The sequence below is a fragment of the Paraburkholderia yinzeri genome (genome assembly GCF_046581065.1).
Lineage (GTDB): Bacteria > Pseudomonadota > Gammaproteobacteria > Burkholderiales > Burkholderiaceae > Paraburkholderia.
Window position 1 is genome coordinate 1,250,008 of record NZ_JBFOCJ010000001.1, and the last position, 57,671, is coordinate 1,307,678.

Here is a 57,671-nt window from a genome sequence, read left to right on the forward strand (position 1 = left end):
CAGCTCTTCGATGATGTCTTCCGGCGTGACGAGGCCCTCCATCTCGCCGTACTCGTTGACCACGAGCGCGACGCGGTGCCGGCCTTCCTGGAAGTACTGAAGCTGCTGGAAGACAGGCGTGCCGGTGGGCACGAAATACGGTTCGTCGAGCAGCTCGCGCAGCGTCTCTCGTTCCAGCTCCTGGTTGTGCAGCGCGGACAGCGTCTTGCGCACGTGCAGGACGCCCAGCACGCGGTCGATGTCGCCTTGATAGACGATGAGCCTGTTGTGATAGCAGGTCTCGAGCTGATGGAGGATGTCGTCGAGCGGCGCGTCGAAGTCGAGCGCCTCGATGCGCCGGCGCGGAATCATCACGTCGTCGACGGTGATGTTCTCCAGGTCGAACAGGTTCAGGAGGACGCTGCGGTGCTTGGTCGGCATGAAGCTGCCGGACTCGAGCACGATGTTGCGCAGCTCTTCGGTCGAGAGGCGCTGGTTGTGCGCGTTGGCCGTGTTGATGTGCAAAAGACGCAGGACGCTGTTGGCGAACAGGTTGACGAACCAGACGACCGGCTTGGTTACGCGCATGAGTGGCGCGATCAGGAGGCTGGCGGGCAGGGCGATCTTCTCGGGGAAGGTTGCGCCGACGATCTTCGGCGTGATCTCCGCGAACACGATGATCAGGAACGCGACGATGCCGGTCGCGACCGAAAGCACGAGGTTGTTATGGCCGAAAGTGCGCAGCGCGATCGAGGTCGTGAGAACCGGGATGATCGTGTTGAAGAGGTTGTTGCCGATCAGGATGACCGTGAGCAGCAGGTCCGTGCGGCCGAGCAGATTCTGGGTGGTCTTCGCGCCAAGCGTGCCGTGGTTGGCGAGATGTTTCAGCCGATGGCGGTTGAGCGCCATCATCGCCGTTTCGGAAATGGAGAAGAAGCTGGAGCAGATGAGCAGGACGAAGACGGCGCCAATCTGCGCCCATAACGGGAGGTGGTCCACGCGTCGCGAAAGTGAGAGAAACGGATGGGGAGACTATAGCAGAGGGGCGTTGTCAGCCCTTCGACGGCTGGTTGAGGCCGGGCCGTGGTGCTCGCTTATCGGGCACGCGGTACCTGGCAAAAGACAGCAGGCGAAAAAAAACCCCGCAATGCTTGCGCGGTTTTTTCGAAATTCTGGTCGGGGTGAGAGGATTCGAACCTCTCTGTATCGACCGTGGAGTAAGGCTTTCCGGGCAATTCGTCAACGTCAAATGCGCGTCGAATTGACAAGGTAACTAATCCTCGGCTTACCACGGAAGGCGCCGGTTTTCTCCGGGTTAGTCGAGGAGTCGGTACGAGATTTTGCCATCGATGTCGCGCGGGATTTTCCAGCCGCTTGGCCGGGAAACCCAGCGGCCAGCTTCATTTTTGACCGGTTGCCGGGTCTCCAGACCCGGCGCAAACGCTGTCCGGTACTGCTTGAGGATTCCTTCGCTGGTACTTGCGATGATCAACTTGGTGAACAGCGGGGAGTGGCCCGTTTGGGCTTCGTCCATGTATAGCTGCATGGTGACATCGTCTACGAACTTGTGCAGGAGATGGCTGTATTTTTCGGTTAACTCCACCTCGACCCCTGCAATTTCCCCACGGCAGGTAATAGCCGTTTGAGTGCTGGCCTTGGCGGACAACCCCTTGTCGCATCCTTTTTTTCGTTTGCGATCGGTGCGCTGTGTCTTGGGGGCGTGTCGGCCTGCTTTGCCGACTGGCCCGCTGTCTTTGTTCACATCGGGCAGCAGGTGTGGTGGCGCTGGTTGGGCGGTGCCATTGGCGCGGCATTCGTATTTACCACGGTGTTTCTTGCCCCGCGGATCGGCGTGACGAACGCGATGTTTCTTTTCATCGTTGGACAGTTGACTGCGGGGATGTTCATCGACGGATTGGGCCTGATCCAGATGCCATTGCGGCCGTTGCCCTGGTGGAAGTTCACCGGGTTGGGCGTGATGTTGGCGGGCCTGGTGTTTTTCATGTTTGGCGACAAGCTGTTTTCGCACGAGTGATGCGTTTGCGTGGCAGCGGTCACGCGCTTCGGAACATCGCCATCCGACCCACCTTACAGGAATCGCAGTTATGAGCGAAGTAATCTGGCCCGAGAGCTATCTGCCGGGCACAACCGACTATTTCGTGTCGAACGAAACGGTCGTGGCGAGCCTGAGCGCCGCGCATGCATGGCCGTTTCTGGCCGATACGGCACGTTGGCCCGAGAGTTCTGCGGAGATCTGGCAGATCCGCTTCCATGATGGCGGCGGGTCTGAGCTGCGCTTCGGCACGCGGTTTCAGTTTGTCGTTGGTGGCGCGCTGGTACAGGCCGAGATCGTCGAATACGCTACGCCGACCGATGGCGGGCCAGGCCGCCTCGCATGGCATGGTTGGGTCGAGAACGACGGCCGGAAGATCGTTGACGCGCATTGCGGCTGGGTGATTGAAGATCTGCCTGACGCTCGCGTGCGCGTTCTCTGGCAAGAGTCGCTGATCGGCCCTGCGGCCAGGGAGTTGGCACGGCTTCGGCCGCGTCCCGCACTGAATTCGCATCAGGATTGGGTCGAAGGCATCGCGGCGGCAGCGCTTGCGGCGCGTGCCTGAACAGGTTCGCAGTTATCCGGTTCGGTGGCGCGGCTGCTCCCGCTTTTCTTTTGCTCGGAATCGACCGGGACTGACGCCGGTATGCCGCTTGAACGCGCTGCTGAAGGCCGTATCGGACAGATAGCCGAAGCGTGCAGCGAGTTCGGGCAACGGTATGTCGGTATGGCGTAACGCCGCGCGCGCGAGCGTCATGCGCCAATGCTGAAGGTAGTCGAGCGGCGGTTGTCCGACCCGGTTGCGGAAGCGGTTGGCAAACGCCGTTCTCGACATGGCGACGTGATCGGCGAGACTTTCCAGCGTCCATCGCCTGCCCGGTTCCGCATGCATGGCGGACAGGGCCTTGCCGATCTTCGCATCCGACAGCGCGCCGAGCCAGCCGGCGGAACGGGGCGTCGTATTCAGCCACGCGCGCAGGATGTTGACCAGCGCGAGCGCAGCGAGGCTGCTGCTCGCGACATCGGCGCCGACATGCAGACTACTGGATTCCAGCCGCAGCAGATCGAGTATGCAGGCGAGGGCAGATGTCCCGACATCGGCGGCGCGCAGATGAATCAACGGCGGCAGATGTCTTAACAACAAATCGGCCGCGTCGTCCTCGAACGTAAATCGGCCGCTGGCCAGGCTGACCTCGGCGGCTTCGCCTCCGCCATCGTAGCGGGCAATGCCGTCTTCACCGCGCGAGCTGCGAATGACCGCCACGCCGTCTTGCGGCGGGCACGTCGGATCGCTGGCCGAATAGAACGGCTGCCCATATGTCATCAAATAGAAGTCGCCAGTTTCCAGGGCCAGCGGCGTACCGTCTTCCAGCCATAAGTAGAAGCGGCCCGACAGCACGCTGCCGAATTTGATGTGCTCGTAGGCCGGAAAGTGCATGGCCCAGGCGCCGCGTCCCTCGAAACGGGTCGAGAGCATGCTGCTGACGCGCAGCGTGGAGAGGACGTCCGAGAGTGCATCCATATCTGTACTATCTAATAGAAAAATAGCATTTTTAATTATATAAATATAGACCAAATCGGATCATCATGCCGTCTGTTCCTTTTCAGGGCAGATGGCGATGAAAGCATGGCAACTCGAGAGACTGGGCGCGACGCTGCAGCAGGTTGATCTTCCGACGCCCGAACCGCGTGCGGGAAGCGTGGTCGTTCGCATGGAAGCGTCCGTGCTGATGTCCTATATGGATGCCTACGTGGCAGGACAACTGCCGATCTACCATGCACCCGACCGGCCGTTTATTCCGGGCGGCAATGGCGTCGGCGTTGTTCACGCCGTGGGATCGGACGTCTGGCACCTGAAACCCGGTCAGCGCGTGGTGGTTTCCTCGCATGTCGTGGCGCAGGAGAACGTCGCCGAACCCGGGCAGTTTCTGCTGGGAGTGACGGCGCTCGGTGCGGTCGCACAAGACATGCAACGGGACTGGTCGGACGGCACGCTGGCCGAATATGCTCTGTTGCCGGCAACGACCGTCACGCCGATCGACGGGCTAGAGGATCACGATGCGGCCAGTCTGGCCAGCAGCATGCGCTATATCGTGCCTTATGGTGGTTTGCTGCGCGGCCGCCTTGCTGCTGGAGAAACGCTGGTGGTTTCAGGCGCCACGGGCGCTTATGGCACTGCGGCGGTGTTGCTCGGCCTGGCGATGGGCGCGGGGCGTGTCGTAGCGGTTGGTCGTAATGCCGATGCGCTCGCCGCGATCGCCAGGACGGGCGGGGCACGTGTCGTGACGGTGCCGGCGACCGGCGATGCTGCGGCCGACACGGCCCGCATCCGCGAAGCCGGTGGCGGCGCGGACCTGGCCTTCGATATGGTCGGCGGTGCGACCAGCCCGGACATGACGCTGGCCGTGCTCCGCAGTCTGCGTCGCGAAGGGCGTCTGGTCCTGATGGGCTCGATGACCGTGCCGCTGCCGATCTCCTATCTGGAAGTCATGTTCAATGGCTGGGAGATCATCGGCAACTTCATGTATCCGCGCAGCGCGTACCGCCGTTTGTTCGATCTCGTGCGTGCCGGTCTGCTGGATCTCGGCGCGATCCGGGCGATCACACTGCCGTTCAACGAACTCCCCCGAGGGATGCGGATGGCGGCCAAGGCAGGCAGTTTCGAGTGTGTCGTGATGCTGAATCAGGAGCAAGCATGAGCATCCTGAGTTATGCCTTCCGTCGATGTGACCTCCGACCAGCTCGACGCCATGGTGACCTTTTACGAAGCCATTCAATCCACTAGGTGCCGTCGCCGGATCGCAATGCCGCAAGCCGGAGTCCATGTCGCCGTCGTTGGCAGCTTCGTGTTGCTGGCTGGAGACGACGCTACGCTTGAGCCGTTACGTCCGGTTCAGGCCGTGCTCACAGTCGATTCGCTCGACGATATTGCCTCCGTGCTCGAGGCGCAGGGTGCAGAGATCGTCAAGGGCATTCATGAGAGTGCCGCCGGTGGTCGCAACCTGCTTGCCCGACATCCGGATGGGCTTGTCACCGAATACTACGAGCCGGCTGCCGTGCTTTCTTCGACCGAACAGACAGGAGCTTGATAATGACCACGATGCAGGCACCGCTGAACTCTGGGTTCGGATTCCATTCGGCAGCAGCCGATGTCATACAGGGCGTCGATCTGACTGGGAAAATTGCTATCGTGACGGGCGGATATTCGGGTATCGGAACGGAAACGACACGGGCGCTCGCGCAGGCCGGTGCCACGGTTGTCATTCCCGCACGCGATCTGGACAAAGCGCGTCAGGCACTCGACGGTATCGACCGCCTGGAATTCGCGGCGCTCGATCTGCTCGATCCGCTCTCGGTTGATGCCTTTGCCGAGGCATTCCTGAGCAGTGGCCGTCCGCTGCATTTGCTGGTCAATAGCGCAGGGGTGATGGCTTCGCCGTTTGCGCGGGACGGTAAGGGTTACGAGCTACAGTTATCCGCGAACCATATCGGGCATTTCAGGCTGGTCGCGCGTCTGTGGCCCGTGCTTCAGCGCGCGCAGGGTGCCCGTGTCGTTGCGCTGTCCTCTGGCGCGCATCGCAGGGCCGCGTTCGATTTCGACGATCCGCATTTCCATCGGCGCGCCTACGACCGGTGGATCGCCTATGCACAGGCCAAGACGGCAACGGCGCTGTTCGCCGTTGAACTCGATCGGCGCGGCGCGGCTGACGGTATTCGGGCGTTCTCGGTCCATCCGGGGCGGATCGAGACCGGCCTGCAGCGGCATATCAGCCTCGCCGACTTGCAGGCCTTGGGGTTCAGAAACGAGCAGGGCGAGATTCCGGCCGAACAGCGGCATTTATACAAGAGCGTCGCGCAGGGTGCTGCGACGACGGTATGGTGCGCCACGAACCCGATGCTCGACGGCAAGGGGGGAGTCTATTGCGAAGACTGCGATATTGCCGTAGCTGTCGATGCAGATCACACGGACTTGAACGGCGTGCTGCCGTGGGCGCGGGATACGGAGGCGGCTCGGCGGTTATGGACCCTGAGCGAGGAATGGCTCACCTGACGCCTCGCACGATTTTGCCTCGCATCGCTAGTCAGGCAGTCTGGATGGTCCCGCCATCGAGGACGTAGTCGACGCCGCAAGTGAAGCCTGCCCGCTCCGAAGCAAGAAATGCAGTCAGTTCCGCTACTTCCTCGGGCATGCCTGTACGACCGACCGGGACGCCGCCCAGCATGCAGGCGTATGGGGTCGGTTGCACCTGGCAATGCTGCGCCGACTGCGTGAGCACGACCAGGTTGATTGGGAGCGAGCGAGCCTTGATGCGGCCAGCGTTTCCAGCTCCCTGGGGCTGGAACCCGGCGCCAACCCGACAGACAGGGGCAAGCTCGGGTCGAAGCGGCACATCGTCGTAGATGCGCGAGGTATTCCGCTTGCTGTCACGGTCACAGAGGCCAACCGGCACGACTCGATGGCGTTTGAGTGGACAGTCGATGCCATCCCGGCGATGTCTGGACTGAATGGCCAGCCCCCCAATAAGGGCTACGACTTTGCCCGCTGTCGGCGTTACCTGAGGCGGCGCGGAATCGTGGCTCGTATCGCTCGCAAAGGGGGAGAGAGCAAGGAGCGGCATCGCTGGGTCGTCGAACGCGCTCATGCCTGGTTTGCCGGTTTCGGCAAACTGCGCATTCGTTTCGAGCGTCGTCTCGACATTCATGTTGCGTTGCTCTCCCTCGCTGCCGCTGTCGTCTGTTCACGCTTCGAGAGGGTAGCCGCGCTTCCTTCCGGAAATGCGGCCTCGAAGAACCGTACGTGCGAGTTTCGCCGCATACGGCTCGCGCGCGGCATTAAGCATCTCACCGATGCCGGTTGCCTCGTGCATCGGCAATCTTCGCTGGTGTCACATCGTTGATTCGTCCCGCTACCGAGACAAGGGTGCTGAACCGTGGCCCAACCGGTCTCTCACCAGCATCCCTTCAGTGAATCCCTGATGCGGGCCTACGATAGCCGCACCACGCGCATGTCAGCACCCTTTCAGGTCGGAGCAAATTTTGAATCCTTATGCCACTCGTTACGGGCACCCTTCGCTTCTTGCGCGTTCTCACTCCCGCTTTCCCAGCAGCGTTCCTTGCGGTTCACCTGCCGCCCCCATGTTGAATCAGCGAGACGGCGAAAAATCAGGGTTCCCGCGTCTCCATCCATCTCTACCGACCCGACTACTCCCGGGCCTGTCCGGTTAGCACCTGCTTCTTCCCCGGTGGCTGTCTGACTGGCGAAGCTGCCGCGCGCAGCTCACGGTATGAGCATCGCCAATACGGACGGAGCCCTTAAGGTTGCCATAAGTTCTGGCCGATATAGTTCAGGCTTACAAAACAACCCTCCGAACAACGCTTTGTTTCGGTCCTGAATGGGATCAGCTTATCCAGCGAATTTCCAGGCATTCTAGTGGACCTGCAATCGATGAACACCAAGCGAGAAGGCATCCAATCCGACCTCTGGGCCAATTGGCTTCTGCGTGAGCGATTTGCCGGCGATCCCGCTCACGAACGGGCTTTCCGTGCCGATATCAGTCGATATGCCGATCGTGTCATCGACGGTGCCAGGCTTGGGGCAGGCATGACCCTTGTCGACGTTGGCACGGGCGATGGACTGGTTGCGTTTCGCTCGATAGACCGCATCGGCCCCTCTCTGCAAACGATCCTGATTGATATTTCCGCAACGTTGCTTCAGCATGCCGAAGCAACCGCGATCCAATGCGGGGTTCGAGAACAGTGCACTTTTACCCAATGCTCAGCCGAGGCGCTTGAGGGCATTGGAAACGCCAGTGTCGATGCTGTTACGACCCGTGCGGTGCTGGCCTATCTACCCGACAAACCTGCCGTGCTGCGCGAGTTTTACCGTGTCGTGAAGCCTGGCGGGCGGATTTCCATCGCCGAGCCTATCTGTCGTGATGACGCGCTCGACGTAGTTGCCTTGAAGAAGACGGTCGACGCGCTTCCGGCCGGTACTGACGATCATATTTCCCGTCTGCTTTATCGCTGGAAAATCACGCACCTTCCCGGTACCGACGAAGGTATCGCAGCGAATCCGGTCACCAACTATAACGAACGAGACCTGGTGCGCTATGCCATGGATGCGGGGTTTACAGACATCCACATGGAATTTCATATCGACGTAGGTCCTTCGCCCACCACGTCGTGGGATGTTCTGCTGAAAAATCCGCCTTTCCCATGGGCACCGCCTCTTGGAGAGTTGCTTCACAATACGTTCACCAGAGAAGAGGCTCAACGCATTGAGCAAGCATTACGTCCGCTTCTCACTTCTGGCCAGCAATCCTTCGCCATACGTACTGCATTCCTGAGCGCGACAAGGCCACTTGCGTCATAGCAGGTGTGCTGCCGCAGATTCCCGATGCGAAGATGGCCTCGGCTCGCCATCTGGCGGCGTGTCTGGGCGATGAGTGGTTCGGATGAAGCGAGCGGTTTGTGCTGCGAATGCTGAATAAAAAATGGACGGTCCGCGGAAAGCGCCTGCGCGAACGCCAACATGAACAGATGGAACAGTAAGAAAACAATCACTCGATCGGAGGATACAGCTCAGCGTACCTTAAGCTTCCGGTGTTATCGTTGGATGGTATGCGTTGGGGAAAGATTTTTCTTCATACCAGTGCATATTTCGAACTGCGAATTGCAGCCGGGGTTTGAGCTGTGCCATCCGGTCGCCGAACAAGCATCAGGAAGAGTGTCCGTGCGCTATGACAAGAGTGCCAGGTTGATTCGTATTTTCCGCACCCACCTTTTCGTGGCTTCGCTTTCTGCGATTTGCATCCAGTTAATCCTCTTCGTCCCGGCAGCGATTTCAAATAAATCGACAGGACTTCAACTCCCCGAGTCGTTCAGGCTCTACGCTATTTCCCTGATCGTGGCCTCGGTGGTGTGGGTAAAGATCGTTGCTCGACGGGCTTTTGATCGTGCTTTGGCAAACCGGGACGCCGTTTTTTACGACGGTGCCTCACCCACTGTATCCGTTTCAAAGCACTGCATGCGGCGCAGACTTGTGCTGCTCCATGTCGGCCTTTCTGGTTGGTCAAGCGAGCCGGTCGGCCGGCAGACGGGGGGCAGCCGGGACTAGGTGGTTTTCACGGCAGTGCGTTCGACGAGATTGCCCGGACCGTTGCGTCCGTTCAGTCGTACATGCACTCCGGTAAATATTCGATTCGATTATGGCATGTCGGACTGGAACGAAAGCACGCGAATGAAACAGCGATGGACAGGAGGCTCGTCTGCGTCGTGTATGACCTTGCGTTCGAGACTTTGCCATCAATAAGGGACGGGCTTTGAAACACTTCAATCGTGCGCTTATCGTGACGTTGCTGCGCCTACTCTCCGTACTTCCCTATGGGTTCGTAGCGCGGCTCGGAGTGGGTGTTGGAACTGCGTTATATGCGCTGCCGAGCCGCCGCAAGCATATCGTCCATGTGAATCTGCATCTCTGCTTCCCGGAGAAGAGCGGATGTGAGCGGCGGAGACTCGCAAGAGCTCATTTTCGCCATGTTGTTCGCAGCTATCTTGAGAGAGGCATTCAGTGGTTTGGCAATGCCCAGTCGATGCGGGACATCGTGCAAATCGAGAGCAGGATCGATCTTGATGACGAAGTTGCACCACCCACCATCTTCATGGGCTTTCACTTTGTAGGCATTGAGGTCGGCTGCATGCTCTACTCAACCCGCTACCCTGTGGCCTCACTGTACACACGTATGTCGAACACGGTCTTATGCGATGTGGCCAGGCGGCAACGTGGTCGGTTCGGCGCCGAAATGATTGAACGCGCGACCAGTGCACGAAAGATTGTTGGCTTGCTGCGTTCCGGTAAGCCCGTCATGCTTGCAGCGGACATGGACCACGGTGTCGACGGTTCGGTCTTTGTGCCTTTTTTCGATGTTCCCGCGTGCACACTCACGGCTGTTTCGCGGCTGGCGAGACTGGGCGGCGCGCGGGTTGTCCCGTTCGTGACGGAGGTGCTTCCGAAGTATCAGGGGTACAAGCTGACAATTTTCGAAGCACTTGCAGATTTCCCGTCGGGGAATGATGAGGTCGACGCGCGACGCATGAATGCGTTTCTCGAGGAGCAGATCATTAGGCTTCCAGAGCAGTATTACTGGGTGCGCCGACGTTTCAAGCACCGCCCACCGGGAATGGATTCGGTATATTGAGAGTTGTACAGAAGGATTTTCTGGCGCCTGTTCAACTCTGGTAGTTGTTGTTCCTTTCATAACGCCGTCTTCGACACAACCGGGCGATGCTAGTGGCCGCTGCCGTGCCCGCCGCCCCCGCCGTGACCTCCACCGTGTCCGCCCCGACCTCCTGGCCCGTGACCCCACGGACCCCCGTGGTCACCATGCCAGCCACTACCGCCATGCCAACCATCGCCACCGTGCCAGTAGCCGTGGCCATACCGGCCGCCATAATGATCGTAGCCGCCACCGCCGCCCCAAACACCGCCATAGGCGGGTTCGTAGCCCGGTGCGTCGCCATAATAGTTCGTGAACCATGGTTGGTCGTAGCCATATCCATAGTCATATCCATAGCCCTGGTCCAGCGCACATCCCGCCAGTAGTATTGATACTCCTGCCGCAAGAACGAGTTTGTACATTGTGCGTCTCTCCTTCCTGATTAGAGAGGGCCGGGACATGCCAGTTTCTCGAAGGATGGTGAAGTTTATTTAATGTGAACCAGTCCGAATTCAGCTGCGGAGGCGCGGTGGGGACGCTTTGGGAGGTCCACATCGATCCTGGCAATCTCGCCGATTCACGTATCAGGAGGCGATCGAACCAGAACTTCAGAAATACGTATGATTAACCCACAATCGCGCGAGGCACGAACCCGATGATATAAATTGGGGGATATGCGTGTAGGCGTCACCCTCCGGTGGATTTGTATCAATCCATTTCTTTATTGCCAGAGCACTATCATGGTCAACGTCAAAATCAGGCTATAGCAACCTCGTCTGGCACCGCGCCGCACACGGATCGAAGTACCGGGTTGGGGCGGAACGAAGGAGTCGCGGCGGGATGGCTCTCACGAGCAGGGTTGGCGTTGTTTGCCGTTCGTGGAAGGCGCACAGTACGGGATTGAACTCTTCTATCCTCACGACAGCGAGGTTCGGGTCAGCCGCCGTGATGGTCAATTTGTCTTCGAAGGGAGGTTCGGCCCTAACCCCGAAACTGGTGTGAACTGGCCACCATTTCGCGCTTTCGGCAAAGGTTACCATTGCACCTGTTCCATTTCCGGTGACGCTCTACGTGATTGCTGTGCCAGTTCCGCGTTGTGGGCTTTCAGTGTCTCGACAGCGTTCGGAATGGGTTGAAGCAGGTCGGATAGGACGCCGCCGACAAGGGTGCCTGCGGTGCAGCGACATCGGCCGCAGCGTGTGCACCCGTACTTCCCAGGGTGGCAAGGCCGGCCAGTGTGCCAGACAGTCCCGCGATCTTGCGCTCCATCTGATACTCATTTTTTGGGTGAGTTGAGGTTTTCGGCGGAAAGGCGAACGAGGTAAATCCGCCGGCATACGCGCGGCGCGGCGGCTACTCTCCAGGTGCCTTTCATTGCGCCGTGCGAGAAGCTCGTGTCGTGAGGCACATAGCCCCGTTAGTCGGCAGATTCAGATCGCGTCGTTGCTGGCAGCCTCTCCTGCGTTCGTTAAATTTGTAAGAGCCCGTAGTGCCTCGCGTGGCACTGCTTGCAGGGGGCGTCCTACGTTGACCGTTTGCGGTGCCCGACTTCTGGGCGCCCGATCAGGTACGCAGTTCACGACTCCTCCTTCCGGACACGGTTGCGTCCGAGGAGACCAATTGTCACAGGCATGGCGAGCAGTACGAGCGGCAACTGCACGAGCGCCCCCGAAATAATCGCGATAGCCAGCGGCTGCAGCATCTGATCGCCCGATCCGCTGATTGAAGCACCTAACGGAACGAGCGCGAATATCATCGCGAGGGTGCTCATCAGGATCGGACGAAGCCGATTGAGCGCCGCCTCCTGTATTGCGACGCTTGCGCTCATCCCTCTGCGCAGCATCTGGTACTCCGAAACGAGAAAAATCGCCATCTCCGTCGCGATGCCGACGATCATCACCATGCCCATCATGGCCGTGATGTTCAGCTCGACGCCGGTCAGCCAGAGGCCGATGAACACGGCGCCGGTCGAAATAAGCGAGGTGGCCATGATGACCAGCGGAATGGCCAGTTCCCGGTACAGAAATAGCAGGAGAACCAGTTCCGCGGCGACCGCCACCGCGAACACCTTGATCATTCCCCGGGCCGCCATCTGCTGTTGCTGCCAGGCGCCACCGAACGTATAGGTCACGCCGGGCGGAATGATGCCGGGTTGGTCGAGCGCCTGCCTGACGGTGGCAATGGTTGAACCCAGGTCATGCGACCCGCCGATCTGCGCCGTGACGGCGACGATCTGGGCGAGATTGTCACGCGTCAGCTGCGGTTGTCCGGAAACGAACTGCACAGTCGCCACCGTGCCAAGCGGAAACAGCTGACCATCCGGCGTAGTGATCGGGAGTTCGCCAAGCTGGTCCCTGTAGATCGGGTCATGCGGCGCGTCCAGCCAAAGCCTGACCCCGACATCCTGTGTCGTACCGAGGTAACGGGTGACCACCTTGCCGTTCAGATAATGGTAGACCTGTGCCTCGACATCGGCGGATGTCATTCCCTTGAGGGACGCTGCTGCTGGATCGACGTGAATCTCGAGCGCGTCGCCAGCGGGGATCACACCGTCATTCACTGATGCCGGCTCGATGCCCGGAACCTTGCGGATGGAGTCAGCCACCTTCTTCGCGACTTCACCGAGGACATCCGGATCCTTTGCGCTCAATTGCACCACGACGGGTTGCCGACGGCCCACCATGTCGCCGATCATGTCGTCCATCAACTGGTGGGCGTCGAAATCGATTCCGGGCACGAGCTGGGCAATATCACCGGATATGCCATCCATGACTTTCCAGATGTCGGGGCGTTTTGAAGGATCCACTAGATGAACAAAGAAGTCGCCCTGATAGGTTTCCGTGAGATCGCCCCCAAGTCCTCCTCCGGTGCGGCGCGAGTACGTATCCACGTAGGGGCTTTGTTTGAGCAGCGCCTCGACCTGCTGGAGTTCGCGGTTGGTTTCGCTCAGCGACGTGCCAGGTGCCGTGTTGTAGTCGAGCACAAAGCCGCCCTCGTCCATGCGGGGCAGAAAACCCGTGCCGACGTGATGGTAAGCCACATAACCGACACCAGCGAGAACGAGCAGGCCAGGAGCAATCAGCCAGGGACTGCGAAACAACTGGTCGAGCAGCCGCGCATGAACTTGCCGCGCCCGCGTCTGTCTGCCGTGGCCCGGATCCGACCATTTACTGAAGTCGATTAGCATCCGCGCGAGCAGCGGCGAGGCGAATGCGGTGAGCATGAAGGAAATGATCAGCGACACCGCCATCGTCAACGACAGGAACTTGAAAAACGCACCGGTGACGCCGGAAAGGAAGGCGAGCGGAATGAAAATGATGGTGGTGGCGAGTGACGAGCCGAGCAGGGGAGAGAGAAATTCCCGTGCGGCCTTAAGCACGGTTGCATCGGGGTTTTGCTGATCCGGGGCGCCGGCGCGGCGGGCAATGTGCTCGATCATGACGATTACGTCGTCGATGAGCAGTCCGATGGCGGCAGCTATGCCGCCGAGCGTCATGATGTTCAAGGTCATCCCGAACATTGACAGGATCAGAATGCTGCACAGCACGGACATCGGTACGATGATCATGGCCACCGCGGTGACGCGCCAGTTTCTGAGGAAAGCGAAAAGCACGCCTGCGGCGAAGACGAGACCGATGGCGATAGCTTCCTCGAGAGCTGAAATCGACGAGCGGACAAGTTGGGTCTGGTCGTACCATTTGTAGAGGTGAATCTCTTTCGACTGCGTTTTCATAAACGCATCGAGGCGCTGCGTCACCTGCTTCGCGAGGCCCAGCGAATCCGAATGATCCTGCTGAAATACGTCGAACGTGACTGCGGGATGACCGTTATCGCTCACGAGCAGCCATTGAGGCTCCGATCCCATATTGATCCGCGCAATCTGCGCGAGGGGCACGACCCCCCCTTTACCCGTTCGGATCGTCACCTTGCGTACCGCGTCGAGCGAAGTGTACGCATTGTTGCCGACGGCAAGATAGAGCCGATCGTCATCCTCCAGCCGGCCAACCGCTGTGACGGTGTTGGTATCCGACAGGGCGCGGGTGACATCGGCCAGCGTAAGACCATAGGCCTGGAGTGTTTGCGGCTCGACTGAGACCTGCACCTCGGGTGTCTTGCCGCCCAGCACGCCGATGCGTCGAATACCGGCTATGCCGGTCAACAGCGGTCTGATCTGGTAGTACGCGATCTGCCGCAGTTCAGAGGACGGAATACTTCCGGAAACCAGTGCGTACGATACAAACGGCATGATGATGTTCGGGCTCATCTGGATCGCGCTATAGGCTGTTCCCTGGGGAAGATCGGGCATGCGCTGCGCGAAGGCTGCGTCAACGCTCAGCAATGCCTGATTCATGTCGAATCCCCACGGGAAGTCGACGAAGATCTCAGCCGATCCTCGCGAGGTTGTCGACGAAACGTCCACGGCCCCGGGCACCGCACGTGCGGCCGTCTCCAGAGGTTCCGTCACGTCGACGAGCATCTGCCTGGCGGGCATGCTGCCCGCATCCACCTCGATGCGGATGCGGGGGAAACTGGTGACGGGAAACAGTCCTACCGGCAAATTCACGGTGGCATACACACCGGCGAGCGCGAGCACGAAGGCCACACAGAGTACCGGAAGCCGATAGCGCTGAAGCCAGGTGGCAAAGCTCATTGGGCCCCCGCGTCGGACGGAGCGAGTCGAATCCGGTCGCCGTCGTCGAGCTGATAGTTGCCGGACAGCACGACTGGCTGTCCAGCGTTCAGCCCGTCGCCAGCGACGACATCTTCCTTGCCGTGAATGCCGACGATCGTCACAGCCACCTTCCGGGCGGTCATGCCATTGGCTTGCACAATATACGGATGCCCTTTGTCGTCGACCAGAATCGCCGCGTGTGGCACGACATACCCTTCCAGATTGCCGACTGTGATGGTGGCCCGTGCGGTTTCTCCCGAGAGGAGGCAATTCGCGCTTGCCGCGATCTCCACCGGGACGAGACCCGTTGCCGGATCAATCAGTGCGCCGCGCTGCCGGACGGTGCCGGAACACGTCCTCCCCGGGCCAGTGGCCGATATCTGTGCCGGGTTCCCGGGGTTGACCTCGACCGCGGCGGGCGGCACGAGACCGACCTTCAGGACGAGGCCGTCGGGCCTGGCGAGCTCGACCAGAGACGTACCCGCCGACGCGAGCGTGCCAGCGGTCGCCGCAACGTGCACGACGATCGCCTTGTAAGGTGACCTTATGATCGTAATCGCACCGGCACTGTCGGCAGTGAGTGCAGCGAGGTTTGCGTGGGCGTCGCTTGCGGACTTCTGCGCGTCCGCGAGTTGCTGGGCTGTCGCCAGGTGTTGAGCGAACAACTGGCGGGTACGCGACGCTAATTGCTCCGCGACGCGTGCCGCCGACTGAGCCTGCGTGTAGCCCGCTGTCGTCTGTGGGCTTGGCGCAAGCTGCACCAGTGGCGCGCCGGCGTCGACCTGCTCGGCCTCCCGGACGAAAATTATTTTCACGGCTTGCGATGTAGTGGCCGTTACACTATGGATTGCCTGCGCGGGGATCTGCGCAACGCCGTAGGCATCGATCGTGTGCGGCAAGCTCGCGTGGTGCAGTGTGGTGGTCGTGACGAGCACACTGGGCGCGGGACCTGGTGCATCTGCCAGACAACGCGCTGAAAACATGACTAATGTGAGGATGGCAAGGGGTTTGAGAGGCATCGTGATTACCTCGTTTGATCAAGCGGAGCAATGCGGGCCGAGGGTAGTCCGAGACCCAGTTCCAGTGCGAGCGCGACGCGCGCTTCGTCGAGTCCGCGTTCGAGGTCGAACACCTCGGTCGTTCTCTGCAGTGAGGTCGTTTCGTAGTCGGTAAGCGTACGCTGGTCGATATCTCTGCTTTCGTAGGCACTCCTTGCCGTATTGGCGTGAGATCGGGCGGACATTGCTGCTTGCCTGGCTGTCTCAAGAGTCGCGGCGATGCGCTGACTTTTCGCCTGGAGGCCGAGAATGCTGCTGACGGTATCGTCGAGTTGTTGCTGATACTGTTCATGCAGGAGCAGGCGGGTTGCCTGTGTCTGTGCGACCTGCCCCTGGTTGTGGTCGAAAATGGGAAGGTCGAAGGTTACTACCGGGCCGGCTGATCTGATGTCCGACGTATCCGAGCCCCAGGTTCCTCCCAGCACCAGTGCGGGAAACTGTCCGAGGATGGCTGCTCGCACGCTTTCGTCGGCAGAGCGATAACCAAGCTGAAGTGCAACCAGGTCCGGGCGTCGGCTTTGGACATTGGCTACCAGCGCGTCGGAATCGGCGGGAAGGGCGGGAAGGTTGGGTTTGGCAATGGCAAACCGGACCTCGGGCTTCATGCCAAGAAGCGCATCGAGGCTCTGCCAGTTGGCCGACTGTGATTCGCGCAGCGATTCGAGCGACCGCTCGGTCGTGGCCTTTGAATCCTGCACGGGGGCGAGATCAGCAAGGCCCATGTCGCCGGCGGCGACCGCGTTGCGCACGTCGGAAGTCGTTTGCGATACCAGGGCGAGTTCCTCCTCCATGGCGGAGATCGAACGGATTCCCCAGTACAGATCGACAGCGAGAAGTTGTGCCTTTTGCGCAACCTGCCATTCTTTCCAGAGCAGATTGGCATTGACCTGTTCCACGCCGGCGCGCGCGGCGGCAACGCGTCGGCGATAGGTTACGAGCGAGGCAATGTCCTGGGAAAGGGACGCCGTGTACGCGCCGGTGGTGCCGGGGCCACCGAGCAACGCAGCATATCCGAGGCCGACCGATGGGTTGGGAAGCATCGCGCTCTGGATCAGTTGGGCTTCGGCAACTGCCTGTTCGCCTCGCTCGGTCTGTAGTTCAGGGGCGTTGAGTATAGCGAGCAAGCCAATCTGTGCGACGGTCAGCGGTCTGGTGATGTCGATGTCGGTCGCAGCAGTCTCGCCCGCAAGCGCGGGAAGGGTATGCCGGATGTTCTCGATATGCTCCGCAAGCCGGGCGTGTTGCGCTAGCGGCAACGGCTGGTATGACGTGCATCCGGAGATGACTAGTGCAATTGAAAATACAGCCGGATTGGAAAAAATCTTTCTCACGATGTTTCGTAATGCTGTCGCACGAACAGTGTCGTGTGGGGAATCGCAAGGCGGCTAACAATGACCTCATCGCACGCCCACTATCAATCGCCGGATAGTAACTGGCTTTCGGGCATGGCACGTACTGATTTTCAGCGGTTTTTCTCGTAATTTTTGTGTCTTGCAGCGCTTAAGGTTGAGATAAGGCTTGATCGTCTAGACTGTCGCGATTCTGCGATTTCGTCGGGGACTGCGGACTCAATTCCTCCGGAATATCGCCCGGCTTCCGGTTGATCCGATATCTCGATGCGTTGCTTCCCGGTCTGTTGGCTTCCGACAACTGCATGCACTGTTCAACCTATCCGTGCAAATATGCCATTCAACATCTCAACTATCGGCGCACTCATATTCTCTGCGACGTGTGTCGTTACCGCTCATGCGAATGGGCTGGAACATTTCGTCGGCCGAATCGATTTACCCGGCGTGCCACTGAAGAGCTTTGATATTGGCTTTGCAACTGGTGGCCTATACGCATTGGCTGATCGGTCAAATGCCTCAGTCGACCTCGTCAACACACGAAATCACAGGTTCGTGGCAAGACTTGGTGGATTTGAAGGAGCGCAAAGTGATGACCGTGGCGGCCCTAACGGTGTGCTCCTCATCGACGGCCATCAAGTCTGGGCGGGGGACGGAAACAGTAGTGCAAAGATTATCGACATCGCTGCGCACACTGTTACATCGGTTTCGACCGAGGGTGTCAAACGAGTGGATGAACTCGCGTACGATCCGCGAGATCATCTGGTGATTGCCGCTAACAACGCCGACGAACCGCCTTTCGTGACGCTGATTTCATCGCGGCCACCATACGCCGTCCGTTCGAAAATCACATTACCCATGGCAAGCGACGGGATCGAGCAGCCGGTCTGGGACGCGAGAAGCGGCATGGTTTATGTTGCGATTCCGAAGCTCGACAATAAGCCCGCCGATGGAGGAGTCGCAGTGCTGGATCCGAGGCAAGGGCGGCTTGTCAGAATGGATCATGTATCGAAGTGCATGCCGGCCGGACTCGCTGTGGGGCCGGGAAACCAATTGCTTGTCGGATGTAGTGATGATGCCGTGAGTGCGGGCTTTCCCGCACGAACGTTATTGCTCAATGTGGACACCGACGAAGTGAGCCGGACCTTTGGGCAAGTCGGTGGATCCGACGAGATCTGGTATGACCCGGCGTCGGGACATTATGTACTGGCTGCGGTAGGTAACCCCGGTGGACCCGTTGTCGGGATCATTGACGCGCGCCGAGTTCGATGGATAGGCAACGTTCCCACTGGAAAGGGCGCGCATTCGATTGCCAGTGAGAACGGGACCATTTTCGTACCGGTAGGCGCGGGCAGCGCTAACTGCCCGAGAGGATGTATCGAGGTTTTCGGGCATTGAGGATCCGTTGGGCGAATGATCGATCGCACCGTTGCCGATACGCAGCGGACACACTCGTCGACTGGTCGGCGAACGATGCGGCCGGAATGATCAGCGAGATGGCGAAGACCGCGCTGGGAAGGACGAGACTCATGGTATTTCCCCCACGTCCACAGCGTCGAAGGATGCCGGGGCGCATCGACTCCATAGTTCGGTTATGGTCTGCCATCCTTAAGCAATCCTTAAACCATGCTTAACGTGGTGGATAAGGTCGTCTGGCGCGGGGCGGTGTGAATGTTCTTGATGTTGCAGCAGCAAGGGCGGGCCGGTTTATAGTGGAAGGGGAATGGTCGGCTCCGTAGGAGCGCGGCGATTGATGCTGGAGTTGACCCTGTAATCCCGGACACAGCGTCACACTAAAGTTGCCGAATCCATCGAGCGCCGAAACTCGCGGGGCGAGCAGTATTTCAGCACGCTATGGGGATGCTTCTCGTTGTAATGCTTGAACGCGATGGCCAGGTTGCGTGCCGCGGTCGCTGCATCTGGCTCCGGCATGAAGGCGACGTAGTCGCGTTTCATCGTCTTGACAAAGCTCCCGGCCATTCCGTGACTTTGCGGGCTGCACACCGGCGTGGCCAATGGCTTCAGGCCGATGGCCACCGCGAACCGACGTGTCGTCGGCCGTATAGCCCGAACCGTTGTCGCTCGGCCACTCGATTTCGGACGGTGTATGCAACTCGTTGCCAAACCGGTTTTCCACTGCAGCCAGCATCACGTCGTGCACGATGTCGCCGCTGTGAGCAGCCGTCGCGGCCACCCAACTCATCGCTTCACGGTCGCAGCAATCCAGAGCAAACGTCGCGCGCCGCGGTTCGACGTTGTCACAGCGAAATTCGAAGCCGTCCGAGCACCAACTCTGATTGCTGTGCGCTACGACCACCTTGTCGTCGTGGCGATGTTGCGGCCGAGGCGGAATCGCTCGGCGCTGCATCAGCAGCCCGTCCGTGCGTATGATGCGATTGTTGTACTTGGTCGGGGGACGCAGCGCGGCCAGGAGTGGACACTGGTTGAACCGACTAAACCGACGCTCGAACGGCGGCTGAGCGTTTGGGAATCGCCATTCCTTGGGTGGCGAAGATAGCAGCGTCGCCACGCAAAGAGGAAGCGCCCATGTTCGCAAAATAGTGAAAGCCGTCCTGCTCAGACGCCAACCTGTTATCTTTTTGCCGAACAGGAAAGGTTAGGGCGCCATCGTTGTATTCGGCACCCGCTTTCACCCAGCGTTCCGCGCTTTCGCGCACCATCAGACCGGCGTTGATCCATTGGTATCGATCGAACATGACGGCCTCATCGTCAAGTGTCGGGGTTGGCGGTGATTTCGAATGACCGCGCGAAAATGGCGCAATGTAACTGTCCTGCAATACCATACGTCGTATTGAGGGTTTCTAGCCGCATCCGATAGTGAGAGCCGAGAAAGATGGTCAAACTGATCCTGATTCTGCTAGGCACGGACTTTCTGCGCAATCGCTGGTGCAGCCTGATGGTGGCGGGCGTGCTGTTGTCGTTGCTTGGGATCGGCGTGCTCATCGATGCACTGGACGGCGCGCTGGGCTTTCCCATTTCATGGGTTGGCTGGCTTTTGCTCGCCGAGGGGCTCGTGACGCTTTCGGTGGCATGGTCGGGCGTGGGTGGGCAGCGCAGGCTGCGGTATGCGAAGGGAATCACATTCGTCGTCGCGGCGGTGCTGATCCTGGAGGGATCGCATCATGGCCATTTCATTCTTTCTGTGTTGATCGGCGCGGTATTTCTTAGCGATGGCGTATTGCAGGCGGCATCCGCCCTGGTGGTGCGTTATCGGCGCTGGCGCACCGCGCTCGGCTTTGCGATCTTCGAAGTCGCACTGGCCGTCTTCATGTTTCAACCTTATCCGACGCACTATATCGGCACGGTGCCGTATTGCGTCGGCGCGCTGTGCATTTTCGCGGGCTGGAATCTGATTCTTATCGCCTTGCGCGTGCGTAAGCTCACCCGCAACCCCGCGCTATCGGGCGAAGCTGACGCCGCAACGGCGAGCCTCGAAAATGCTCACGATGCACCGGCGCTTCCCGCGTTCGACAAACACGAATGGGACGGTCCGCCTGCCGACGACGAGCCGGCGCTGACGGTGCATGTGTGGACGCCGGTAGGTTCGTCGAAGCAGGAAGTGCAGCGGCGCTTGCTGGTGGATCGGTATATCGCGGCCGTCGGCCGGAACGGCGTGATTTCGACGGGACACGCCGCGCTCGAATCGCCGGGCGGTATATATGTGAGTCTTTATCCGGCAATCGAGATAGATCGTTCTCCAGATGATTTCGCGCGTCTGCTGCGCGCGACACGAGAAAACGATGTGCCCGGCACGTTTCAGCCAAGCTATACGATCGAGTCGAAGGCCTGGTGTCCTTCCACTGTGCGCGTGCGCATTCGCAACTACGATCCGCTGCGACTCGAACGGTTCTGGCGCATCTACAAGGAAGATGCGACCTATAACCTCACGCATCGAAACTGTTCCAGCAGCGTGTCACGCGCGCTCGAAGCGGCACTGGAAGGTGCGGCGGGCCGCCTGTATGGCGCACGCGCGGGCTGGGGCGCCTTGTTCAGGATGATCGTGACGCCGGAATTGTGGGTTGCCGCGCAGATTCGCAAGCGCGCCGTCACCATGGCCTGGACGCCAGGGCTCACGCTCGACTATGCCCGGGCACTCAGCATGATCGCCGATCCGCGGCCTTACGCCTGGCACAAGGTCGCACGTCTGGCCATCGCGACCATGCGCCGGGCGCGGCAAGACTGGCGGGATGAAGCGCGGCACGTGCACGACGACGCGACAAACAAGGCATGAAGGAACGCGACATGGATAAAGGTCTAGATCCTCGGCTTCCTTGCGCGCGTGGCGTTCCTCGTTGGGGCGACGGGCCTTGAGGCGTTGACGTGAGAGTTGGGCGATTACTTCGCCGGTGCTCGCGCCGGGCGGAATCTCGTTGCGAATGACCCTGGACACCATCGGCGGACCCATGCGTATCGACACCACACGCGAGGACGATATCGGCCACCTCGTGCGTGCAATCGACGACGTGGCGCATGGCCTCTGGTCGCGCTCGAATCCGGGTTCGTCTCCGGTTGTCGTCTGATGCGAAAGCCTGGGGGGGACCGCTGTGCATCGTCAAGAGACATCCGTCAGGCCGTGCGTGGAACGGCCGATGCGGGTCGGCTACGGCCAACTGCATCGGGCGGTAGTCGGCCGCCACCAACGGCCAGTCGACACCGACACGTAGATCGTTAACAATCGTGGCTACACATTTGCTCCGGCCATCTACAGATGAAGGTATCGCGAGATTTCGGAATCGTTGTCCGACGAGCCGCACTCACGGCCAAGAATGTCGATCTCTCGACGGTTATGGCGGAATTTAATTTGCGGACATACTTTGACGAATCTAGCAATCTGATCTCGCTTGGTCCGTTTTTCGGCGGAGATGCCGCAGACGCGTGTATGAGGTCTTTGGAAAAGCTCGATCTCGCGTACATCGACGATTTTTTCATCTTCGAAGGGTTTGTGCCCGACTGGTGTTCGGTCGAAGTCTTTTGAAACGCAGCCGCCGACGAAATGCTTGTGAGCGGCCATTAAGAGGCGTTCGCCGCGCGTGTCGACCAGACGCTCAGGCGGCATCTCAACCGCCGAGAACGGACGTCCTGCTAGCGCACATGCTTGAGCCGGCGCTGCCCCCCGTGCCAAGGAGTTTGCGAGTTGGACGCGCCACTAACTCGCGCACAGCGGCACCCGTGATGCCGCGCCGTGAAATTCACATTGTCGACGAGAGAGCGAAGACTCGTTTTCGCGTCGTCCAGGTCCACGAGCAGACGAATCGCCCGCTCGCAATACGCGATGCATCAGGTGTGACGGTGATTCTGTGAGTCGTCCGATTTAGAAGCCTGACGCGCAACTGTGCTTCGCCCATGCGGCGGGGCTAGCGTTGGAGCAACGATCGCTGCCCGTCTTGGCATCAACCCTCGCTGGCACGCGAACGTCACCGACTCGTCGACCGGGACCGGCGCTTCGTCGACGTTGACCTGGACGTGGAGGCTTCGAAGTCGCGCGCGAGCATCGCGATGGTGACTTTCGCGAATCTCGCGAGCATGACGGTCTCGGCTTCCTGGAGCGTCTCTGAAAGTTGCGCATTCACCGCCTGTTCGACAAGACATTCCGGGTGATCGTGCGAAACGAGGTCCGAGAAAAGCGGTGGTTCACCGACTGCGCGATAGACGTCCAATAACGTAATGTTCTCAAGCGGTTTGCCCAATACCCATCCGCCGCCGTGCCCCTTTTCTGACGTGACATAACCCATGTCGCGCAGACCGCCAAACAAGCGTCTAACAACGACGGCATTCGTATCCAGCATCTTGCCGAGCGCTTCGGAAGTCAACGGGCCATCCGCATACTTCAGGTGAATCAGCGCGTGCAGGGCCCGTGATATGCGGCTATCGGTTTTCATCCTGGGGGACTATCTCATGAAACATTTGGAGTTGCGTGATAGTGTAGCACGGCGCTATCATGCAACCAGACAAGTTACTTGAGAAGGAGGAAACCTATGTCAGCACATTACGATGTCATCGTGATCGGTGGCAGCTTCGCCGGTCTTTCCGCCGCGATGCAACTGGTGCGCGCGAGACGGCGTGTACTGGTGCTTGATGACAGGCGTCCACGCAATCGCTTCGCACCACACTCGCATGGGTTCCTCGGACAGGATGGCAAGGCGCCAGCCGAGATCATCGGCGAAGCGACAGCCCAACTGGCGGCGTATCCGACCGCGCGGATCGTCGCGAGGGAAGCCAGCACGGCAGAACGTATCGGTGATCGATTTCTCGTCACACAAGGCGATGGGAGCACTTTGAGCGCGGATCGCCTGATTCTCGCCACGGGCGTTCGCGACGAACTACCGTCCGTGCCCGGCCTTGAAGAGCGATGGGGATTTTCAGTACTGCATTGTCCATACTGCCACGGCTACGAAGTAGGAGACAAACGGCTCGGCGTTCTGGCGACACACGCGCTTTCAGTCCATCAGGCGATGCTCGTTTCTGATTGGGGACCGACGACATGGTTCACGCAAGGCATCGTCCAACCGACGCCCGAAGAGGCTGCTCTGTTCGACACCCGTAACGTGCTCATCGAGCGGACGCCCGTCATCGACATAATCGGAGCTTCCCCCAACATAACCGGATTGCGTCTCGCCGATGACCGGGTCGTCGCTATCGATGCACTCTTCGTCGCGCCCCGGACGCGAATGGCGAGCCCACTCGCGACACAGCTCGGATGCGCGTTCGAAGAAGGACCGATGGGCCCCGTTATCCGTGTGGACGAATGGAAGCAGACGAGCGTGCCGGGCGTGTTTGCCGCCGGTGACGCTTCGAGTACCTGGACAAACGCGACGTTCGCATCGGCCGCGGGCGTTGCGGCAGGCGTCGCAGCTCATCGTTCACTCATCTTCGGATCGTAAGCGGTGAAGCCGATTGCTGTCGCTGCACCTCTTGAGGCGAAGCGCACGCCAGGTAGCCTTCCGCTGCCCACGTCCGTCGAACCGGGATCATCGCCTTGGTTTCCCGGACGGCAAATTCCTTTCAGGGACCATTCATAGCGAAGCGGGTTGAGCTCGATATCGCTCATCACATGGAGCATGGTCTGCTCGGCGACTTTCAGCTTTTCCTGCTGACCGCCATTCTGGCAAGCACTGTCGGCGCGTTTCTAATTCCCACGTTCCGGCGTTATTTCAGCCGCGCTGTTGATCACTTTCAAGCAAATCACTCGATCCCTCGTCTGCTACTCCATATCTTCAATCGTGCAGCCGTGGTTCCTTATGTGGGCGACTGCATATTGCGCGGCGATGCCGTTTCATCAGAAACGCGGTGCGTCCTCTGAAACCAGGAGCTGGCACCCCGACATTCTTCGAAATGCCCAGAAACGGTCATCACACTGAAACGCGATGAGTCGCAGCATCGGCTCCGTAAGGGCTGGTGGGAGAAGAAGATGGCGTTGGAGCCGGTTCGCGAGATACGCAGGGACGGTCGCGACGATCTGGAACCGGTCGCGCAATACCTGCGCATGTCGACCGATCACCAGCAGTACTCAACGGAGAACCAGCGCGCCGCGATTTCCGAATACGCCGACAAACACGCCATGCGTGTTGTACGCACCTACGTCGACGAGGGAAGGAGTGGGCTGACCTTCAAGGGGCGCCCAGGCCTCAAATCCCTGATTGCGGATGTGACACAGGGCCGGGCCGATTTCCATGCAGTTCTTGTTTATGACGTCAGCCGCTGGGGGCGGTTCCAGGATGCCGACGAAAGCAGCTTTTACGAGCAGCTCTGCCGCAGGGCGGGCATCCGGATCATCTATTGCGAGGACGATATTGCCAACGATGGCAGTCCGGTCGCCGGGCTCGTTCGCCAGGTGCGCCGGATGGCATCAGGTGACTTCAGCCGCAACCTGTCCCAGAAAGTGTTTGCAGGACAGCGCACGCTGGTGCTGCTCAGGGTCCGGCAGGGCGGCACAGCGGGCTTTGGCATACGTCGTCAGCTTGTTGATGCGCAACGCCAACCCAAGGAAATCCTTGCCTTGCGACAGCACAAGAGCATCCAGACTGATCGGGTCATTCTCGTGCCTGGTCCCTCAGAGGAGGTGTCGATCGTTCTGAACATGTACAGGCGGTTCGTCGGCAGCCACTGGACCGAGCGCCAGATCGCGGGTTACCTGAATGAACAGGGTATCCGTACCGATCTGGACAGACCATGGACCCGGGGGACGGTCCACCAGGTTCTCACGAACGAAAAGTACATCGGCAACAACGTCTGGAACCGGACCTCGTTCCGGTTGAAAATGGAGCATCGGCGAAATCCTCCAGAGGAATGGGTACGCTGCGACGGCGCATTCGAGCCGGTCGTCCCGCTGGCGCTGTTCAGGGCGGCACAGGAAATCATCGCCGCGCGCCACGCCCGCATGACCGATGACGAGATGCTTGATGCGCTGCGTTCGCTGCTCGCGCGAACCGGATTCCTCTCGGGCTGGGTCATCGACGAACATGAGGACATGCCTTCAAGCGGGGCCTATGCCTCGCGCTTCGGTGGTCTGCTGCGAGCCTATTCGCTGGTCGGTTTTCGGCCCGCGCATGACTACCGATACCTTGTGATCAACGAGGCGCTACGCCGTCTGCATCCCTCTGTTGTCGACGAGATTGTGCATGGCATCGAAGCGGCAGGGGGATGGGTCGCGCGTGGCGAAATTGCAGACCTGCTGCTGGTGAATGGCGAATTCACCGTGTCGGTGGTTGTCGTCCGCTGCCGGTCGACGTGCACCGGACGCCGGCGTTGGGCGGTGCATCTCGATCGAGCCCTGATGCCTGACGTCACCATCATTGTGCGCATGGATTCCACGAACACGTTCGCATATGACTATTTCGTGTTGCCATCCATCGACTTCCCCGAGGACGTGCAGGTGCTCAGGGAAGAGAACCACTTTTTCCTTGAGGCCTACCGGTATGACGATCTGTCGATCTTCTATGGACTGAGCGCACGCACACCCTGCAGGGAGGCGGCATGAAAGATGAAGTGGGCGAAACCGTCGAGCTGATCGACGTCGACCGGATCCGGGTACTAAACCCGCGTGAACGTAACCGCCGGGTTCATCAGGAGATCGTGCGCAGCATCGAATCGGTCGGCCTGAAAAGGCCGATCACCGTATGCAGGACTGACGAGACGGCCCATACAGGAATCTATGACCTTGTGTGCGGTCAGGGCCGGCTGGAAGCGTTCATGATTCTCGGGCAGAAGAAGATTCCCGCGCTGGTGATCTCTGCGCCCGAGCGCGAGTGCCTGATCAAGAGTCTGGTTGAAAATATCGCCAGACGCCAGCCACGCGCTGTGGAGGTGCTGGAAAACATTTCGATCCTGCGGCACCGTGGTTATTCGAATGCGGAAATCGGCCGCAAGATCGGCTGCTCTGCTGAGTGGGTCAAGGAAATTGGGATACTCCTTGATCGTGGTGAAAAGCGCCTGCTGGCGGCTGTTGAGGCGGGCCAGATGCCGCTCAGTCTCGCGGTCGATATCGCGCGAGCGCCCGACGCCGAGTGCCAGACCCTGCTCATGGACGCCTATAACCGCAATGAATTGCGGGGAAGGAAGGTCGCCGTCGTCCGCAAACTTCTCGAACTGCGTGCGAAGTCCGGCAAGACGTTGAGCAACAACGTTTCATCCCGTTCGCGTAGCAAAGCCTACAAGCCGGACGAGCTGCGCAGGCTCTATGAGCAGGAGGCCGCCCGGCATCGGGCCGTCGTCAAGCGGGCAGAATTCACGCAGTCGCGGCTGATCGGCGTCATCGAAGCCTTTCGCGATCTGCTGCAGGTCGATGAATTCGTCGATCTGCTCTCAGAGGAGAGCCGTAATTCGATGCCGGAGTTTCTGAAGCTGGCAGCCCTGAGAAAGGACGGAGCGGGAGTCGGTACATGAACATGCTGCAAACCCCGAAGCCCGTTGCATTGGGCTTCGAGCAACATTGCGTACGGCTTGATCTCGCGTGTCTGCGTCCGAACAAGACGCTCTCCGAGGGCGTATGGAAAAGCGTGAAGTACGCGCAGATCCTCGCTTCGGTGAAGGCCATCGGGCTGGTCGAACCTGTCGTGGTCAGGCAGCATCCCGCCGAAGCCGGCGCCTGGCTCGTTATCGACGGCCATGTGCGGCTTCATGCGCTCAGGGAGTGCGGTGTCGGCTTTGCAGTATGTCTCGTCGCGCTGGACGACGAGAGCTTTACCTATAACCGTCACTTCAACGGGATGGCCGCCGTGCAGGTTCACCGGATGATCGTGAAAGCCCTTGACCATGGTGTTCCGGCGGAAGATCTCGCCTGCGCGCTCGGGATATCGCTGGATGCCATCAAGGTGCGCTTTCGCCTGCTCGACGGCGTCTGTGACGAAGCCGCCACCATACTCGGCGACAAGCAGTGTGCGCTCGGGGTGTTTCAGGCACTGAGGAAGATGAAACCGTTCCGCCAGATCGATGCGGCAACACGGATGGTCGACTTTAACAACTACTCGTCGAAGTTCGCTCAGGCCATGCTGGAATCTTCACCACCCGACCAGCTCGTGGAGAGCGGTCAGGTGGTGCCAAAACGTAACGGCTTCGCCGAAGCCAATGCCCGTCTGGAAAAGGAAGTAGCAACGTTGCAGGCGGAAGCCCATCTTTACGATCAGAGCTATGGGCGCGACACGCTGCAACTGATGATGCTGACCAATTATCTCCAGAATTTGCTGGCGGACGCGCGGATCGTGCTGTGGCTGTCCGAACATCGCCGGGACTATCTGGCGATGTTCAAGAAGATTGCAGAAATCAGGACGCTACCGGCTGGCACAAACGACGCATAGCAGGGTACATCGGCAGTTCTCACGCACTCGCGCGCCGGGTTTTATCGGCATGAATGATGTTGAGCTTTCGTGGTTGGATGTCCCTCGCAGGGTTAGCTCGATGTAGGCGTCACGCATTGCCTGTGCTGATCCTCGCTTGTGCGTCAACGGGTGACGCTGTGCAGCTTCCCGGCGCCATGCACTCGCCGCACCGCCTGGGCGTTCGTGCCTGTGTGTCGCGAGCCAGGGCAACGGGTCTATATCCAGGTAGTTAATCAGCATTTGAATATGCAATTCGCATTTTCTGCGGTTTTTTCGCCGAAAAATCGCTGATGTTGCCGATCGTTAACAATGGTGCGTCCCTGTTTCCAGTAACATCCCGTCATTCGCTGTAAGGGGTCAACAAGAACAAACAGGCAGTAGGCAAGATGCACAACGGGGTAAATAACATCGTCCGTGGCGCCATGCAGCGCGCGGCGGCTGCGGACCGGATGCGGTTCATGGATGCGGGGGTAGGGGCAATCCGGCACGGCGCTGTGGCGGCGCGTCACGGCTGCCGTCATGGCGGGCGTGATGTATTTCGCGCCGGCCGTGCTGCTCGCAGACCAGACGGCGCACGCCGCGCCGATCGTCGACCCGCACGCACCGGTTCCGTTCCAGCCAGCCGTCACCCAGAGTTCGGCAGGCGTACCCGTTATCAACATTCCCGCGCCCAATGCTCAGGGGCTGTCCGTCTCGCAGTTCCAGAGTCTCTCGGCGGGCAGCGAAGAGCTGATCTTCAATAACAGTCTCGTGGCGGGCACGTCGCTCACGGGCGGCCAGGTGGGCGCCAACCCGAACCTTGCGGGGCGCGCCGCCTCGACGATCCTGGCGCAGGTGACGTCCACCGGTAGCCAGTACGCTTCCGTGATATCAGGGCCACTGGAGATTTTTGGCAACACCGCGTCTCTGATCATTAGTAATCCAAACGGCATATCCATCCCGGGCGGCACGGCGCTCACCAATATCTCGAACCTCACGCTCACGACCGGCACGCCGCAGTTCATCACGGCCGCGGGTGGCACGGCGACAAGCTATGCCAATGCCGGGGCGCTCGCGTACAGCGTGAACTCCGGCAACATCTCGATCAACGGGCCACCGGGCAACAACGGCACGCCCGGTCCTGGCATTGCCGGTACCGTTGGCAACATCGACCTCATCGGCCAGACCCTCGCGGTCAACGCGCCCATTCAGGCCAGCAACCGCGTCAACCTCATCTCGGGCAACCAGCTCGTCACGCCTACCGCCACCGGTTTTACGGGTACCACGTACGACACCGCTTCCAACGGCACGACCAACACGGCGTCGGCCATCGGCAATGGTGGTGTTGCAATCGACGCGAGCCAGTTCGGTTCGGTCACCAGCGGGCAGGTGTTTATCGTTTCGACTGCCGCCGGCATGGGCGTGAACATGCAGGGGCCGCTTGCCGCCACGGCGGGCAACGCCGTCGTCAATGCGAACGGCGACATCACGGTCGGGCAAACGTATGCCAGCCAGAACGTGAGTCTCACGAGCGCAGGTGCGACGAACATTACCGGCACGGCACTGGCCAACCAGAACTACACGGTCAGCGCGAACGGGGACATCAACGCGACGGGCAGCGTCTCGGCGGGTCAGAGTGCGTCGCTTACCGCTGGTGGCAATCTGAACGCCACGTCGGTGGCTGCGAATGGCAGCACGACACTCAATGCCGGCAACTCGATGACGCTCGGCTCGGTGTCGGGCCAGAGCCTCGCGCTGCAGGCCACAACAGGTGACCTGACGGTGAACTCGGCGCTGAGCGCGCCGGGCACGATTACGGCAAACGCCGGCCAGGATCTGACGATCAATGGCGCTGTGCAGGGCGGCAGCACCGTTACGCTCACGGGCGGGCATAACGCGAGCGTGAATGGCGCGGCGAGCGGTGTTGGCAATACGTCGATTGCCGCGACGACGGGTACGGCGCAGATCACGGGCGATGTCGTCACCAATGCGGCGTTGTCCGTCTCGGCCGGGCAAAGCGCGCTGATCGGCGGGAACGTATCCGCACTGGGAACCCTGAGCGTGACGGCCGCGAACGGTGACGCCACGCTGTCAGGTACGGCGGTGACGCCCGGGGAAATCACGGTACAGTCCGGCGGCACCACGACGCTGGGCGGACAGACCCAGGCGGCCACGGCGAGCGTCCGCGGCGGCAGCGTCGTCGTCAATGGCGCGCTCACCACCACGGGGGATGCGACGCTTGCCGCGACGAACGGCAACCTGACCGGTACCGGTGCCATCGGCACGACGCAGGGGAATGTGAACCTGTCGGCGAGCGGGAACATCGCGTACAGCGGTGCCGTCCAGGGCGGTGCGGCCGTGTCGGCGACGGCGGCTCAGGATGTGTCGCTGGCGAATGTTTCTGCTCCCGGAACGATCACGGTCCAGGCCGGACGCGACGTGAACGAAAACGGCAGTGTCAGCGGTGGCAGTACGGTGGCGCTCAGCGCAGGCCGCAATGCGGCGGTGAGTGGTGCCATCGCCGCAATGGGCAACACGACGATCAGCGCGACGACGGGCACCGCCACCGTGAGCGGCAACCTGCAGTCGAACGGTGCGGCGAACGTCACGGCCGGACAGGGCGTCGCGCTGGGTGGCACGACGCAGGCGCAGGGGGCGGTGACGGTCAGCGCGCAGTCGGGCTCGATCTCGGGTAATGGCAACGTCGCTTCCTCGCAGGGCGCGGTGTCGCTCGCCGCGGGCCAGAACATCGGCCTGACGGGTGCCGTGCAGTCCGGTTCGACGGTCACGGCCACAGCGGGCGGCAACGCTTCGCTCGGCGGCACCCTCACAGCGCCCGGTGCGATTGCCGTCAGCGCAGGGGGTAACGCGACCCTGGGCGGCAGCGCTACGAGCGGCAGCGCGTTCACGGTGACCTCGGGTGGTAGTGCTGCCATCGACGGTTCAGTCGCCTCGGTCGGCGACATGAGCCTCTCGGCGAGCGGCGGCACGCTCTCTACGGGCGGGACGGTCACGACGGCCGGCGCGCTCAACGCAAACGGCCAGCAGGGCGTGAGTCTGGGCGGCACGGTCACCAGCGGCGGCAACGCGCAGATCGGTTCCAGTGCGGGCAGCGTCACCGTGGCAGGCACGCTCTCTAGCCCCGGTACGATTGCGATTTCGGCAGGGCAGGACGCCACCGTCTCGGGCGCGGTGCATAGCGGCAGCGATACGACTGTCGGCGCCGGCGGCAACGTGGCGCTGGATGGCGGTCTCGAAGCGGACGGCACGGGCAATGCCACGGTGAACGCGGGCGGCAGCCTCACCGGCAGTGGGGCCGTCAATGTCGCGAACAACACGACGCTCACAGCCGGCAGCAACATTGCGTTGACCGGCACAATCCAGACGGGCAACAACCTGGCGGCGACGGCTGGCCAGAACCTCACGGTAGGCGCGACAACGGCCGTCGGCACCGAAACGCTCACCGCCACCAACGGCAGCGCGACGCTCGGCAACGCGCTCTCGGGCGGTGCCATGAGCGTGACGGCGGGCATGAACGTCAACGCGCAGGGCACCGTGCAGTCGCTGGGCAACCTCGCGATGAATGCGAACGGCGGCAACCTCACAGCGAACGCAACCGTATCGTCGGCGGGATCGGTAACGCTGAACGCGGGCCAGAGCCTGACGCTGGGCGCACAGACGACCGTATCGAACGATGCCACGCTGACCGGCACGATCATCACGACGCAGGGGCTGGCCGTGGGCGGCAATCTCAGTGCCACCGCGATCAACAGCCTCGACACGTCGGCCGGTCAACTGAACGCGGCCTACAGCGCGAGCGCGCCAACGCTGAGCGTGAACGGCAATGCCACGCTCAACGGGGCGAACGTCACAACCGCCAACGCGGTGATCGGCGGCACGTACAGCGCGACGGGCACCGCGAACCTGACCACAGGCGGCACCGCCGCTTACATGGGCAACGCCACGCTCGCCGGCGGCACGGTGACGAACGTTGGCACCCAGATGGCACAGGGCACTCTGACTGTCTCGGGAAGTAACGTTACGAACCAGGGCGCGCTGTCGTCGCTCGAAACGATGGCGGTGACGGCTGCGAACCTGAACAATTCAGGCACGATCTACGGCCCGACCACGAATCTCACCGTAGCGGGCACCACCGCCAACACCGGTGGCCTGCTGGCAACGAACGCGCTTAATCTCACCACGGCGAACCTGAGCAACACCAACGGGTTGATCTTCGCCGGAGACGTGAACCATCCTACGGCCGCGACGGGTGATACCTCGGTGACGGTGACGGGCGGCAATGGCTCGTACAACAGCACGAATGGCCAGATCCTGGGCCAGAACAGCGTCACGCTGAACCTGCCGAACCAGACGATCGATCCGTCATCCAGCGTATTCGGTACGGTCAACGGCGGCAACGTGTTCAACCTCTCGGCCCAGGCTATCAGTAATTCGGGCACGTGGACGCTGCCGGGCACGACTGTCAACGTGACCGCGTCGCAGGGCATCAGCAACGCGGGAACGATCAACCAGGGCACCGGCTCGCTGACGCTCAACGGTGCGGTGACCAATTCGGGTACCGTCAATGCGAACGATCTGACGATCAACGGTTCGCTCGCGAACGCTGCGGGTGCAACGATCCAGGCGGGCGACGCCTTCACGCTCAACGGCTCAGGCACGAACGCGGGCACGGTTGAAGCCGTGAACGAACTCACGATTTCCGGCACGAGCTACGACAACTCGAACGGGACGACCCAGGTTGGCAACAGCAGCAGTGCAGCTGGTGCCGGCAACATGACGGTCAATCTCTCGGGCGATCTGACCAATGCGGGCGGCACGATCTCGGCCACGAACAATCTCACGATCAACGCGAACAACGTCATCAATTCGGCCGCGACGTCCACCACGACGACCACCTCCACGACGACCGTCGTCAACACACCGCTGCTGATGTCCACCGTGATCGGCACGGAGACCGCTTACGGGGCCGGTAGCGGGGGCGGACAGTTTGGTGGTGGCCTGGAACTGGTGACGGTGACCCAGCCCGTCACGCTGGGTGGGCTGCTCGCCACCACCGGCGAGATTCCCGCGAATGGCTGGAACGGAATCGCGAGCAACCCCGATTGGGGAGGCGCCGACGGTTTCCCGGAAGGTCCCCAGAGCGCGCCGGTCGCGACCTCGGGAACGGTGACGTTCGAGCAGGTCGGAACCCTGGTGGCGGGCGGCAGCGCCGACCTCTGGTTCGTGCAGAACAGCGACATCTCCGGCGCCGCGGCGACGCGGACGCTGACGATCCCGACCGTCACGGAAACCACGACGACCACCGGGTCGTTCGCGGCCAGTTCGGTGATCGCAGCGGGTAACAACCTGAATCTCACGGCGAACAGCCTCAATAACCAGAGCGGAACGATCAGCGCCGGCAACGATGCGAACCTGAACGTGCAGTCGCTCGAGAATAGCGGCACGTCGATTACCACGACCGTCACCGATGCTGTCGATTCCGCGTCGCTGACGGCGTTCATGAACGCCCTGGCATCGATGCAGGCCTCAGGCGGCATCTCGGTCTGGGGGCGCGGGAATTCGAGCGGGCAGTACGGATCCCGCTCGAGCGGCTACAACTCGGGTCCCGCCGCGCCACCGGCGTCCTTTACATTCGATGCGGTCAGCGCGATCGCGATTCCGTCGGTGTCGTCTTCGGTCACGCAGCAGGGAACGACGGGCCAGATCGTGGCCGGTCATAACGTGAATCTCTCGGGCGGCAGTCTTACGAATGGCGGCAACATTGCGGCGGGCAACGACGTCAACATCACAGCGAGCAGCTTCACGAACCAGGGGGCCAACACCGGGACGATGACCACGACGGCCGGTTGTGCGTCGGGGTATTCGGGGTGCACCGCCGGGGCGACGAGCAACAACAACTCGCAGACGTACAGCTACCAGCAGATCAACGCGAACGTCACGGCGGCCAACGACGTCGTCATCGCTGCGAACACGGTCAGCAACACCTACGGGAATCTGGTCGCAGGTCGTAACGTCGTGATCGGCGGCGCAGGCACGACAGCGAGCGACACCTCCGCGACGCCGACGAACCTCGTGCAGGCGGCGAGCGTGACGAACACCTCGGGCGCGATCGAAGCGGGTAACGACGTGGACCTCAACGCGGCGACGCTGACGAACACGATCGCGGCACCCGTGCAGATCCACCAGAACTATGGCAGCGCCACGCCTTTCACCAGTTGTACGCTGAACTGTGAGGCATATGTCGACGTGCAGTCAGCCAGTCCGGCGACGATCACGGCCAACCACAACGTCAACCTGACGGCCGGAACCTTCAGCAATACCGGCAGCCTTGTGACGGCGCTGAACAACGTCACGATCAACGCGACGGGCAGCGCCGCGAGCAGCAACCAGTACCTGTACGCGTATTACCGGGGCGGGTACGACAAGAACAACCCGGCGTCGATCGCGTTTGGCTGCGCAGGGAACACGTCGCTGTGCCAGCAGCTTTACGGCAGCGCCTACGTGTCCGGCGACACGCAGAATCCGCCGGGGCTGCCCGATGCGGTGGGACTGCCGGATTTCGTGCCGGGGACCATCCAGGCGGGCAACGCGCTGTCGGTGAATTCGCCGACGCTGACCAACACGGGTAACGTGATCGGCCAGACCGTCAGCCTCACGGGCGCAACGCTGGTCAACGGGCTGACGAACCCGACCGTCTATACGCCGCCGCCCGCTGTTTCGGGACAGGTGATTACGCTGGGACCACCGGCCGTTCCGGCCAGCGCTGCAACGACGGTCAACAGTGCGGGGCTGCTGACGAACATGGCCGGGCAGCCGGTGTCCGTGACGGGCACGGCAGGGCCGCCCGCGAACCTGCCGCTGGGTACGACCACGGTGGGCAGGCCGGTCGCGCCCGGCAGCGTTACCGTGAACGCGCCCATCGGCGCCCAGGCCGGTACGGCACAGGCGGAAACGGCTAACGGTGTGGGTAACGGCACTGCGGTGCAGACCGTCGGCAGTCAGACGGAAAACGTGACGTACCTTGTAAACAGCCCGGCTTCGGCGGTGACGGATGACGTTTCGCCTGCGGCGCTCCTCGCGAAGTTGCCCGCGAGCCTGCAACCCGATACGACGCAGTTTTACTACGATCCGTACACGCAGGCGCAGCAGGTCGAGCAGGCTGCGCTTGAGGAGACGGGCCAGTCGAGCTTCTACAGCACGACCAGTGCGACCGACAGCACCGGTCAGGCGTCGATCAACAACCAGGATACGGCGGCGCTCTATGGCGCGGCGCTCCAGTACGCCGAGCAGAACAACATTGCGCTGGGCACGCAGTTGAGCCAGCAGCAACTCGCGCTCGTGAATGCGCCGATGCTGTGGTACGTCGAGGAGACCGTCCCCGAGCCGGGATGTACGGCCACGGGTAACGCATCCTGCCCGACGGTTCAGGCGCTGATGCCCGAGGTGCTGCTGCCGCAGAACTTCGCGACGGTGAACGCGGACGGGACGATCACCGGCACGAACGTTACGCTCAACTACGCGAACAGCATTCTCAATACCGGTTCGATCTCGGCTTCCGGAACACTGACGGTCAACACGGGCACGCTGACGAACGAGCAGCGCTCGACCAACGTCGGGGACATCTACCAGGACGTGAGCACCGGTCTGGCGGCCACCACGGGTACCGAGGTGCAGCAGGGCGGCTACATGACCGCCGCGAACTACGACCTGAACGCAGACGCCATCAACCAGATCGGCGGCGCGCTCGAAGTCACGAACGCGGATGGCAGCGAGAACACGGCTGCCACCGCGCAACTCCTCACGAACCTGAAAAGCCAGCTCGGCAGCAGCTTCACGCAGAGTACCGTCAGCAACGATCTGACCACCTCGATGGTCTACACCAATAGCGTTGGTCTGGGGGGCGAGATCGCTGCGATGGTGGCGGCGGTGGTGGTGTCGATCGTTACTGCCGGTGGTGCCGCGGCAGCAATGAGCACGACCCTGGCACAGATGACGCTGGGCCAGGCCATGATTGTTGCTGGTGTGAGCGGCATGAGCGGAAGTCTCGCCAGCCAGTTTGTTGCCGGCAATGGCATCAACATCGGGTCGGTCCTGGAGGCGGGCGCGATAGGGGTGCTCACCGCTGGCCTGACGGATGGCATCACCTATAACAGCTCAACCGGTTCGTTTGGACTTGGCAATCTCGATCAGGGGTTGAACAGCCTGCCGCAGAACACCAGCACGTTGGGGCAGCTGGCAGGTATCAGCAACGTTGGTAATGCCCTGACGGGAACCGTGTCGCAAGCGGGAGAGGCAACAGCGCAGAGCTTGCCGGAAGAACTGGCTGCGTTAGGTGCAACCGCAACGATCAGTGCGGGGGTACAGACGGCGATTGCAGGTGGCAGCTTCCTGACCAACCTGGAAAGCAGCGCTGCCAGCGATGCGTCTGCCGCTGGTGCGTACGCAATTGGTAATGAGGCGCCGACGCTGACGGCAGATCTCGGCCCGGTGGGTGGCGAACTGGCCTACGTTGGTCTGCATTCGGCTCTAGGCTGCGCCGCGAGCGCGGCCGAAGGCACGGGTTGCGGTGGCGGGGCGATTGGTGGGGCGGCGAGCGCAGCGTTCTCGTCGGATTTTATCAGTGCAATCGATCCGACTGGTGCACCGCTGGATTCAGGCCAGCAGGCGGCAGTGGCTGGATTCGCTACGTTGCTGGGCGGTGGCCTCGCCGGCCTCGCGGGCCAGAACGTGACTGCTGGCGCAATGGCCGCGCAGAACGAGGCGTTGAACAACGACACAGCAAGTGCCGCTCATACGGCCTATGCGGCACAAAATGGTGGACTCGGCAGCGCAGCGCTGGCTGTAGCCTACTCGTTGATGCCGTGGTTACCGGGTAATCCGGCAACACAGGCAATCGGCTCTGGTGTTTCCTCGACGGTCCAAGGGCTGATTTCGAAGATCCGGGCGAACTACGGGGGGCAGACGCCACCGGCCGATCCCAATAATCAGCTATCCGGCTCGAACGGCGGTGGTAACAATACCCCACCGACAGCGGGTGCGGTGGTAACGCCCGCACCGTGTCTGGCTGGCCCGGGCGCGTGTGGGATGGTCGTGAGTCCCGTTGTTACTCCCGGCGCACCGATATTGTCGAGCGGAAACAGTGGCGACGAAGGCGGTTCGACAAGTGATCAAGGACCTTCTACAAGCACAGAAGGGCTGACACCGTTTCAGCGCGGGATACAATTCCAAGATGACGCACTATCGGCGCTCGGGGTGCCGGAAAACACAGATCGTATTACGGTTACGTTGCCAAATGGTTCCCCGGTGACGGTTATTCCCGATGCCTTGGACGGTTCAACGATAGTGGAAGTCAAAGATGTTACGAATCTGTCGAATTCCAACCAATTCAGAGGCTATCTAGCGACAGGCAATCCGATTCAACTCATTGTTAGCCCGAACACGCAGTCGATTTCGCAGCCGTTGCAGAATCTCGTCAACAGCTCAGGTGGATCGATTCGAATCTTCAATCCAGCAACTGGATCTTTCAGCCCGTGGATATCGAAATAGCAGGTGCCGTGTGAAATTTAAGCTTCCGGTGAGTGTCAACGTGCTGAGTCCGCTGGCGTTTAGACGGCCAGAGGATTTCCTCTATGCCGTGCAGACGTTTCACGAACTATTGCCCAGCATATCCCCCGACAAGTGGGGCTGGTGGGAGCCCCTTGATAGGGACTTCGATGGTCAAGATCTGGATAGGCTTATCCCGGACAGTGGGAACTGTGAGACAGTCTATTGGCAGCGCAGGAAGCGACCAAAGGCTGAAGGTTCTTTCGCTGTTCGATGGAACAGCAAATCCCCCAAGGTTCACGATACGCATTCGAATATCAGTTTCAGCGTCGAACTTGGGCAGGTCGAACAAGCTGCACTCGTCGCTTACCTGAAGCTATCAAGCTTGCGCGCGAATGCGGATTTTGCATTAGTTGATGTGCTGGCCGAGCAGGACAGAGACTTCGCTATCGAGAATGGATCAGCACCCTTTGGCGAGCGTTTTATGGTGGTGACGCACCTCTTACGGCATTGGCTTCCCGACGTTTTCTGGGGCACCGTCTTTGGGCCAGCGTACGTGAGGCTATTTGGGAAAGATCTGTTGTTATCTGCCCCAGCCTACGCTGTAGAGGAGCTAGGGCCAGAAATGGTTTATGTTCAGCTAACCGAAAGGATGGCGGACGTTGTCGAAGACAATCCAATAGTGAAAGCCCGCCGCAAGCTCTTCAAAGATCACTTTGACAGTAACGCGTTCTTTGTTTCTGGCCAAGGTTACGATCGCCTGCAGCGAGGTCCGATCGGAGATGTGTTCACGGTGCCGAAATTTGACCTAATCGCGGATTAATTGAGCAAGTAGACGCGATGAAGTCGCGTCAGCGATGGTTTTCGGCCACAAACAACACGTTGATGTTCTCTCAAATCAAGACTGGTCCGTGGCTTGGCGAGGTCGGCGGCTCCGCGCGCACGAAAAGATCATTGCCAGAATACGACGGTCTGGACGACAAGCCATTCGGGCCGCGGCAGTCCAGAACCGTCTGGAACAGAGCGAGCATCAAAGCCGAAAATCCGGCCCGGGTCGCATGGTGGGTTTGTGACTATTGAAGCCCGGAAGGAAAGCAGGGCCTTCGCTGCGCAAGGCAACTGAGGCGACTTTGGGTATGGAAACGGCAGCATGGCGTTGATGAAACCGCCGTTAATGTAGGACTACAAAAATGTATAAATACGGCTTCTTTCGACTACGGGGTACACGGTTTCGGTTTCGCCTTGCAACCGGCGCGCTGCTTGCGCTGCTCGTCAGCCGGGCCTGGGCCACCGGCATGGTAACCGGCGGCGGCACCGCGACGAGAATTTCTACGGCGGCCAACGGCCACCAGACAGTCACCATTGCGCCTGCTGTCGGCGGCGTCTCGAACAATACGTACTCGTCGTTCAACGTTTCATCAGCCGGCGCAGACCTGAACAACGTCGGCGTGAACGCCAACACAATCGTCAACCAGGTCACGAGCACGAATCCGTCGCTGATTCAGGGCGCGATTTCCGTGCTCGGCCCGCGCGCGAACGTGATCATCGCGAATCCCAGCGGCATCACGGTAGACGGCGGCTCCTTCGTGAACGCTGGCCACGTGGTTCTGTCGACCGGCGAAGTGAGCTTTAACGACATCACACCCGCACCGGGCCAGACCCAGCGTAACGTTGTGCTCACCACGAACCGGGGAGCGATCACGATTGGCCCGGGCGGTCTCTCCGGCACGCTGGTCAATCTCGACCTGATCGCAAAGCAACTGAACGTCAACGGCCCGGTCACCAACAGTTTCACCAGTTCGACGGGCGGCATCCGCGCGCTCATCGGCAGCAGCACGAGTCTCTACGACACGGCATATTCTCCTTCGGACAACAGCCACGACTGGCTCACCAGTTCGACGCCGTCCAGCGCGACGAACCCCGGTATCGCGGTGGACATCACCGCAGCGGGAGGCCTGACGGCCGGCCGCGTGCAACTCATCGTCACGGACCAGGGCGCCGGCGTGCGCAGCGCGGGAGCGATCTACGCCACGGCGGGCGATGCCACGGTGCAGGCCAATGGCGACATCACGACGTCTGGCGGCTCCATCACCGCGGCGAACGACGTATCGCTGACGGCAGGCGGCGCGATCGGCATGCAGGGAACGCAGATCCAGGCGAGCGGCGACATCTCGATGACAGCGGGTGGTGCGATGTCGCTGGCCGACGGACAGATCGAGGCCGATGGCAACGTCGGCCTCACCGCGACCGGCGCACTGTCGGCACAGGGCATGCAGGTGGGCGCGTCGAACAACACAACGTTTAACGCAGCCAGCATCACGATTGCCGACGACGCTACCGGCCCGTCGAAGATCACCGCCGACAACGCTCTTGCGCTGACCACTTCCGGCGATATCAGCAATACCGGCAGCGAGCTGCAGGCCGGACTGATTTCGGCGAGCGGTACGGCCAGTGGGGGCGACCTGACGCTGAACGCCGGCGGCAGCATCACGAACCTCTCGGATGCGACCAGCCTCGGCATCCTGTTCGCCGCCAGCGGTGCGGCAACGCTGAACGCCCAGGGCAACATCACCAACGACAACGCCCGCATCCTGGCCAACGGGGCAGTCACGCTCGCGGCCCAGGGCGACGTGAACAACGTCATCGATCACACGGGTGGAGTCGACGGCGGCGCGCCGGTTGCCTACTCGTCCGAGGGCGGCCGCTTCCTGTTCTTCCAGCACACGTCCAGCGGCTTCAACATCGACTACGGCACCGTCACGGAGCCCGACCAGCTCGCGTACATCGCCTCGACGGCGGGCAACGTCTCGGTCTCCGGCCGCAGCGTCACGAACTCGGGCGGCATTATCCAGTCGGACGACGGCAACATCACGATCAACGCGCAGCAAGCCTTCACTAACGCGGCGGTGTTCGCCGGTCAGGCGGGCTATTCGGAAAGCTGCTTCATTTTTTGCCATGGCAACGCATCGAGCGACGTGACGCCCTACGGCGGCGCGATCCAGTCTGGGCAGAACGTGTCCATCACGGCGGGTACGAGCGCGACGAACACGGGCGGCAACGTCTACGCGCAAGGCAATCTCGCGGTAAGCGCGCCGGTCACCTACGCAACCGGTGTGCTGGGCTATTCGGCGATCAACCAGGACCACGGTTTCAAGGCGTTCTTCGGCAGCACCTGGGCTGAGATCATCGCGACCGACGTCGGGGGCGGATTCACTGCCGACGGTCTCGTGACGCTCACAGGCGACGCGACCATCAACGGCGGCTACATCTCGGGCGGCAAGGGCACGAGTGCGACGGGCGGCATCACGACCGTGCGTGCACCGTCGACCACGCCGGTCGTGATCGGGCAGCACCTGGGTCTTACGACGTGGTGGTGGTACTGAGCATGCAGACGAAGAAAGTCTGGCGGCGTGCCGCATTGCCTGCGGCGCTCGCCGTTTCAACGAATATCTTTGCCCAGACGCCGCCGCCGGTTGCACCGCCCGCCGTTCCGCGCCCGATCCAGGACCCGGGCCTGCAACTGATCGACCAGCAGCGTGCCGCCGCCCAGCAGCAGCAACTGGCCCAGCCCCCGGCACAGGTGAGCGTGGCGCCGCAGGGCAGTCAGAACATACTCGACGTCCCGCTGGATACACCAGTCGACCAGATTGCCGAATCGGGACCGACATTCCGTGTCGCGCACATCGTGCTTGCCGGGCCGAAGGGTGAACCGCCCGCAAAGACCGCTGTTTCGAAAGCAAGGCTCGATGCCGTCATCGCCGCATTTACCGGTCATGAACTGGGCTCCCGGCGAGTGAACGTGCTGCTCAGGCGGTTGACCGATGTCTACGTTTCGGCCGGCTATGTGACCACGCGCGCGCTGCTCGGTCCACAGAATCTCGCTTCGGGTACGCTGGCGGTCACCATCGAGGTGGGCCGCATCGAAGCCTTCACGGTCAACGGCAAGCCTGTCCATCGCCTCGCGACGAACGAGCCGTCGGCAGGTGGAGGGTGGTTCACCGACGAAGGCTACGAGTCCGCGTTTCCCTCCGATCCGGGCGACCCGCTGCGCCTGTCCGACATCGACCAGGGCGTGGCGCAGATCAACCGCATGCGGCGCAACCAGGCCAGCGTCCAGATCCTGCCCGGCCAGACCGTGGGGGACTCGGTGGTCGCGATCAGCAACCCGCCCGGTGACAGCGTGTACGGCACGCTCGGTGTGGATACCTACGGCGCACAGGCGACCGGCATCACGCGCTACCGGGCTGGCATCGAGGCCGACAACCTCATCGGCCTGCAGGAAGTCCTGAGCCTGAACTACATCGACAGCCTCGAGAGCAATGCCCTTGTCGGCTCGTTTGCGGTTCCGTGGGGCCGCAACACGTTCAGCTATACGCTGTCCGATTCCGAGTACCAGCAACTGGTCGGTACCACCGCGCTCGAGTACGGCCGTACGCTCAGCCACATCTTCGGGTGGAACTACCAGCTCGGGCGGACGGTGTCCGACCTGACGGCCATCGACGCGACGCTGTCGTGGATGCGCACGGACCGGAGTTATCGTCGGAAGTGGTGTATGCGGCGTAGGGAGGAGGCAGGAGAAGGCGGTGGCGATTGATGGAGAATGTTGCTTTCCACGGTAACACTTCCTCAATCGAACTCCACCACCATGGCGAAACATACGCAGGAAACGAGCAGCAGTCAAACAGCAGAACCGCAATTTGAGGGCGCACCCGGCCTGGACGATCTGATCCAGCAAGGGGCGCGGCGGATCATCCAGCAGGCAATCGAGGCGGAACTGGCGGCGATGCTCGAGCAATATTCGAATGTGAAGACGATGGACGGCCGGCGCGCGGTCGTGCGCAACGGCTACCTGCCAGAGCGCGAGATCGTCACGGCGGTAGGCCCGGTGCCGGTCAAGGTACCGAAGGTTCGCGACCGCTCGAGCTCCGGCATCAAGTTCAATTCGACGATCGTGCCGCCCTATGTGCGCAAGTCGCCGCGCGTGTCATCGTCGCTGCCGTGGCTGTACCTGCGAGGCGTCTCAACCGGCGACATGGGCGACGCACTGTCCGAGCTGCTCGGCGAGCAGGCTAAAGGGCTGTCAGCGAGCGTCGTGAGCCGCCTGAAGGCCGCATGGTCAGAAGAGTACGAGAAGTGGAACAAGCGCGACCTGTCCGCCTCGCGCTGGGTCTACTGGTGGGCCGACGGCATCCATACTCAAGCCCGCACAGAGGATTCGGACGGGCAGTGCCTGCTCGTGATCATCGGCGTGAAACCGGACGGCGGCAAGGAGCGCGTTGCGCTCAGCGACGGTTACCGCGAGTCGAAACAGTCGTGGATTGAACTGCTGCTCGATCTGAAAGCGCGCGGCCTGCAGGCGCCGCCACTGCTCGCGGTTGGTGACGGCGCGATGGGACTATGGGCGGCACTCGATGAGGTGTTCCCGCAAACGCGACATCAGCGCTGCTGGTTTCATAAGGTCGGAAATATCCTCAACGCGATGCCCAAATCGCAGCACGGCAAGGCCAAGGCGGCGCTCGCAGAGATCTGGAATGCCGCGACGCGCGCCGATGCGATTGTTGCGTTCAATCAGTTCGTCGACGTGTACGCGGCCAAGTACCCGAAGGCTGTCGAGAAGCTCACGAAGGATCGAGACGCACTGCTCACGTTCTACGATGTCCCTGCGGAGCACTGGCAGCATGTGCGGACCACGAATCCGATCGAATCGACGTTTGCGACGGTACGCCATCGCACGAGCCGCACGCGCAACTGTCTGTCGCGCGCGACCTTCCTGGCGATGGCGTTCAAGCTGATTGAAGCGGCCGGGCAGACCTGGAGGAAGATTCGCAGCGCCGAGAAAATTGATCAGCTTCTGAAGGGCGTTCCGTTCAAAGACGGAAACCCGGTGATTGAAAGCACACCGGCTCCTCAAGCGCTGGCCGCCTGATCATGCCGTCCCGCCCGTACACCACTATTGACGATTGCTCCACGGACCGCGCGGTGAACGACATCGATCTGGATCCGCAGCGCCTTGTCGTACTGCGCGTGGGGGGCAACTGGCTGCACCGCTTCGTGCTCAACGATGCGCAGGGAAACGTGACGCTCGATGCCGGCGTCTCGGAGGGCCTGCCGTGGCTGGAGGCGGACCACGACGCGCCGGGGATCTCGCGCGACGACGCGCACAGCCAGTTCACGAAGGCCGATGCCACAGGCACGTTCACGTTGCCGCTGCCGAAGCTGGGGGGGGGCAGCGTTCGCGTATCGCGGTGCGGTTGGCGGCCAGTTCACGAACGTGGCGCTGTACGGCACCGAGCAACTGTACCTGGGCGGCATGGACACGATCCGGGGTTTCCGTTCGGGCGATCTGGCGGGTGACCGTGGCATTTACTCGCGCAACGAGCTGGCCTGGGTGAACGTGCCGGTGTGGCACGACGCCCGTATCGAGCCGTATGTGTTTCTGGATGCCGGCAAGGCGAGTCTCGTCGCGACGCCGGGTTTCCCGACGCTGGTGGGCATCGGCAGCGGCCTGCGCGCGCAGTGGCAATGGCACACCCAGCAGTTCTCGGGCGAGGCGCTGGTGGGGCGCCAGCTATGCCGGCCGGCCGAAATCGGCCCGCGCGCGACGCTCGTGCTGGGCACGTTCAACTGGGCGTTCTAGCAAAAATCTTTCTCATAAGGGTGAATCCATGTTTCGACTCGACAACACGATTCGTGCCGCATGCGTAGCGGCGTTTGCTTCAGTTGCGCTGAGCGTGTTCGCGCCGACGTTTGCTCACGCAGCGGACGCGCCTGCGGCGGGGCTACCCGCGGGCACGGCAGCCGTCGTCAACGGCGTGAGCATTTCCGACGTACAGCTCGACGAGGCGGTACGCGTGGCGGTGCAGGTTGGCCATCAGGCCGACACACCGCAACTGCGGCAGGCGGTGAAGCAGCAGCTCATCGCGCGTGAGCTGTTCCGCCAGAACGCAGAGAAGGCGGGTTATGGCACGAAGCCTGAGGTGCAGCAGGCGATGGACGTGGCGAAGACGAACGCCGAAATGCAGCTCTATCTGAAGGACAACATTCACGCCGAGCCCGTCACGGATGCGCAGGTCAAGGCCCGCTACGACGAGATCGTTGCGTCGCTGGGCAGGGTGGAATACAAGCCGCGGATCATCGTGGTGCCGGATGAGGCGACGGCGACGATCGTGCTTGCGCAACTGAAGTCGGGGCAGCCATTCGACGCACTGGCGCGCCAGTACAGCAAGGCGCCGAGTGCGGCGGCCGGGGGCGAGCTGCCGTGGGTCAGCTTCAAGACTCCCGCGGAAGACGGCAAGACCCAGGGCTTGCCGCTTGCCGTGGCACAAGCGATTGCGCAGCTTCCGGCGGGTGGTGTGACGCCGCAGTCTGTTGCCCTTGGAAAGGACGGTAGCGGCCCATATGCAATCGTTAAGGTGGACGCGATGCGGCCAACGCAGGTGCCGGCGTTCGATCAGGCGAAAGCGACCATCGCACAGCAACTGCAGGCGCTCGCATTGGAGAAAGCGGCGGCGCTGTTCACGGCCGGGCTGCTGAAGGGGGCGACAATCCAGCAGTAACGGAGTGAATGGAGGCGGGTGCGGGCTGTGGGAGTCTTCGGGGTATAGGTCGTCTTCGTCGAAGTCGACATCGATCAGGGCGTTGCCGTTGACGATGTTATAAGCCAGCGATGGCAGCAATGCCTGCTCGATCTCCTTCTGCCCAACCTGCGTCGATCCAGCGGTTCCCTCATCAAGCAGCTTCAAGAACAGGGTGGAGTTGCCCCTATTAAATCGAACAGGCCACGGCTATTTGCAGTAACACAGCAATATGCCAAGCCGTTTGGCGACGTATTGGCGTCAGGTTATCTGAAGCTGCTGATGACTGTCCAACGACCTTCTTCGAATACACGCGTAGACTTTTTGATGACGCGTCAATACCGGTCCGTCGTATCATCCGGAATTCATCCAACGCCAGGAGTCTTGAGCCGATGATCCTGATTTCCCGTACTTCCCTACGTCGCTGGTCTGCGATGGCGACAATCGCCATCGTTGCAGCGACATCGGCGCTACCCGCGCAAGCCCAACACGATCGACGTGGTGGTGGCGGTTACGGCCGACCCGAGTATCGCGGTGGCGGGTATCACGGCGGCGGCGGGTATCACGGCGGCGGCGGGTATCACGGCGGTGGCGGGTATGGTGGTGGCGACCTGGTCGGTGGCCTGGTTGTGGGCGCGCTCCTTGGCGCTGTCGCTGGCGCGGCCATTTCGAACGCGACGCAGGCACCGCCAGCCGATGTCTATTCCGCGCCCCCGCCCCCACCGCCCCCGGGCGCCTACTACTATCCAAACAGTTACCCAGCCGGTTACTAAAATACGTGCCATGGCGCGGCACCAACACATGGAACGTCAGAGCGACGCACAGTTGTTGCCTGCAGCCCATCTATCAGCGAGCATCCAGCCATGAAAAAATTGGTCCGTAAGACTGTTGTTCCCACCTTGTTCGTCCTTGCCTTCTGCACCACTTCCGCGTGGGCGCAAACGACGGCGGCAAGTAGTCCGGTCGCCGCATCTTCCGCTGTTGCACATCAAGCGCAGAAGCATGGCGACTTCGTGGAGCAACGGATTGACCAACTCCATTCCGAATTGAAGATCACCGCCCAGCAGTCGCAGCAGTGGGATGCGTATGCACAGGTCATGCGCGACAACGCTCATAGCACCGACGCTGCAATACGGGATCGTGCTCAAAAACTGGAGTCGTTGAGTGCCGACGACGCGATGAAGTCTTATGCATCGCTGGCTCAGTTGCATGCCGACAACATGCAGAAGCTCGCGACCGCATTCAGTGCGCTCTACGCCTCGCTGTCCAACGATCAGAAGGCGGTTGCCGACAAGTTGTTCCGCAACCAGCATGGGCGCCCGCACATAAAACATTCCTGGCACAAGCCGGCTGCATCTTCTGGCGCAGCTTCGGCTCCGGTCCCGGCATCGAACTGACCGTTCGCCGTAGGGTTCTCAGTCGGGGGCGAAGCCTTATCACGCCAGCGGATTGCCCAATTCGCGCAGCATCCGCATCCCGATTGCGGAAAAGGCCATCGACATCCCGCCAGTTCCTGTCGATCCCTGGACCATAGAGCAGTTCCCGACGCCTGCCGCTTCATCAATCCGCGCGTATTCCTGCCGACGCTCGTGCTGGACGACGGCACGGTGCTCGGCGAAACGCCCGTCATCATGATGTGCTACCTCGCCACTGGCGGTAGCCGGCCACCTGCCGGCTATTTGACCCGAAAAGCTGAAGGGCTCTTCCGGGTCGTCTCACACCTGTTGCATTAAGCGTGCGCCCGAAGCGATCGTTGTACTTGGTCGTGGGGCGTAGCGCGGCCACGAGCGGTCTTTCATCGCGGTGTCCGCATAGCAGCCGTTCGGCGGTTACAGTGAAGTTTTGCGCGCGTGGGCAACGGTAAGATCGCACTTTAAATCCACTCGATTTCGGCATGCTCGCGCTCAAACTAACGCTTGTCCCGCTGTTCTTGCTCGTCGTTTCGATGTCGGGTAAATGGTGGGGGCCATCTACCGCTGGCTGGTTGGCGGGTCTACCCGTGGTTGCCGGTCCGATTCTATTCATTCTTGTGCTCGCGCACGGCCCGAGCTTCGGCGCGCACGCTGCCACGCTGTCCCTTGCCGCAATCCTCGCCTCAGAAGCATTCAATTTCGCATATGCATGGACCTGCCGCTCACGCTCGTGGCCGCAGGCGTTAGCTGTCGGGCTCATCACGTGGTTTATCTCCGCGTGTGGCCTATCAATGCTGCCAACTTCACCTATTTGGGCCGCAACCGCCGCCCTCGCGGCTGTGTGCTTTGGGCAGTCGTTCTTGCCGCGCAGCTCCGCGGTCGCAGCAGGTGCGCCGCTTACGCGGTCCGATCTGATAGGCAGAATGGTTGCTGGCGCGGCCCTGACGTTACTGGTTACTTCGTTATCCGGTTGGGCCGGCCCCTCGTGGAGCGGGTTGCTCGCAGTATTTCCACTGCTCGGTATCGTTCTATCGGTGTCTTCACACCGAGCACACGGGCCAGCCTTCGTGATCTCGCTGCTTCGGGGCATGGTGCTTGGCAGGTTCTCGTTTGCAGCATTTTGTTTGCTGCTTTCGTTCTCACTGTCTTACCAGCGTCCAGTTTCGGCCTTCGTCGAGGCCTCAGTCTTGGCAATGATCGTGCAGTGGGGCACCAAGCGATTTGCAACGATGCAGCGCGCAAAAATTGCAGAGCCGAACATCAGTGCTACTGATTGACCCTCCAACCGAATCTCGCTGGTTGAAAGTTGGTAGAGCGTCCGCTTTCATGTGGATCGACCATCCCCTGTGAGTCGCTTCATGCCCCTCGCATGATAGGCATCGCCCGCGACGATCACTGTACTCAGCCGTCGAGTGCGCCGCCAGCTTGGGACATTCGGATGACGGCCCAGATCATCAACAATCGGCGTATCAACAAATGGCAGCTAAAAAGCTGGCATTTTCATGCGGCTACCCGCTCCCACGGCGCGGGGGCGCTACGAAAGGACTCCAGCACGATTGCGGCGAGCCGGTCGACCAGCGGTGTCGTGTGGATGTTCGTGTGCAGCAAGGCTAACTGGATCGACGGCAACTCAGGCAGGCCGAGTGCAAGGGCCTCAAGTGGCTGGGTGGTGGCCGGCAACCCGTAGCGCGTTCGCACAGTGAGGCCGAGGCCGGCTGCTGCTGCCGCCCACAATCCTGAGAGGCTCGGACTGGTGAACGCCACACGCCACGACATGCCCGCCCGGTCGAGCGCCGCGATGGCCGCACTGTGAAATAAGCAAGGCCGATCGAACGCGACCAGCGGCAGCGGTTCGCCTGACCCCAGGTTCCATGGCACCGTTGACGAACCGATCCAGGACATCGGCGGGGAAGCTATAGGTTTGCTCGAAAAGCCGCGTGCATTATGGACGGAAAGCGCTTCATCTCCCCAGACCAGCGCAAGGTCGAGTTGCTTCGTCTCGATGCGCTCCAGCAGTTCGGCATTTCGCGCAACGCGCGCCTCGATCCGCACCTTCGGATGCGCACGTGCAAAGCGCCCGAGCACTTCTGGCAGAACCGCTTCGCCGAAATCCTCCTGCATGCCGAGCCGGACCCAACCCTCCAGATCGACCCCGCGAACGGCGACGGCAGCTTCGTCGTTAAGTTCGATCATGCGCCGCGCGTAGGCGAGCATCGTTTCCCCCGCCTCGGTCAGCGCGAGGCCGCGCCCGGACTTGCGAAAGAGCGGCGTTCCGGCCTGTTCTTCAAGCTTACGAAGCTGCGCACTGATCGCGGAAGTAGAGCGCCCGACGCGATCAGCAGCCTTCGCGAAGCTCCGCAACTCCATTCCTGCGACAAGACTCCGCAACACGGAGACATCGAAGTCGACGTGGCCCATAATCAATCATCCCGTTTTATCGAACGATTACTTCATTATTTTCCGATATTCAGAATAATCGTAAGGAGCGAAACTGGATGTGTCAAATTCCGGAGTCAACGATATGGCGACACCCAAAACGGCAATGGTCGCGTCAACCGAGCGAGAGGCCGCACATCGGTGGAAAGTGCTTGGCGTAGGCGTCGCGGCGAACGCGAGCTTCTCGGCGGCTGCAGCCGGAATTCCCACCACGGCGGTCTGGCTGCGCTCCGGTTATCACCTGAGCACGGCCGAACTAGGTCTTGCGCTTGGGTCGATGGGGCTCGGCGTCGCGCTTTCAGAATTGCCGTGGGGTATCCTGACCGATCGCTGGGGTGATCGCCCCGTGCTGCTCACTGGCCTGCTAAGCACCGCAGCAACGCTCGTGGCGATGGCGTGGCTCGTCGCACCGTCCACTGCGGGAGTGCCCACTCTCGGCTGGTTGGTGATGGCTATGTGTCTCGTCGGCCTGTTGGGCGGCAGCGTGAACGGATCGAGCGGACGAGCGGTGATGGCTTGGTTCCGCGATGGAGAGCGAGGGCTCGCAATGAGTATCCGGCAGACCGCCGTGCCGCTCGGCGGCGGCCTCGGCGCGCTGATACTGCCGTGGCTCGCGGCAGCACATGGATTTGCAATGGTGTACGGTGTACTGGCTGCGATGTGTGCGGTATCGGCGGCGTTCGCGTGGCGCTGGCTGCACGAGCCGTCGTTCGCGAGCACTACGCCGGCCGGCCATCCCACTTCACCGCAGGCGGTACCGTTACGCGATGCGCAGATCTGGCGGGTCGTGCTGGGTATCGGCATTCTGTGCGCGCCGCAATTTGCCGTGCTGACCTTTGCCACCGTGTTTCTGCACGACCTCGCGCATCTCGGCATCGGTACGATTTCGGTAACGATGGTCGTCGTGCAGCTAGGCGCAATGGTGATGCGAGTGTGGAGCGGGCGTTTTACCGATCGCCGTGGAAACCGACGTGCTTTTTTGCGTGGCTCGACGCTGGTCGCCATGGCATCATTCATCGCGCTTGCATTGGCGGTGCATATATCACTCGGTGCCATGACTCTGGCGGCGATGATCGCAATCGCAGGAATTTGCGTGTCGGCGTGGCATGGCGTGGCCTATACGGAACTTGCGACGCTCGCCGGCATGTCGCGCGCCGGCACTGCGCTCGGCATGGCAAACACGGTGGTCTACGTCGGCCTCTTTCTCACACCGCTCACGATCCCCCACCTGCTTGTGGCAGGATCGTGGGCAGGCGTGTGGTTCGCGGCCGGTCTGTGCGCGCTCGTCGCATATCCGTTGTTTCCAGGACCCTTGCAGATCTGAACTGGAATACATGAGCCTTATGCAAGGAGGCTGGCCGAGAAGTCGCCCCGCGCTAATGCTGTCTTCCAAGCCTGAAGCTGTTCCTGGTCAAACCGTTGCGCTGCTGCGACTTGCTCGTGGGTTAGAAAATCTCCCGTTTGTTCCCATGTCGCCTGATCGGCATTGGATGTGTGGCCCCTGTAGGCGCCAACCAGTCGAGGGGTGACACGGGTTTGCTCATCCAGCGTCAAGACCAGGTTTTGTACAGCTTGGGCGATGTAAGCCTCTAGCTCTTCTGACAGCGGGACGAATGGCGCGGGGCGCGTACTGTCTTCCAGCGCCTGAAACCGGACTCGGTGTTCGGCTATCAGCTGGTGTGCGATGGTGATTGCTTCAGCGCGATTGCGGGTCTTGAGACTGGCTCTGTAAGCATCGGTCGCCAGCTTGCCGCTGCTCGTGCGAGGGAACAGGTGCTGAAGGTGCTTGGGAATGCCGATGCGGAGCTGATAGATCCCGCTTTGGGGATGCGGTTCCAGTCCAGGAGGCAGTGTCGTCATGTCGTCCATCCGCACATTTCGACACGCGGATTGACAAGGTAGATTGACGATGCCGGAAAAGACAAAGGCCCGTAAGTCCTTGACTGGCTTGGTTTCCCAATTCAATCAATTACTTACGAGCCTTGAATTCTGGTCGGGGTGAGAGGATTCGAACCTCCGGCCTCTACGTCCCGAACGTAGCGCTCTACCAGGCTAAGCTACACCCCGAATTTGCTGCTGGACTCTTCAGCGCACTGCGTTTTAATTAAGACTGGCGCGTCGTCGAGTAAGAGCATAATTCTAGCAGGCTCTCTTTGTAAATGGAAGGGGGGAAGGCCGAAATCGCGTCGGCAGCGGCCTGTGCCTCGGCCCTTGCACATTCCAGCGTGTGATCGAGCGCGCCCGAGCGCGTGATGGCCGCGAAGATTTCGTCGAAGCGCGTCGTGCCGCCCTGTTCGATCGCCTCGCGAGCGAGCGCTGCTTCCGCCGCCGTGCCGTGTTCGATCAGCCAGATGAGCGGCAGCGTGGGTTTGCCTTCGCGCAGGTCGTCGCCGGCGTTCTTGCCCATCGCCTCGGCCGTGCCCGCATAGTCGAGCCAGTCGTCCATGAGCTGGAATGCCGTGCCGATGCGCCGGCCGAACTCGGCGGCCGCCTCTTCCGTTCGTGCATCCGACCCCGAAAGCACCGCGCCAAGCTGCGCCGCCGCTTCGAACAGTTTGGCCGTTTTGTAGCGGATCACCTGCATGTAGCGCGATACATCTACGTCGGCGTCGTGCATGTTCAGGAGTTGGAGCACCTCTCCTTCGGAGATGATCGTGGTGGCCTGGGAAAGAATCTCCATCACGCGCATCTTGCCCACGCCCACCATCATTTCGAACGAGCGCGAGTACAGATAGTCGCCCACGAGCACGCTCGCAGCGTTGCCGAAGAGCGCATTGGCCGTCTGGCGGCCGCGCCGCAGGTCGGATTCGTCCACCACGTCGTCGTGTAGCAGCGTCGCCGTATGAATGAATTCCACGACAGCGGCAAGTTCGTGACGATGCGTGCTGCGATCGCCGAGCGCCCCCGCGACGAGCAGCAGCAGCGCCGGGCGCAGCCGCTTGCCTCCCGCGCCGATGATGTACTCGGAGATCTGGTTGATCAGCATCACCTCGGACGCCAGGCTTTGCCGGATGACGCGGTTGACCTGCTCCATGTCAGCGGCAATCGGGGCGAGCAGGGCAGCTGCGCTGGGGGTGTGGGTGGCGGTGGACGACATGATGGCAAATAGGGGTAGTGCCGCGGATTATAAGGCGAATCGCGTGAACGTCGGACCCCGCGGAGCCTCCAGATTGGCCTTCAGTCCAGGGGGAAGACTCGGAAAGCGCCCGCCAGGCGGTGCTTTCGGCGCTGCACGGGGATTTGCCGCCATGCACGTGCCGACAGAGCGCGGCGGCTGTCAAGGTGGTTTGGCTGTGAGTTTTGACTGTGCCGCTAACTCTATGTATAATCTAAGGTTTCCAGCGCGCAGTGTGTCTGGAAAGTATTCTCAGAGTGAGGTTCTCAATGTACGCGGTCATAAAAACCGGCGGCAAGCAATACAAGGTTGCCGTTGGCGAAAAACTTAAAGTAGAACAGATACCGGCTGACATTGACGCAGAAATCACGCTCGACCAGGTTCTCGCAGTGGGCGAAGGCGAATCGATTAAGTTCGGTACGCCGCTGGTCAGTGGGGCTTCCGTCAAGGCCACCGTTGTGTCGCACGGTCGTCACGCCAAAGTGACCATCTTCAAGATGCGTCGCCGGAAGCACTACCAGAAGCATGGCGGCCACCGCCAGAACTACACCGAACTGCGCATCGACGCGATCAACGCGTAAGCGCACGCAGGTAAAGGAGCAAACAAATGGCACACAAAAAGGCAGGCGGCTCTTCCCGTAACGGCCGCGATTCCGAGTCGAAACGACTTGGCGTGAAGGTGTTCGGCGGTCAGGCGATCCTCGCCGGCGGCATCATCGTTCGCCAGCGCGGCACGCGTATGCACCCGGGCAACAACGTCGGCATCGGCAAGGACCACACGCTCTACGCGTTGGTCGACGGCCACGTCACGTTCTCGACCAAGGGCGCAATGAAGAAGCACATGGTCAACGTCGTTCCGGTAGCGGCCTGAGTTTTAGCCCGCTCGCGAGCGGGCTAAAAAGCGCCGCAAGGAAGGCCCCGCGAGGTTTGCGGGGCCTTTTGTTTATTCGCGTGCGGATCCCTGGGCTTTGCGGCGTTTCGCGGGGCGCTGGCCATCCGGCCAGGTGGGCAAGCTCCGCGGCGGCGAGCAAAATACGTGGGCACAATAACGACACTCACCGATTACGGGACGGAGTAACGCATGAAGTTCATTGACGAAGCGAAGATCGAAGTCATCGCCGGCGATGGGGGCGATGGCAGCGCGTCGATGCGGCGCGAAAAGTTCGTCCCGTTCGGCGGCCCGGACGGCGGCGACGGCGGGCGGGGCGGCAGCGTCTACGTGGTCGCGGACCGCAACATCAACACGCTGATCGATTACCGCTATACGAAGAAGCACCAGGCGCGCAACGGCGAGAACGGCCGCGGCTCGGACTGCTACGGCAAGGGCGGCGACGACATCACGCTGCGCATGCCGGTGGGCACGGCCATCTCGGATCTCGAAACGGGCGAACTGATCGCCGACCTCACCGAGCACGACCAGCGCGTGGTCGTCGCAACGGGAGGGGCGGGCGGCCTCGGCAACCTGCATTTCAAGTCGTCCACGAATCGCGCGCCGCGCCAAAAAACCGACGGCAAGCCCGGCGAGCGCCGCATGCTCAAGCTCGAGCTGAAGGTGCTGGCCGACGTCGGCCTGCTCGGCATGCCGAACGCGGGCAAGTCCACGTTCATCTCGGCGGTTTCGAACGCCAGGCCCAAGATCGCCGACTATCCGTTCACGACGCTCGCGCCGAATCTGGGCGTGGTGCGCGTGGGGCCGAGCAAGAGCTTCGTGATCGCCGACATTCCGGGCCTGATCGAAGGCGCCGCGGAGGGCGCGGGGCTCGGTCATCAGTTCCTGCGGCACCTGCAGCGTACGAATCTGCTGCTGCATCTGGTCGATCTCGCACCGTTCGACGAGTCCGTCGATCCGGTGGCCGAGGCGAAGGCCATCGTCGAGGAACTGCGCAAGTACGACGAAACGCTCTATCAAAAGCCGCGCTGGCTTGTCCTGAACAAGCTCGACATGGTGCCCGAAGACGAGCGCGCCGCGCGCGCTGCCGACTTCGTGAAACGCTTCGAGTGGGGCGGTCCGGTCTTCGAGATTTCGGCGCTTACGGGCCAGGGCTGCGAAAACCTCTGCTATGCGGTGTATGACTACATCGCGGCCCATTCGGACGCGCGCCGCGCGGCCGAGGCGGAAGATCTCGCGTCCGACGTGCGTTTTCGCGACACGCCGGGCGAGGAGGGCGTTCAGCCGCAGGCATCGCAGGAATAACCCATCTTCGCCCTCTCCGGCGCGCATGGCGCGCCGGCAGCTTTACGCGTCATCAGCTATTTGGGAGACCGCGCAGCATGCGTTCCGTCATTGCCGATTCCCGGCGTCTGGTAGTGAAAGTCGGTTCGAGCCTTGTCACCAATGATGGCCGCGGGCTCGATCATGCGGCGATCGGCCGTTGGGCTTCGCAGATCGCAGCGCTGCGCGAGCGAGGCTTCGAGGTCGTGCTCGTCAGCTCGGGTGCTATCGCCGAGGGCATGCAACGGCTTGGCTGGAGCAAGCGCCCGCGCGAGATCGACGAGTTGCAGGCGGCGGCGGCGGTCGGCCAGATGGGGCTTGCGCAGGTGTACGAAAGCAGTTTTGCCGGGCACGACATTCGCACCGCGCAGATCCTCCTCACTCATGCCGATCTCGCCGACCGCGAACGCTATCTGAACGCGCGCTCGACGCTGCTCACGCTGCTGCGTCTCGGGGTCGTGCCGATCATCAACGAGAACGACACGGTCGTCACCGACGAGATCAAGTTCGGCGACAACGACACGCTCGGCGCCCTCGTCGCGAACCTCATCGAAGGCGACGCGCTCGTGATCCTCACCGACCAGAGCGGGCTCTATACGGCGGATCCGCGCAAGGATCCGGCCGCAACGCTGGTCCGCGAGGCCGACGCCGGCAAGCCCGAACTCGAGGCGATGGCGGGCGGTGCAGGGTCGAGCCTCGGCCGGGGCGGCATGCTTACCAAGATCCTCGCCGCCAAGCGCGCGGCGCACAGCGGCGCGAACACGGTGATTGCGAGCGGCCGCGAGGCGGACGTGCTCGTGCGCCTTGCCGCGGGCGAGGCGATCGGCACGCAGCTCATCGCCCGCACGGCCCGCATGGCGGCCCGCAAGCAATGGATGGCCGATCACCTGCAGGTGCGCGGCCATGTGCTGATCGACGACGGCGCCGTGCAAAAACTCACCGCGGACGGCAAGAGTCTGCTGCCGATCGGCGTGATCGGCGTGCAGGGTGCGTTCGCGCGCGGCGAAGTCATTGCGTGCCTGAACAGTGCGGGCGTGGAGGTGGCGCGCGGGCTCACGAACTACAGCAGCGCCGAAACGAAGCTGATCCAGCGTCATCCGAGCGGCGAGATCGAGGGCGTGCTCGGCTACATGCTGGAACCGGAGCTGATTCACCGCGACAATCTCGTGCTGGTTTGAACTGCGCCTCAAATCCCCAGGGGAAATACGGGCGACAAAAAAGCTGCGCCGGCATCGAGCCGGGGCAGCTTTTTTTATGCCGTTCCGGGCAGGGCGTCAGTGGATCAGCGACGCCTGCGTGCGGCCGTAGCGCAGGTTGTCGACGATGACCTGAGCCTTCGCCACCGGCATCTTGTTCGCGCAGAAATAGTCCTGATAGAGCGAGGCGTGATACGCGTTCAGCGAGCCGTTCTCGATACGCGACCAGTCGTTGGCGACGGTCTGGTCCCAGGCGTTGTGGTCGGCATCGAGGCTTGCGTAGAGGCGCCACTCGTACGTGTCGCAACGTATGCCCTCGTAGTTCACGTTGCGCGCACCGCTCGGGCTCGTGATGACGACCGTGTAGCGCACGACGCCGTCGGAGCCGACCGTCAGCGAGGCCGGATCGATCGCGAACTTGAGCGACGTGTCGTTCGAGACGTCGAACGGCAGCAGCTTCGCGCCGGCCTGCGGCATGGGCGGCAGCCCTTCGAGCGCGTTTTCCTTCCAGCTGCCCTGGCGGTCGAACAGGTAGACGAACGTGCTATCGTCCTTGTTGGTGGGGCCGGAACTGCTGCAGGCGGCCAGCAGGACACTACTTGCGGCCGCGGCGCATGCCACGGCGAGAGCCAATCGTTTCAAATTGATTTTCCTTCGAAGCAACGGCCCGGCCAAAAGCACAGCGCCGCAAATACGAACGGCGGCGCGAACCGTGGGGTCGCGTCGCCGGTTCTTGCCGCGGGTTCTCCCCCGGCGCGCCGTCCGTCGTGACAGGCTTAGTCGTGCTCGTCCGGCGCAGGCACGATCATACTCCCGCCGTCGTCCCCACAGTCGCTTTCCAGCGCCGGGGCGGCCTGCACGGCATCGGCATGTGCCGACGTGACGATGCGCGGATAGCGGACCTCGTGAGCGTGCATGCCGCGCTCCTGGCGCGGCGCGGTGGCGCGCCGCAGGAAGCGCGACAACTCGGTCAACGCGAGCTGATAGACGTCGCGCTTGAACTCGATGACCGCTTCGAGCGGTACCCAGTAATCGTTCCAGCGCCACGCATCGAACTCGGGATGCTCCGTTGCCCGCAGGCAGATATCGCAATCGCGCCCGACCATGCGCAGCAGAAACCAGATCTGTTTCTGACCGCGATAATGGCCGCGCACTTCGCGCTTGATGAACTTGTCCGGCACCTCATAACGCAACCAGTCGCGCGTGCGACCGACAATCTTGACGTGCTCAGGATGCAGCCCGGTTTCTTCGTGCAACTCCCGATACATTGCCTGCAAGGGGGTCTCACCATACTTGATGCCCCCTTGCGGAAACTGCCAGGAATGTTCGCGAACCCGCTTGCCCCAAAACACCTCGTTGTGCGCGTTCAAGAGGATGATGCCGACGTTCGGGCGAAAGCCTTCACGATCCAGCATACAACCACCTTCGAATCCTTTAAAATTGCTTTGATTATAAACAGATAACGGTCCTCACGCACCCGGCGGCCGGAAGATTGGCGCGATTTGCGGCGAGCGCGCAAGCAGCGTTCGCCGCAAGGCCGGCTGGCGTCATCGGTGCGGCGCATGGGGCGTTGTCATAATGTCGGGTCTGTGAACTCCATCGTTGGACTCTTTCGGGCGGTCTCTCACCGGGCCGCCGCCTTTGGATAATCTGAATGAAAGCCTCCCGTTTCTTTATCGGCACCCTGAAGGAAGCGCCGGCTGACGCCGAAATCGTCAGCCACAAGTTGATGGTCCGCGCGGGCATGATCCGCCGCGTCGCGGGCGGCATCTACAACTATCTGCCAATCGGCCTGCGCTCGATCCGCAAGGTCGAGCAGATCGTGCGCGAGGAAATGAACCGCGCGGGCGCGATCGAGCTCCTGATGCCGGCCGTGCAGCCGGCCGAGCTTTGGCAGGAATCGGGGCGCTGGGAAAAATACGGGCCGGAACTGCTGCGTTTCAAGGATCGCAAGCAGAGCGATTTCGTGATGGGCCCGACGCACGAGGAAGTCGTGACCGACATCGCGCGCAACCAGATCAAGA

45 protein-coding genes, 1 tRNA gene and 6 pseudogenes (2 of these 52 only partly in view) are annotated in these 57,671 nt (G+C 61.5%); 33 read left to right on the forward strand and 19 right to left on the reverse strand.

The window, feature by feature from the left end:
- Together WJ542_RS06060 and WJ542_RS06065 are read right to left on the reverse strand one after the other, a co-directional pair.
- Positions 1-978 carry the 5' portion of an HlyC/CorC family transporter gene (locus WJ542_RS06060; protein WP_411188421.1) on the reverse strand. The gene continues 342 nt to the left of window position 1, outside the view, so the window shows 978 of its 1,320 coding nt (coding positions 1-978); the start codon lies at positions 976-978; the stop codon falls past the left edge of the window.
- Positions 979-1,294: 316 nt separating this feature from the next.
- Positions 1,295-1,513 (reverse strand): hypothetical protein, encoded by a 219-nt coding sequence (locus WJ542_RS06065; protein WP_411188422.1) that lies wholly within the window; start codon positions 1,511-1,513, stop codon positions 1,295-1,297.
- Between the two features lie 102 nt (positions 1,514-1,615).
- On the opposite strand from WJ542_RS06065, the pseudogene WJ542_RS06070 reads away from it, so the two are divergent.
- Both WJ542_RS06070 and WJ542_RS06075 read left to right on the forward strand, forming a co-directional pair.
- Positions 1,616-2,014, forward strand: a pseudogene (locus WJ542_RS06070) (DMT family transporter); the annotation flags it as partial.
- 70 nt (positions 2,015-2,084) lie between these two features.
- The gene (locus WJ542_RS06075; protein ID WP_411188423.1) at positions 2,085-2,597 is read left to right on the forward strand and encodes an SRPBCC family protein; all 513 of its coding nucleotides are present in this window, start codon (positions 2,085-2,087) and stop codon (positions 2,595-2,597) included.
- Positions 2,598-2,609: 12 nt separating this feature from the next.
- Here WJ542_RS06075 and WJ542_RS06080 read toward each other — a convergent pair whose 3' ends face one another.
- A complete protein-coding gene (locus tag WJ542_RS06080) occupies positions 2,610-3,554 on the reverse strand; it encodes an AraC family transcriptional regulator (RefSeq protein WP_411188424.1) in 945 nt (314 codons plus the stop codon).
- A gap of 97 nt (positions 3,555-3,651) precedes the next feature.
- Here WJ542_RS06080 and WJ542_RS06085 point away from each other — a divergent pair, with 97 nt between their 5' ends.
- From WJ542_RS06085 to WJ542_RS06095, 3 genes are read left to right on the forward strand one after another with little or no spacing between them, the layout of a single operon-like run.
- Entirely contained in the window at positions 3,652-4,731 is a 1,080-nt protein-coding gene (locus WJ542_RS06085; protein WP_411188425.1) for a quinone oxidoreductase family protein, read from the forward strand.
- A 12-nt stretch (positions 4,732-4,743) separates the two neighbouring features.
- Positions 4,744-5,121: a VOC family protein gene (locus WJ542_RS06090; protein ID WP_411188426.1), complete on the forward strand. Its 378-nt coding sequence runs from the start codon at positions 4,744-4,746 to the stop codon at positions 5,119-5,121.
- Positions 5,122-5,123: 2 nt separating this feature from the next.
- Complete coding sequence (locus WJ542_RS06095) at positions 5,124-6,083, forward strand: oxidoreductase (protein WP_411188427.1); 960 nt, start codon at positions 5,124-5,126, stop codon at positions 6,081-6,083.
- 31 nt (positions 6,084-6,114) lie between these two features.
- Here the strand turns inward: WJ542_RS06095 and WJ542_RS06100 are convergent, their stop codons facing one another.
- Complete coding sequence (locus WJ542_RS06100) at positions 6,115-6,255, reverse strand: SDR family oxidoreductase (RefSeq protein WP_411190489.1); 141 nt, start codon at positions 6,253-6,255, stop codon at positions 6,115-6,117.
- On the opposite strand from WJ542_RS06100, the pseudogene WJ542_RS06105 reads away from it, so the two are divergent.
- From WJ542_RS06105 to WJ542_RS06120, 4 genes and pseudogenes are all read left to right on the forward strand, one after another.
- Positions 6,250-6,780 (forward strand): annotated as a pseudogene (locus WJ542_RS06105) (IS5 family transposase); the annotation flags it as partial. The gene WJ542_RS06100 and the pseudogene WJ542_RS06105 sit on opposite strands and share 6 nt — an antisense overlap.
- A gap of 698 nt (positions 6,781-7,478) precedes the next feature.
- Positions 7,479-8,405, forward strand: a complete 927-nt coding sequence (locus tag WJ542_RS06110) for a class I SAM-dependent methyltransferase (RefSeq protein ID WP_411188428.1) — start codon at positions 7,479-7,481, stop codon at positions 8,403-8,405.
- A gap of 360 nt (positions 8,406-8,765) precedes the next feature.
- Complete coding sequence (locus tag WJ542_RS06115) at positions 8,766-9,149, forward strand: hypothetical protein (protein ID WP_411188429.1); 384 nt, start codon at positions 8,766-8,768, stop codon at positions 9,147-9,149.
- 205 nt (positions 9,150-9,354) lie between these two features.
- On the forward strand, positions 9,355-10,230 hold the full coding sequence (locus tag WJ542_RS06120) for a lipid A biosynthesis lauroyl acyltransferase (protein ID WP_411188430.1): 876 nt from the start codon (positions 9,355-9,357) through the stop codon (positions 10,228-10,230).
- A 1,594-nt stretch (positions 10,231-11,824) separates the two neighbouring features.
- Here WJ542_RS06120 and WJ542_RS06125 read toward each other — a convergent pair.
- From WJ542_RS06125 to WJ542_RS06135, 3 genes are all read right to left on the reverse strand, one after another.
- On the reverse strand, positions 11,825-14,899 hold the full coding sequence (locus WJ542_RS06125; RefSeq protein WP_411188431.1) for an efflux RND transporter permease subunit: 3,075 nt from the start codon (positions 14,897-14,899) through the stop codon (positions 11,825-11,827).
- Positions 14,896-15,855, reverse strand: a complete 960-nt coding sequence (locus tag WJ542_RS06130) for an efflux RND transporter periplasmic adaptor subunit (protein WP_411188432.1) — start codon at positions 15,853-15,855, stop codon at positions 14,896-14,898. The genes WJ542_RS06125 and WJ542_RS06130 overlap by 4 nt, the downstream gene beginning before the upstream one ends.
- 89 nt (positions 15,856-15,944) lie before the next feature.
- A complete protein-coding gene (locus WJ542_RS06135; protein ID WP_411188433.1) occupies positions 15,945-17,309 on the reverse strand; it encodes a TolC family protein in 1,365 nt (454 codons plus the stop codon).
- Positions 17,310-17,660: 351 nt separating this feature from the next.
- On the opposite strand from WJ542_RS06135, the gene WJ542_RS06140 reads away from it, so the two are divergent.
- On the forward strand, positions 17,661-18,722 hold the full coding sequence (locus WJ542_RS06140) for a YncE family protein (protein WP_411188434.1): 1,062 nt from the start codon (positions 17,661-17,663) through the stop codon (positions 18,720-18,722).
- A gap of 390 nt (positions 18,723-19,112) precedes the next feature.
- Here WJ542_RS06140 and WJ542_RS06145 read toward each other — a convergent pair.
- Positions 19,113-19,719: pseudogene (locus WJ542_RS06145) on the reverse strand (integrase core domain-containing protein); the annotation flags it as partial.
- 58 nt (positions 19,720-19,777) lie between these two features.
- Positions 19,778-20,041, reverse strand: coding sequence for a hypothetical protein (locus WJ542_RS06150; protein ID WP_411188435.1), 264 nt, complete (start codon positions 20,039-20,041; stop codon positions 19,778-19,780).
- Between the two features lie 137 nt (positions 20,042-20,178).
- On the opposite strand from WJ542_RS06150, the gene WJ542_RS06155 reads away from it, so the two are divergent.
- Both WJ542_RS06155 and WJ542_RS06160 read left to right on the forward strand, forming a co-directional pair.
- Entirely contained in the window at positions 20,179-21,576 is a 1,398-nt protein-coding gene (locus WJ542_RS06155) for an HdeD family acid-resistance protein (protein WP_411188436.1), read from the forward strand.
- Between the two features lie 145 nt (positions 21,577-21,721).
- Positions 21,722-21,865 (forward strand): hypothetical protein, encoded by a 144-nt coding sequence (locus tag WJ542_RS06160; RefSeq protein ID WP_411188437.1) that lies wholly within the window; start codon positions 21,722-21,724, stop codon positions 21,863-21,865.
- Positions 21,866-22,047: 182 nt separating this feature from the next.
- On the opposite strand, the gene WJ542_RS06165 is transcribed toward WJ542_RS06160, so the two are convergent.
- From WJ542_RS06165 to WJ542_RS06175, 3 genes and pseudogenes are all read right to left on the reverse strand, one after another.
- Positions 22,048-22,401 carry a hypothetical protein gene (locus tag WJ542_RS06165; RefSeq protein ID WP_411188438.1) on the reverse strand — a complete coding sequence of 118 codons (354 nt, stop codon included), beginning with the start codon at positions 22,399-22,401 and terminating at the stop codon, positions 22,048-22,050.
- A 155-nt stretch (positions 22,402-22,556) separates the two neighbouring features.
- Positions 22,557-22,684: pseudogene (locus WJ542_RS06170) on the reverse strand (LysR family transcriptional regulator); the annotation flags it as partial.
- 75 nt (positions 22,685-22,759) lie between these two features.
- Positions 22,760-23,224: an Rrf2 family transcriptional regulator gene (locus WJ542_RS06175; protein WP_411188439.1), complete on the reverse strand. Its 465-nt coding sequence runs from the start codon at positions 23,222-23,224 to the stop codon at positions 22,760-22,762.
- Between the two features lie 96 nt (positions 23,225-23,320).
- Between WJ542_RS06175 and WJ542_RS06180 the strand changes: the two genes are divergently transcribed.
- The 5 genes and pseudogenes from WJ542_RS06180 to WJ542_RS06200 all read left to right on the forward strand — a co-directional run bounded on the left by WJ542_RS06180 (position 23,321) and on the right by WJ542_RS06200 (position 28,138).
- Positions 23,321-24,226, forward strand: a complete 906-nt coding sequence (locus tag WJ542_RS06180; RefSeq protein ID WP_411188440.1) for an NAD(P)/FAD-dependent oxidoreductase — start codon at positions 23,321-23,323, stop codon at positions 24,224-24,226.
- An 83-nt stretch (positions 24,227-24,309) separates the two neighbouring features.
- Positions 24,310-24,576 (forward strand): annotated as a pseudogene (locus WJ542_RS06185) (lipid II flippase family protein); the annotation flags it as partial.
- 177 nt (positions 24,577-24,753) lie between these two features.
- The gene (locus WJ542_RS06190; protein WP_411188441.1) at positions 24,754-26,322 is read left to right on the forward strand and encodes a recombinase family protein; all 1,569 of its coding nucleotides are present in this window, start codon (positions 24,754-24,756) and stop codon (positions 26,320-26,322) included.
- Positions 26,319-27,227: a plasmid partitioning protein RepB C-terminal domain-containing protein gene (locus tag WJ542_RS06195; RefSeq protein WP_411188442.1), complete on the forward strand. Its 909-nt coding sequence runs from the start codon at positions 26,319-26,321 to the stop codon at positions 27,225-27,227. The genes WJ542_RS06190 and WJ542_RS06195 overlap by 4 nt, the downstream gene beginning before the upstream one ends.
- Complete coding sequence (locus WJ542_RS06200; RefSeq protein WP_411188443.1) at positions 27,224-28,138, forward strand: plasmid partitioning protein RepB C-terminal domain-containing protein; 915 nt, start codon at positions 27,224-27,226, stop codon at positions 28,136-28,138. The genes WJ542_RS06195 and WJ542_RS06200 overlap by 4 nt, the downstream gene beginning before the upstream one ends.
- 254 nt (positions 28,139-28,392) lie before the next feature.
- Here the strand turns inward: WJ542_RS06200 and WJ542_RS06205 are convergent, their stop codons facing one another.
- Positions 28,393-28,680, reverse strand: a complete 288-nt coding sequence (locus tag WJ542_RS06205; RefSeq protein WP_411188444.1) for a hypothetical protein — start codon at positions 28,678-28,680, stop codon at positions 28,393-28,395.
- Between WJ542_RS06205 and WJ542_RS06210 the strand changes: the two genes are divergently transcribed.
- The 10 genes and pseudogenes from WJ542_RS06210 to WJ542_RS06255 all read left to right on the forward strand — a co-directional run bounded on the left by WJ542_RS06210 (position 28,679) and on the right by WJ542_RS06255 (position 47,965).
- Positions 28,679-37,705 (forward strand): two-partner secretion domain-containing protein, encoded by a 9,027-nt coding sequence (locus WJ542_RS06210; RefSeq protein ID WP_411188445.1) that lies wholly within the window; start codon positions 28,679-28,681, stop codon positions 37,703-37,705. The two genes, WJ542_RS06205 and WJ542_RS06210, sit on opposite strands and share 2 nt — an antisense overlap.
- 10 nt (positions 37,706-37,715) lie before the next feature.
- Complete coding sequence (locus WJ542_RS06215; RefSeq protein ID WP_411188446.1) at positions 37,716-38,525, forward strand: hypothetical protein; 810 nt, start codon at positions 37,716-37,718, stop codon at positions 38,523-38,525.
- A gap of 367 nt (positions 38,526-38,892) precedes the next feature.
- Positions 38,893-41,085, forward strand: a complete 2,193-nt coding sequence (locus tag WJ542_RS06220) for a two-partner secretion domain-containing protein (RefSeq protein WP_411188447.1) — start codon at positions 38,893-38,895, stop codon at positions 41,083-41,085.
- A 2-nt stretch (positions 41,086-41,087) separates the two neighbouring features.
- Entirely contained in the window at positions 41,088-42,296 is a 1,209-nt protein-coding gene (locus WJ542_RS06225) for a ShlB/FhaC/HecB family hemolysin secretion/activation protein (protein ID WP_411188448.1), read from the forward strand.
- 51 nt (positions 42,297-42,347) lie between these two features.
- Positions 42,348-43,628, forward strand: a complete 1,281-nt coding sequence (locus tag WJ542_RS06230) for an IS256 family transposase (protein WP_411188333.1) — start codon at positions 42,348-42,350, stop codon at positions 43,626-43,628.
- A gap of 2 nt (positions 43,629-43,630) precedes the next feature.
- Positions 43,631-43,855, forward strand: a pseudogene (locus WJ542_RS06235) (ShlB/FhaC/HecB family hemolysin secretion/activation protein); the annotation flags it as partial.
- Positions 43,856-43,883: 28 nt separating this feature from the next.
- Positions 43,884-44,339: a ShlB/FhaC/HecB family hemolysin secretion/activation protein gene (locus WJ542_RS06240; protein ID WP_411188449.1), complete on the forward strand. Its 456-nt coding sequence runs from the start codon at positions 43,884-43,886 to the stop codon at positions 44,337-44,339.
- Between the two features lie 28 nt (positions 44,340-44,367).
- Positions 44,368-45,258, forward strand: coding sequence for a peptidylprolyl isomerase (locus WJ542_RS06245; RefSeq protein ID WP_411188450.1), 891 nt, complete (start codon positions 44,368-44,370; stop codon positions 45,256-45,258).
- A gap of 881 nt (positions 45,259-46,139) precedes the next feature.
- Complete coding sequence (locus WJ542_RS06250; RefSeq protein ID WP_411188330.1) at positions 46,140-46,673, forward strand: Spy/CpxP family protein refolding chaperone; 534 nt, start codon at positions 46,140-46,142, stop codon at positions 46,671-46,673.
- 497 nt (positions 46,674-47,170) lie between these two features.
- Positions 47,171-47,965: a hypothetical protein gene (locus tag WJ542_RS06255; protein ID WP_411188451.1), complete on the forward strand. Its 795-nt coding sequence runs from the start codon at positions 47,171-47,173 to the stop codon at positions 47,963-47,965.
- 223 nt (positions 47,966-48,188) lie between these two features.
- Here WJ542_RS06255 and WJ542_RS06260 read toward each other — a convergent pair whose 3' ends face one another.
- Positions 48,189-49,106 (reverse strand): LysR substrate-binding domain-containing protein, encoded by a 918-nt coding sequence (locus tag WJ542_RS06260; protein ID WP_411188452.1) that lies wholly within the window; start codon positions 49,104-49,106, stop codon positions 48,189-48,191.
- Positions 49,107-49,209: 103 nt separating this feature from the next.
- Between WJ542_RS06260 and WJ542_RS06265 the strand changes: the two genes are divergently transcribed.
- Positions 49,210-50,448, forward strand: coding sequence for an MFS transporter (locus WJ542_RS06265; protein ID WP_027796857.1), 1,239 nt, complete (start codon positions 49,210-49,212; stop codon positions 50,446-50,448).
- Positions 50,449-50,465: 17 nt separating this feature from the next.
- Here the strand turns inward: WJ542_RS06265 and WJ542_RS06270 are convergent, their stop codons facing one another.
- From WJ542_RS06270 to WJ542_RS06280, 3 genes are all read right to left on the reverse strand, one after another.
- Positions 50,466-50,993: a DUF6538 domain-containing protein gene (locus WJ542_RS06270; RefSeq protein ID WP_411188453.1), complete on the reverse strand. Its 528-nt coding sequence runs from the start codon at positions 50,991-50,993 to the stop codon at positions 50,466-50,468.
- A 121-nt stretch (positions 50,994-51,114) separates the two neighbouring features.
- A tRNA-Pro gene (locus WJ542_RS06275) sits at positions 51,115-51,191 on the reverse strand.
- A gap of 37 nt (positions 51,192-51,228) precedes the next feature.
- Positions 51,229-52,221, reverse strand: coding sequence for a polyprenyl synthetase family protein (locus WJ542_RS06280; protein WP_411188454.1), 993 nt, complete (start codon positions 52,219-52,221; stop codon positions 51,229-51,231).
- Between the two features lie 287 nt (positions 52,222-52,508).
- On the opposite strand from WJ542_RS06280, the gene rplU reads away from it, so the two are divergent.
- The 4 genes from rplU (at position 52,509) to proB (ending at position 55,629) form a co-directional block, all read left to right on the forward strand.
- Positions 52,509-52,820, forward strand: coding sequence for a 50S ribosomal protein L21 (rplU, locus tag WJ542_RS06285; protein ID WP_006025184.1), 312 nt, complete (start codon positions 52,509-52,511; stop codon positions 52,818-52,820).
- 26 nt (positions 52,821-52,846) lie between these two features.
- Positions 52,847-53,110 (forward strand): 50S ribosomal protein L27, encoded by a 264-nt coding sequence (gene rpmA, locus WJ542_RS06290; protein WP_411188455.1) that lies wholly within the window; start codon positions 52,847-52,849, stop codon positions 53,108-53,110.
- A gap of 210 nt (positions 53,111-53,320) precedes the next feature.
- Positions 53,321-54,433 carry an Obg family GTPase CgtA gene (cgtA, locus tag WJ542_RS06295; RefSeq protein WP_411188456.1) on the forward strand — a complete coding sequence of 371 codons (1,113 nt, stop codon included), beginning with the start codon at positions 53,321-53,323 and terminating at the stop codon, positions 54,431-54,433.
- Positions 54,434-54,510: 77 nt separating this feature from the next.
- Positions 54,511-55,629 (forward strand): glutamate 5-kinase, encoded by a 1,119-nt coding sequence (gene proB, locus WJ542_RS06300; RefSeq protein ID WP_411188457.1) that lies wholly within the window; start codon positions 54,511-54,513, stop codon positions 55,627-55,629.
- A gap of 96 nt (positions 55,630-55,725) precedes the next feature.
- Here proB and WJ542_RS06305 read toward each other — a convergent pair whose 3' ends face one another.
- Both WJ542_RS06305 and WJ542_RS06310 read right to left on the reverse strand, forming a co-directional pair.
- Entirely contained in the window at positions 55,726-56,289 is a 564-nt protein-coding gene (locus WJ542_RS06305) for a CNP1-like family protein (protein WP_411188458.1), read from the reverse strand.
- A 134-nt stretch (positions 56,290-56,423) separates the two neighbouring features.
- On the reverse strand, positions 56,424-57,062 hold the full coding sequence (locus tag WJ542_RS06310; protein WP_411188459.1) for an RNA pyrophosphohydrolase: 639 nt from the start codon (positions 57,060-57,062) through the stop codon (positions 56,424-56,426).
- Between the two features lie 239 nt (positions 57,063-57,301).
- Between WJ542_RS06310 and WJ542_RS06315 the strand changes: the two genes are divergently transcribed.
- A protein-coding gene (locus tag WJ542_RS06315; RefSeq protein WP_411188460.1) for a proline--tRNA ligase crosses the window boundary here: on the forward strand, positions 57,302-57,671 show its 5' end (the start). 1,367 nt of this gene lie beyond the right edge of the window; only the first 370 of its 1,737 coding nucleotides appear in the window; it begins with the start codon at positions 57,302-57,304; its stop codon lies beyond the right edge, outside the window.

Bases quoted from the DNA above. Each gene is read 5' to 3' on its own strand.
- cgtA (WP_411188456.1), top strand. From the start codon at position 53,321: ATGAAGTTCATTGACGAAGCGAAGATCGAAGTCATCGCCGGCGATGGG.
- WJ542_RS06265 (WP_027796857.1), top strand. From the start codon at position 49,210: ATGGCGACACCCAAAACGGCAATGGTCGCGTCAACCGAGCGAGAGGCC.
- WJ542_RS06100 (WP_411190489.1), bottom strand. From the start codon at position 6,255: ATGCTGGGCGGCGTCCCGGTCGGTCGTACAGGCATGCCCGAGGAAGTA.
- WJ542_RS06250 (WP_411188330.1), top strand. From the start codon at position 46,140: ATGAAAAAATTGGTCCGTAAGACTGTTGTTCCCACCTTGTTCGTCCTT.
- WJ542_RS06090 (WP_411188426.1), top strand. From the start codon at position 4,744: ATGCCTTCCGTCGATGTGACCTCCGACCAGCTCGACGCCATGGTGACC.
- rplU (WP_006025184.1), top strand. From the start codon at position 52,509: ATGTACGCGGTCATAAAAACCGGCGGCAAGCAATACAAGGTTGCCGTT.
- WJ542_RS06160 (WP_411188437.1), top strand. From the start codon at position 21,722: ATGACCCTGGACACCATCGGCGGACCCATGCGTATCGACACCACACGC.
- WJ542_RS06270 (WP_411188453.1), bottom strand. From the start codon at position 50,993: ATGGACGACATGACGACACTGCCTCCTGGACTGGAACCGCATCCCCAA.
- WJ542_RS06110 (WP_411188428.1), top strand. From the start codon at position 7,479: ATGAACACCAAGCGAGAAGGCATCCAATCCGACCTCTGGGCCAATTGG.
- WJ542_RS06150 (WP_411188435.1), bottom strand. From the start codon at position 20,041: ATGTTCGATCGATACCAATGGATCAACGCCGGTCTGATGGTGCGCGAA.
- WJ542_RS06195 (WP_411188442.1), top strand. From the start codon at position 26,319: ATGAAAGATGAAGTGGGCGAAACCGTCGAGCTGATCGACGTCGACCGG.
- WJ542_RS06240 (WP_411188449.1), top strand. From the start codon at position 43,884: ATGCCACAGGCACGTTCACGTTGCCGCTGCCGAAGCTGGGGGGGGGCA.
- WJ542_RS06225 (WP_411188448.1), top strand. From the start codon at position 41,088: ATGCAGACGAAGAAAGTCTGGCGGCGTGCCGCATTGCCTGCGGCGCTC.
- WJ542_RS06210 (WP_411188445.1), top strand. From the start codon at position 28,679: ATGGCGGGCGTGATGTATTTCGCGCCGGCCGTGCTGCTCGCAGACCAG.
- WJ542_RS06165 (WP_411188438.1), bottom strand. From the start codon at position 22,401: ATGCCGCCTGAGCGTCTGGTCGACACGCGCGGCGAACGCCTCTTAATG.
- WJ542_RS06230 (WP_411188333.1), top strand. From the start codon at position 42,348: ATGGCGAAACATACGCAGGAAACGAGCAGCAGTCAAACAGCAGAACCG.
- WJ542_RS06065 (WP_411188422.1), bottom strand. From the start codon at position 1,513: ATGGACGAAGCCCAAACGGGCCACTCCCCGCTGTTCACCAAGTTGATC.
- WJ542_RS06220 (WP_411188447.1), top strand. From the start codon at position 38,893: ATGTATAAATACGGCTTCTTTCGACTACGGGGTACACGGTTTCGGTTT.
- rpmA (WP_411188455.1), top strand. From the start codon at position 52,847: ATGGCACACAAAAAGGCAGGCGGCTCTTCCCGTAACGGCCGCGATTCC.
- WJ542_RS06095 (WP_411188427.1), top strand. From the start codon at position 5,124: ATGACCACGATGCAGGCACCGCTGAACTCTGGGTTCGGATTCCATTCG.
- WJ542_RS06085 (WP_411188425.1), top strand. From the start codon at position 3,652: ATGAAAGCATGGCAACTCGAGAGACTGGGCGCGACGCTGCAGCAGGTT.
- WJ542_RS06255 (WP_411188451.1), top strand. From the start codon at position 47,171: ATGCTCGCGCTCAAACTAACGCTTGTCCCGCTGTTCTTGCTCGTCGTT.
- WJ542_RS06155 (WP_411188436.1), top strand. From the start codon at position 20,179: ATGGTCAAACTGATCCTGATTCTGCTAGGCACGGACTTTCTGCGCAAT.
- WJ542_RS06280 (WP_411188454.1), bottom strand. From the start codon at position 52,221: ATGTCGTCCACCGCCACCCACACCCCCAGCGCAGCTGCCCTGCTCGCC.
- WJ542_RS06205 (WP_411188444.1), bottom strand. From the start codon at position 28,680: ATGACGGCAGCCGTGACGCGCCGCCACAGCGCCGTGCCGGATTGCCCC.
- WJ542_RS06125 (WP_411188431.1), bottom strand. From the start codon at position 14,899: ATGAGCTTTGCCACCTGGCTTCAGCGCTATCGGCTTCCGGTACTCTGT.
- WJ542_RS06075 (WP_411188423.1), top strand. From the start codon at position 2,085: ATGAGCGAAGTAATCTGGCCCGAGAGCTATCTGCCGGGCACAACCGAC.
- WJ542_RS06310 (WP_411188459.1), bottom strand. From the start codon at position 57,062: ATGCTGGATCGTGAAGGCTTTCGCCCGAACGTCGGCATCATCCTCTTG.
- WJ542_RS06260 (WP_411188452.1), bottom strand. From the start codon at position 49,106: ATGGGCCACGTCGACTTCGATGTCTCCGTGTTGCGGAGTCTTGTCGCA.
- WJ542_RS06200 (WP_411188443.1), top strand. From the start codon at position 27,224: ATGAACATGCTGCAAACCCCGAAGCCCGTTGCATTGGGCTTCGAGCAA.
- WJ542_RS06080 (WP_411188424.1), bottom strand. From the start codon at position 3,554: ATGGATGCACTCTCGGACGTCCTCTCCACGCTGCGCGTCAGCAGCATG.
- proB (WP_411188457.1), top strand. From the start codon at position 54,511: ATGCGTTCCGTCATTGCCGATTCCCGGCGTCTGGTAGTGAAAGTCGGT.
- WJ542_RS06140 (WP_411188434.1), top strand. From the start codon at position 17,661: ATGCCATTCAACATCTCAACTATCGGCGCACTCATATTCTCTGCGACG.
- WJ542_RS06180 (WP_411188440.1), top strand. From the start codon at position 23,321: ATGTCAGCACATTACGATGTCATCGTGATCGGTGGCAGCTTCGCCGGT.
- WJ542_RS06190 (WP_411188441.1), top strand. From the start codon at position 24,754: ATGGCGTTGGAGCCGGTTCGCGAGATACGCAGGGACGGTCGCGACGAT.
- WJ542_RS06175 (WP_411188439.1), bottom strand. From the start codon at position 23,224: ATGAAAACCGATAGCCGCATATCACGGGCCCTGCACGCGCTGATTCAC.
- WJ542_RS06245 (WP_411188450.1), top strand. From the start codon at position 44,368: ATGTTTCGACTCGACAACACGATTCGTGCCGCATGCGTAGCGGCGTTT.